Below are 57,671 nucleotides of genomic sequence, written 5' to 3' on the forward strand. Positions count from 1 at the left end.
AAAACATGATCGATAAGGACGAGTATCCGCAGACGGCCGAGATCGAAGCCCGTTGCGTTCACATGCTCGCCGATCTGTGGAACTCTCCCGACGAAGCCAACACGATCGGCTGCTCCACGACCGGTTCGAGCGAAGCCGCGATGCTGGGTGGCATGGCGATGAAGCATCGCTGGGAGGCCAAGCAACGCGCGGCCGGCAAACCGACCGACAAACCCAACCTGATCACCGGTCCCGTGCAAGTCTGTTGGCATAAATTCGCCCGCTATTGGAATATCGAACTTCGCGAGATTCCGATGCAACAAGGTCGGTTGATCATGTCCCCGGACGAAGTTTTAAAGCGCTGCGACGAAAACACCATCGGTGTTGTCCCCACGCTGGGCGTCACGTTCGTCTGCCAATACGAACCGGTCCAGGCCGTGGCCGAGGCACTCGACAAACTTCACAAGGACAAAGGGATCGACATCCACATTCACGTCGACGCGGCCAGCGGCGGGTTTCTCGCCCCGTTTTGTGCGCCCGATCTCGTGTGGGATTTTCGTATTGCTCGCGTGAAATCGATCAACAGCTCGGGGCACAAGTTTGGTTTGGCCCCGTTGGGTGTCGGCTGGGTGCTGTGGCGGGAAGAAACAGACCTGCCCGAGGAGCTTGTCTTCTGGGTCAACTATCTGGGCGGCAACATGCGCGACTTCGCGCTGAATTTCTCGCGACCCGGCGGGCAAGTCATTTGCCAGTACTACAACTTCTTGCGCCTCGGCAGGGCCGGGTACCAACAAATCCAAACCGCTTGCTACGAGACAGCCCATTACATCGCCAACGAAATCAAACAACTCGGCCCGTTTGAGTTACTTTATGGTGGCGACATGCAGTCGGGCATCCCCGCGGTCTGTTGGGTGATGAAGCCCGGCACCTACGCTGGTTTCAATCTCTACGACGTCGCAGATCGCCTGCGAGTGCGCGGCTGGCAAGTCCCGGCGTACTCGCTGCCGTCCGAACTGCAAGAGAGGGTCGTACAACGCGTCCTAGTCCGCCGCGGCCTAACTCGCGATCTAGCGGAACTGTTGGTGCAAGACCTCAAGAGTGCGCTCACGCACTTGGAAAAGCATCCGGTGAGCCAATCGCTCACGGCAGGGGAAGGGACGGGGTTTCATCATTGAGAACGGAGATAGCAGACAGAATTGAGCCACGGATGAAACACAGAATTTCACGGAAGATATCTGTTCTGTAATCCGTGTTTCATCCGTGCCAATCCGTGGCCGAAGCATTACTAAAAAATTAGCGGCTTGTTAGGTTTTCTTATCATCAGAATATGAGTCGCGGTTTCACTCGTAGTATGGAATCCGAGTCTCTCATAAAGTGCTCTGGAGGGATTGATTTTTAGAACACCTAATTCAACGTCCTTCTGCAGGCGGTCTGCGCTACTGAGTATTTCTGAAAGAACTTCTGTTCCCAATAAATTTCTTTGGTAGGAAGGCAAAATATGAAGATCAAGAATCTCCAACTTTTCGTCGTCCTCTTTACAGGCTATCCATCCAACGGGAGTTGAATCGACGATTATGATATTCGTGTATAGAAGATTCTGGTGAGTGTAGCCTCGCTGGAAAGATTCATCCCAACTTCCATAAGCGAGAACTGAGTACTCCGCATAGGTTTGGTGCTTGATTTCATAGATCAAGTCAGCATCGTCGCTCGTGGCTGCGCGCATTTCCATGATTTGGCCTAGAAAACAAAGCTCAGTACTGTTTTAGGCGCCAGTATATGTGATTGAAGGAAAAGAAAAAGCAGAATTAGCCACGGACGAAACACGGATGTTCACGGAATAAATTGAATTCTTATCCGTGTTTCATCCGTGCCGATCGGTGGCCAAACTATCTTCTTGCTAACTCGCCCCGGTCGCCTGTCGCTCGTAATTCCGTCGCATCATTCCAGTGCCGCGGCGCAAACCTGACTTTTCGTAAAACTCCTGAACGGTTGGATCGCATGAGAGGTCGATGCTGTAGAAATCAACCAATTGATCGAGCATCCGCTGGACGAGTTGGCGACCGATGCCGCGACCGCGATATTCGGGAAGAACTTCCAGAAGTGGAATTGCTGCCGCAAAGAAGCCATCGCTGATCGCGTTGATGAAGCCAACGACACGCTGCTCATCCAAGGCAATCACGACGTGACTGCTACTGCGGAGAATCCGAAGGTGTGTTTCCGGGGATGGCGGGCTTGGCCATCCTCCAAAAAAACCACTGAGCATCGACGTATCTATGTCATCCGCAGTGGTTGAATAAGTAATATTGGTGTCTGACATGGTGAAATAAACGTTTCTTTACAGACATGATCCTAATGGCGTTATTATAGACAATTGCTGACTGCAATTTTGGCCGAAGGTCTCGACTCATCGTAGCGCCTAAATTTGGCCACTTAGTGTGATAAAATAGGCTTTTCATCACACCTCATTATATCTTGTGCGAAATAATTGCGCGCTCGACAGCCACGCCGATAATATCGTTGCCAGAGCGCTTGGAAGCCAACCACCGGTGCCGACCCAATAGTAATCGGAGAACAAAGATAAACAAAAATATTTTTAGAAAAACAACCAGAAACAATTAACCAATAAAATTGGTAGAGGACAGAGATAGGCAGCGTCAATATCTAGCCGCAATAAAGTTTCTCATGGAAGTATTAATGTAAAAACCTCAACAAAAGATGAGAGTGGCATCGGTTTTGCATGACGACAGTTCCCAAATACACGCCCCCATCGATTCCTACCTACCCGTGGGGTGTGATTGTGCTCTCGACGTTGAGGAGCACTGCCAGCATGCAAGTCCCCCGAAATCGCTTCGGGGGCGTTATGGCCTTGGCCATAAGTCGCTATCTTTTAGTTGATGAAGGAGTTGAGTTATGAAAATGAACAGAAATCTTTTGGCCTTATTGGTCATGGCAACGATGGCTCTACCTGTTGCCATGGCACAGCAGTCGTCCTATCAAGCCGCTACTTCGGCAGCGCAAGGCAACGAAAGTTCGTCCGCAGAGGATGCGCGTTTGGAAAGTCATATCGCGTCGTGCCTGATCCTCGCGAGTTTGAAAGAACAGGAGCTGAGCAAATTTGCCAAGGACAAAATCGATGAGGACAATGTCGAAGATTTCGCCAAAAAGATGGTGAAGGCGCACGACAAGATGGTTTCGAAGCTTGAAGAGTTTGCTCCCCATGCTGCGTCGGTAAGTCTTTCGGACGATAGCGACAACGATTCTAGCAATCAACGTGTTCGCAATGCTGCTTATGGCCAGGATCCCGTCGATCGCAAGCTGTTCACCATTCAGCGCCGTGCAGCCGAAAAGTGCCTCTCCATGATCAAGGAAGAAATGGAAGGTAAGGATAGCAATAAGCTAGCCGAGGCTTACGTGGCCCAACAAATCGGCGCGCAGATTGGTATGATCGCCGAACTGACCGCGGCCGAGCGCTCGGCATCGGGCGATTTGAAGGAAGTAATTCAAGAAGCGAAGCAGACGGCTGAAGATCACCTCGCCGAAGCGAAAGACTTGATGAAGGAACTTAAGAAGTCCTAGTCAAAGAAAGTTCTTCCTGAAACCGAAGCGGTACGTTGTCGCATAACCTGTGGCAACGAATCGCTTTTTTTTATTTTTAAAGTTGAGATTGAGTGTTTGAGATGATCGCCGGGTCTGCAACATTAGCTCCTAAATTTGGCCACTTGGTGGGGTAAAATACAGACTAAGTCGTAGACGTAGTAGTCATTCTGATAGGAGTTCTGCGACTCGAAGAATCTAGTTTCCATTGGTCAAGAGCTAAGAGCTAAGAGTCCAGTGCCATGCAGTCTGGCTCTTGGTTCTGGACTCTTCGCTCTTGGCTTGTTCACTGCAACCCCATTCCTGGCCACCCCCCAAAAAACATTCGTCCTATTCGTGGTTTCAAATTTTTCTCAATCCTGAAATCGCGAATAGACCCTGCCAAGTTGACCAAGTTGGAAAAGTTGACCGTCTTGAAATGAGAAATCCAAACATTTGCACAAGAATGATAACTTGCAGACTACCTAGGTTCACACTAGAAGCTCTGGCTCAGATCGATCGTCACGTCGTGCCCGCGCGTCGAGGTGGGGGCACCTTGGCTGGGGGCGTTGATCAAACCACGCTCGTGCCGGCCCCACCAGGCGTCGGATTCTTCCACCGACCAAGCAGTGGCTTCCACGCAATGCGAGATCATTTGCGCCAGATCGCGGGCCGTTTGGGGACGTTTCGCGCGAGATTTTTCGAGGCAAGAAAGAATTGCATTTTCCAGCGCGGCGGGGACTTCCAGCCGTGTCCGCTCCGACGGCGGAATCGGCGGTGTGTCGACGTGCTTGCGGCACAAATCCATCACGTTTTCCGCATCGAAGACAGGCCCGCCGGTCAGCAAGAAATATCCCACGGCCCCCACGGCGTACAAATCGCTGCGGGCATCGACCGTGTTCGGCATTTGAATCGCCTCGGGCGACATGTAGAGCGGCGTCCCCGTGAGCGCGCTTTGCTGCGTCATCGACTGTTGCTTCCCGTCGTCGAGCGCCTTAACCAATCCGAAGTCGAGCACCTTCACCACGTCGGGTTCGCCGCCCCTGCGATTGAGCATGATGTTGGCCGGCTTGATGTCGCGATGCACCAGACCCAGCGAATGGGCTTCGTACAGCGAGCTGCAAACCTGAGTAAGGATGTGAATCACCCGCGAAGCCGGTTGCGGTCCGTAACGCTCGACCAACGATTGCAGGTCGATGCCGTCGAGGTATTCCATCGCATAGTAGAACACCCCCTCGGGCGTGCGGCCGTAGTCGTAGATCGCCACGGTGTGCGGGTTGTTGAGTTGGCTGGTGATCTGGACTTCGCGTTCGAAGCGTTCCATCGAGGCTTCGTTGACTTTGTCGACGTCGAGCATTTTGATGGCCGTAGGTCGGCGGAGCATCGCGTGCTGGCCTTTGTAGACGACGCCCATCCCACCCGAGCCAAGTTTCTGTTCGAGCGTGTACTGACCGATTTGCTGCGCTTCGATGGCCGCCTTTTGAGCTTCCCGGCGCAGGCGAGCGACAATCAGTGTGAAGATAAAGATGGCCAAGGCACTCAAAGCCAACAGGGCGAACAATCCCCAGAACGTCCAGCGCAGGATCATCAGCGGGCGGTAGGCTTCGTCGGTATTGATTTCCGTAGCCAAGCCAATTTCGGCATCGGGCAGCCAAGTCCAAGCACCAATTTTCTTGACGCCTCGATAACCGCGATAACCATCGACATTGATTCCAGGCCTGCCTGCGATTGCTTCTTCGGCCGCGAATGTGAGCGGCAGTTCATGCCTTCGCACCTTCGGTCGATGGCCTTTGGTGACGTCGCCACCAGGGTCCCGGATCAAAAGTTGCAGCAGAGAGCGAGAGCCTTCGATATCGGGAATCAACCCGTTCAAAATCAGGCTTTCCTCGAATCGACTATTCGAGACCATTCTGCTTTCACGGTCGAAGGCATAGGTTTCTCCCGATTCGCCAAACTGGCCCAGGTCGAGAATCCGGGCAAATTCTTTTTCAGGTGGGATACGGAACGCCAAAACTCCCACGACTTGAAAACTATCGTCGCGCAGTGGGGCGACGGCAAACATGGTGGGTACTCCGGTGCGGACAATTCCGTGCTTGTCCTTCAGGGGAATCAAGCTGGGAAAAGGAGGGGATAAACTGGACTCACCGGCGAAAGCTTTGGAAATGAATGATTGATATGCGGCAGGAACTTCGCGATCAACAAGCTCAGCTTGATTGGCAGCGATCACCTTCTGGTTTTTGTTGATCAACATAAAGCCATCGTAGTCATGCGCCGTCATGGCCGGTGCGAGGATTTTGCCAAGCTTTGTCTGAAGTTCGTTCCGAGTTTCCACGCCATGATCTTCAGTCGGGATTCCGAGCTCCAGAAGCTGATAGGCGAGTTCGCGGACTTGAATATTGTTGGCAGACGATTCGACGTTCGATTCCTGGACGTTGAACCAGGTCTCGAGCATGGCGGTTTGCAGGTTGAGAACCGTGTCGAGCTGCGATTCCAGGTTGGCTCGCATGGTGCTTTCGATGGCACTCCGCACCGCGAAGCCAACAACAGACAAGACAACAACCGCGATGATCGGCCAAAGCCAGATTTGCTTGCGCAGAAACAACTTGGTCCGCGAGATCGTGCGGCCCACGGTGCTCGTAGCGAACGTCATGTGCGGTCCGCGCTGATCGCCACCGTTGATTGTTTTATCGAACCAAGTCAGAGGGTTGAGTTTCATACGACGCCGAAGTTAAAGATCCGCAAATTACAGCTGCCAAATCTTTAGTATAATTGCCGCTTGAGGCCGCTGCGAAAGTGGTTTTTTCAGCGATTTCTAGCCAAAAGTTACGAGGCGTATGTCAGTTCCAGGTCCAACTCCACGTCGGTGAGCTGGTGGTCGGCAAATCGCTTGTGAATTTGGATGAAATCCTGCTCGGCACCCAAGAAGGCCGTCACCACGTAAGGATCAAAGTGCTTTTCGATGTCCTCGACAATGATGTCCCGCGCCGTTTCGTGGGAGTATGCATCTTTATAAACCCGCCGGGAAGTGAGGGCGTCGTACACGTCCGCCACCGCAACGATGCGTGCCACGAGCGGGATGTCGGTTCCGCTCAGCCCGTGGGGATAGCCCGCTCCGTCCCAGCGTTCGTGATGCGACAAGGCAATGTCGCGAGCGACTTGCAGGAAGCGAGCTTGCGGATACTTGGCGAGTGCCGTTTCCAAGGTGTCGGCACCAACCTGGGTGTGTGTTTTCATGATTTCAAACTCTTCGGCTGTCAGTCGACCCGGTTTGAGCAGCACGCTATCAGGAATGCTCACTTTGCCGACATCATGCAGCGGGCTGGTTTGAAAGATCAAGCGGATGAAATCGGCATCGATCTCGCGCGAGAATTGCGGCATCTTGGCCAAACCTTCGGCCAATCGACGGGAGTAATGTTGCACGCGCTCCAGATGGCAGCCTGTTTCACGGTCGCGCGATTCTGCGAGCTTGGCCATCGCGAAGATGACCATCTCGCGTGTTTCGAGCGAGAGCACGCGAATCCCGGCGCGCAGCCGTGCCATCAATTCCGCTTGGTTGAACGGTTTGATAATGAAGTCGTCTGCGCCTGCGGTCATACCTACGACGATTTCGCGTGAACTGCTGTGGCTGGTGAGCAGAATGATATAAACGTAGCCAAAGGAAGCCCGGCGACGAATCGCTTGGCAGAGGGCCAAGCCGTCCATCTCGGGCATTTCCCAATCGGTGATGACGAGTTGGATATCGCCCCGTCCCAGCGCCAGGAGTGCTTGACGACCGTTCGAAGCCGATTCGACTTCGTAGCCAGCCGACTCTAGCGCCGTGCGGAGCAATTCCAGGCTGATATCATCATCGTCGACAATCAAGACTTTCATACTTCGCATCCTTGGTGATCGGTACGATTACGGTATCGGCGGCTAGCAAACGGACGATCTCGATTTGGCAAGCATCGAAAACGCTTGTCATCCGCGAGAGCAAATCGTGGCATTGCGTGCGATCGTTGACCTTGGCCGCCTGTTCGACGGCCGAGGCCAGACTATAAATATGGTTGGCCGTGACGTTGGCTGCCGCTCCCTTGAGCGCATGAGCACTCAAGCCGAGCGATGCCATATCGTTGGATTCCAAAGTGGACTGCAGCAATCGATAGTGTTCCGCGGATCGTTCTTGAAACATTTTGAGAATTCGCGTGACGGCGGTGGCCGATCCGCCACAGCGTTCCAAGAGCAACTCCGGTTCCAGCGTCGGCTGATCGAGGCCTAATGTTTTTGAAACAGGTGCCGCTGAGTGCTCGAACACCGTTTCTGCGGTGATAAATACTTCTTCAATTTCCAAGCAGCGACGCAGCGCCGCGAGCAGTTCGCGGCGGTCGACAGGCTTGGTCACGTAATCGGTCATCCCGGTGCGCAAGCAGCGTTGGCGGTCGCCATTCACGGCCTGGGCCGTGAGAGCGATGATTGGCAAAGGGTGGCGGCGTAGATGGGCAAGCTCACCCTTTGATTCCGCCTCGCGGATGCGGCGAGTCGCCTCGAAGCCATCCATTTCCGGCATTTCGCAATCCATCAGCACGGCGTCGAACTCGCCTTGCCGAACGGCTTCGACAGCTTCACGACCATTATTGGCGAGTGCGGTTGTATATCCCACGGAATGCAGAATCTCGCTGGCAACCAATTTGTTGACATCGTTGTCGTCGACCACCAGCACGCGGAGATTCTTACCTTGAGAGCAATCTTCTTGCTCGATCAGAGGAGCATGCGTTGCCGATTGTTCCACTTCGGTTGCACCCAAGGCGAGCATGACCGCATCGAGCAAACGCGATTGACGCACCGGTTTTTGCAGGCAGGTGAGGTTGAGCTTCTGAAGCTCGCTAGCCGACATGTCTTTGTCGAGCGAAGTGAGCATGATCAAGCGAGGTTCGCCCAGTGAATTGTCGCCGCGAATCGCGGAGGCAAGTTCCAGGCCGTCCATTTGCGGCATCAGCTGGTCGAGCAGCACGACCTGATAGGGCCGCCCTTGTCTGGCCGCGTCAGCCAGTTTGGCGAGTCCCTCTTGCGCCGAACGGGCCACGGTTGGTAGCATGCCCCAACGTCCCAGGTACTCTTCCAAGATTTGGAGATTTGTATCGTTGTCGTCGACCGCTAACGTCCGCAGCCCGGCAAGCAGGGCGGGCATATCAGGATTCTCAGCGGTGACGTCGGCGCTGGAGAGGGGAATGGTAAACCAGAAGGTCGATCCCACTCCTTGCTGAGATTCGACGCCGATTTGGCCACCCATCAGCTCAACCAATTCTTTGCAAATGGCCAGCCCTAATCCCGTGCCGCCATACTTACGAGTTGTCGATATATCGGCTTGAGTGAAGGAGTTGAACAGCCGTTTGCGCTGAACATCGTTCATGCCAATTCCAGTGTCACGCACCTGAAAACGGACATGACTATGCTGGTCGTCGTTCTCGCTTGCCAGCTCAGTGATGATCGATACTTCGCCATGCTCGGTGAATTTCAGTGCATTGGCCGTCAGGTTCACCAACACTTGGCGCAATCGTTCGGGATCGCCCTTCACGAAACGAGGAATTTGGTGCCCCAGGTGACTGTGGAGTTCCAAGCCCTTATCGCTGGCGCGATGGGCGAACATATCGGGAATCGATTCAAGCACTTCGTGCAAATCGAAATCGATCTGTTCGAGTTCCAACTTACCGGCTTCAATTTTCGAGAAATCGAGCACATCATTAATGATGCTGAGTAGGGCATCAGCCGACGATTTTGCTAGCTCGGAATAGCGCCGCTGCTGCTCCGACAGCGAAGTCGTAAACAGCAAATCAAGCATGCCGATCACACCATTGAGCGGCGTCCGAATTTCGTGACTCATGTTGGCGAGAAACTGGCTTTTCGCACGGCAGGCTGCTTCGGCTTGTTCCTTTTCGCGAATGAGTCGTTCGGATCGCTTGCGCTCCGTGATGTCTTCGACTGTTCCTTCGTAATACTGCAACTTCCCCGCGGCATCACGTTGAGCACGAGCGTTTTCTGAAATCCAAATGACCTTGCCGTCGCGGCGACGGATCTGTGACTCGAAGTCGGTAATAACGTCGTTCTGTTCGAGTAATTCGGCAAACTGTCGGCGACGCAGGGGATCTATGTACAATTGATTGGCTATGTCGGAGATCGACGCTTGCAACTCTTCCGTCGTTTCATAGCCATAAATCCGTGCCAGCGCGGGATTGACCGATAGATAATGCCCTTCAGGGGTTGTTTGAAAAATCCCTTCCACGGCGTTTTCAAAGATGCTTCGCCATTTGGCTTCGGCATGTTCACGGTTTTCGATTTCTCCACGAACTTTGTCGAGCACGAGATTGTATTCCGCGGCGATCTGGCCAACTTCGGTGTGTGGCTCGACATAAACCTCTTGCGAGAAATTGCCGTCGACGCGATGGCGATGCATTTCGGAAAGCAATTCCAACAGCTCCGTGCTTGCACCATGCTCGGAAATGTTGAGGCCGATGCGTTCATCTTTTTCACAAACGCGGAGGTTGAACAACTTGCGACCGAGGTACATCACGATAAAGCTGCCGCCGAAGGCCCATAAGAAGCAGGCCGACACGCCTTCGAGTTGAATCGTGAATTGGTCCCAGCGACGGAGCCCGGTGCCGAATTTTGCTGTGTCGGCAAACAGGGCTACAGCCAATGTGCCCCAAACCCCGGCCCCGGCATGAACCGGAAATGCTCCGATCACGTCGTCGATTTTGAGTTTCGGCAGCAAATAGGTGAGTCCGCTACATATCAAACCACCGATGGCGCCGATCATTGCTGCCGACAAGGGCGACATGATGTGGCACGAAGCGGTAATCGCAACCAAACCAGCGACCGTGCCATTGAGCACGTGACCCACGTCTGGTTTTCGTTCAATGGCCCAAGCTAAGACTAACGCCGCCATCGCGCCGAATGCCGCGGCAATGTTGGTGTTCACAAGAATCAGCGGAATCGAATCGGTGATCGCCAGCGTGCTGCCGCCGTTAAAGCCGAACCACCCGAACCACAGCAGGAACACGCCCAGCGTGGCCATCGGCAGGTTGTGTCCTTGAATCTTGGGCGCCTGCGGATCGAAGCGGCCAATCCGCGGCCCAATAATCAAGACCGCGGCAAGCGATACCCAACCCCCAATCGAATGCACAACTGTCGAGCCCGCGAAATCGATAAACCCTCGGCTATTGAGCCAGCCCGTGGCTTGGCCATCAAGCGCACCATTCCACGCCCAGTGGCCGAAGATGGGATAAATCAAACCGGAGACAAAGAAGCTGACCACCAAATAAGCACGAAAACGCATGCGCTCGGCGACGGCACCGGAAATAATCGTCGTGGCCGTGCCGCAGAAAACCATTTGGAATAAGAAGAAGGCCAGCATCCAAGGGCTAGCCGTCTCATCAAAGAAGAATAAGTCTGTGCCGATCCAACCATCTTTTGTGGCTCCAAACATGAGTCCGAAGCCAAAGATCCAGAAGACGGCCGATGCCACGCAGAAGTCGACCAAGTTTTTGATGGCGACATTAATACTGTTCTTGGCGCGGGACATGCCGCTTTCCAAAAAGCAGAATCCACCCTGCATGAGCATAACGAGGGCGGCGCACAGCAACATCCAGGTGATGTTGAGCAATTGGGGGTCGTGAGGCATGGAGTTTCTTGGTTGCTAATGGATGTTCTTACTAGGGTCATCCGCCTCACGACCCAGCCGAAGAACAACAAGTGCAGAGTTTTCTCGCAGGTTTGCACTGAATCCTGCTAACCAAGAAATCTAGGTTGTCCAAGAGAGGGGGATGCATAATCGCCAGAAAAATCGACGATTCACCGAAAATTCATGATCCGCTTCAGCCGTCGGATTGTCGGTCTATGACGGTTGTGCCGAGAAAAATTGACGAACATATACAGAAATTGCACAGGCGTCATTAATATAGTGACAAGTGCAGTTGAGTGGTGTCTGTGGTCGAAAAGATGGCAGATGCTTGTTTATCCTACGAAACTTTATGCTGATATTGGCTTGGCAATATGAATAACGTCCCTGATCCCTTGTTGTCTGGTAAAGAACTTCCCACTTTCAAGTTCGCGCTCGAAAAGTCGGTGGGAAAAGTCATCGGCAACAGCTATGGCAAGGAAGCAACCGTCGAGCAGTTGCCAATCTCCAAAGGGATTGCAGGTGTTTCGATGCAGATCGAGCCGGGCGCGATGCGTGAGTTGCATTGGCACGCCACTGCCGCGGAATGGGCCTTTGTTCTTTCGGGACGCGTGCGAACGACGGTGATCGATCCCCATGGCTTTGCCGAAACGAACGACTTCGATCCCGGCGACGTCTGGTATTTCCCCCGCGGCTATGGCCATGTGCTGGAATGCTTGGGCAACGAGCCGTGCCGTTTTATTTTGATTTTTGACAATGGCTACTTTTCTGAATTTGGCACGTTCAGCATTACCGACTGGTTGGGCCATGCCCCGCGTGAGTTGTTGGCCAAGAATTTTGGATTGCCTGCGTCGTCGTTCGAGAGTTTTCCGACCGAAGAAGTTTATTTTGCGAGCGGTAAAGTTCCCGCTGAAGAACCAGTCACGCCGCTGCAAGGGTGGCAGCCTCCGCCACAAACGCACAAGTACGAATTGCTCAAGCAGCCGCCGTTCAGAACCTTTGCCGGTGGACGCGAATGGCGCGTCGATTCCTCGCGATTTGAAATTTCAACCACCATCACGGGCGTAGTTCTCGAACTTGAACCGGGTGCGATGCGCGAATTGCATTGGCATCCTACGGCCGATGAATGGCATTACGTGATCGAAGGGCAAATCAGCGTCACCATGTTTGGCTCACACGGCCGTTTTCGCACGGAAACTCTCGACCAAGGTGATGTTGGTTACATCCCACAAGGCTTCGGGCATTCAATTGAAAATATCGGCGACAAAACATGTCGCATCCTGATCGGCTTGAACACCGGTGTGTACGCGGCCATCGACCTCTCGCAGTGGATTGCTGGAAATCCTTCAGACATTCTCGCGACGAATTTCAGCCAACCGGCGAGCCTGTTCGAGAAGTTTCCGCGCAAGCAAGTTTTCATTGCCGAGGGAAAACAGAAAAACTAAGACCCGCGCCGCGTTTCCAGAAAACCAACGATCAAATCCAGTTCTGCCGATGTGATCGTCCCGGCGAACGCCGGCATGTTGTAGCCGCCGTTGTTGATGCGGATGATCAAGTCGTCGCGGGTGAGCAATCGACCGATGTTTGATAACTCTGGGCCGCGATGCCCGCCGTAGCCGTCAATATTGTGACAGTAGAGGCATCCTTTGTAGTGGAGCAGAGCGGCCCCTTCGGCGATCGGGCCGCTTTCCGCTCCAACGATCTTTGCTGGCAGAGGTGGAACACCAAAATCGGGCGACCAGGGTTCGTAATAGGCGTAGATCGTCAGCACGACAAAGGCTGTGAAGGCGGCAATCACAACACCCAAAGCCCAGGGACGTTTGCTCGGTGCGCGATCCCCTTTATTGGAAATGAGTGGCAAGCAGAACAACGTTAGGAATGCTACTACCGGCAAGCCAAGAATCACCCAAGTTTCCAAGCCAGGTGGAAGCAGCGAGAGCGTTGCGAAGTACCACCAGAAATACCAATCGGGCATGGGGTTGGCTTGGATGCTGCTAGGGTCGGGAGGACTCGTGAGGGCAGGGGGGCCAATCACCAGCGCACACCCGACAATGATGGCAACGACAAATGCCGAGAAGACCGCGTCCCTCCAAATCGCATGGGGCCAAAAGGAGACACCGGTGCGGCTGAGTCGTTCTTCGTAATCCTGTTTGTAGGTTGCCGGATCGACGGGTTGTTCGGGGTTTGGCATTTCCGAGACGCCATGCCGCAGCAGTAATAACAGATGCAAAGCAATGCCGGCGAAAATCACACCCGGCACGATAAAGACGTGCATGACGAAGAATCGGCTCAGCGTTGAACCGCCGACGGTATCGCCACCCAAAATAAAGTGCGCAATCTGCGGTCCAACAATCGGTGCGCGACCCGCCATTTCAGCGCCAACGACAACCGACCAAACACCATTGGCATCCCATCGCAAGAGCTGGCCAGTGAAGCCCATTCCTAGCACGACAAAAAGCAGCACGACGCCGCTCATCCAGTTCAATTCGCGTGGATACTTATACGTTGCGTGCAAATAAACTTGCACGAGGTGAATTACCGCAAGCATGATCATCGCCGACGCGCCGTAGTAGTGCATGCCCCGTAGCAGACTTCCGAACGGCGCTTGTTCGGTGATGTATTTCAAACTCTCGTAAGCCTCGTCACCGCCCGGGACATAAGACATGGCCAGGCAAATGCCGGTGAGCACTTGCACGATAAACGCTGTGAGCGTCGCGCTGCCAAAAACATACCACCAACGGGCATCCCGCGGGACAACGTGCGTAAGGAGCGGGACGACGTAATCCGAGAATCCCGCGCGATCGTCAAACCAGCGCCAAATGTTTTTCAGTTTCTTAGCGAACATGTTGTTAGGTCGAGGCGATGGTTGCGATTGTTTGAGACGGTCACAAATTTATACGGGTGTTGTCGTAAGTGGCACGGGGCCGGTTTCAATTTCCACCTGCTCGCCACGCACACGCACCGAATAGCGGTGCAAAGGTTTCGGTGGAGGGCCGCCCGCCACGGTTCCATCTTCGTAATAAACCCCGCCGTGACAGGGACACATAAATAACTTGGCATCGGCAATCCACCGGACGGGACAACCAAGATGCCGGCAATTGATGGAAAAAGCGATGAACTCATTGTCTGAAACACGGCGTAACCACGCACCCGTTCGCGCGGTGACACCGGCCCAGGGCTCGGGCGACGGATCTTCAAATTCAACGAGGACGGTCTCGCCGAGTTTGAAGGATTCCAGTTTGCCGACAGCCCGCCATTTGCGAGGCTTCTTTCCAAACACGGGGGCAAGAATAAATGACAAGCCGGGCACCGCGATCGCCAACCCAATCAATCCCGAGAGAAATAACGTCAGACGAGCAAAGAACGTGCGCCGATGATCCTCATGAGGCGTCGGGTTTGGAGCGTTGCAGTCAGTCATCTGTTGCTCTCCTGCGAGTGCATGATGTCGCTGATCCATGCTCCTAGTGCAGCTATTGCCAAAGCGGCCCCTAACACCGACATGCTCCAGTGAGTCAACAATCCCCAAGCTGTCATAGTGATACCCATCGCCAACGCAGCGGGAGCATAGGTGGGTCTCACGACGGCTTCGTCTTCAAGAGCCGAGCAATCAACGATTGTCGAATCGATTTCCGTCATAGTTGCGATCCTGCTTGTACTGATCGTTGAGGCAGCAGCGAGAGGCGATCATCCATCGTTGAATACCATCGAGACAAGAGGACCAAAATCACACTCAGATAAAGCATACAGGGAGGCACCCACATCAATAACCCGCCCAAATGTTGATCGACCGTGGGAGTGAGGCCCAAGTCATACAGGTGACCGACGATATTGATGCGATCGGTCGGATTTGCGAAGGCAGGGCAAACACTGATGTTGGTAAACGTGATGTACACTCCCAGCAGCGTGCAGCCGAGGCATGCGGAGAACAAGTAAACAATTCCCGCTAAGGGGTCGAGTCGCTGCTCTTTCACCGGAGCGAAAACTGGCCACCAAAACGCCAAGCCGGCAACCACCAGAGAGGCGTCTCTTAGTAACCCGATGCCCGTACTTTCGGTAGCCGCGCTGCAGAGGCTGGGGATATGCCACAGCCACATCGCTCCGATGCCGCAAATCCAACCGATGATCGGAGTGGCGTTGCCGCGAAGTACGCCAGAAGTTCGCAACCGCTGAAACTGCTCCGAGGGAAGGCTTATGAGGATTAATAACGGCACGAGCAGCAGCAAAACCAAATGCTGCACCATGTGGGCGCTGAACAGATAGCCGTCAGCCAACACTCCGACCGGCGAGACAAACACCAGCACGATCAACGCAATCGCCGACAAGATCGCGAGCATGCGTTTTGCGTTGATTGGCCGAAATAGCAGCGTGTAATTAATGATCATCACGGCGGCGACAACCCAGACGGGGGAATTCAGATTCCATAGTTCGGCACTGAGCATGACTATAGAACTCCTAAATAAATGATCGAGAAAACAACGACCCACACCACGTCGACAAAGTGCCAGTAGATGCCGACGGCTTGCACTGGCGCATGCCATCGTGGTGTGAGAATCTTCTTTTGCCCAAAGATCCAAAAGATGCTCAAGGCCACCAGTCCACCAAACACGTGCAGAGCGTGAAAACTGGTGACCGTGAAAAATGTTGAGGCAAACAAATTGCGGTCGATGGTGATGTTATTGGCTAGCAAGCCTTTGTATTCAATCGCCTGCCCCGCAAGGAAGATGACACCAAGGATAATCGTGAGTCCAAGCGAAGCGAGGAAACGTATCCTGCTGCCCGCCCGCAGTCCTTGCTCGGCAAGCCAAAAGGTTGCACTGCTGGCGAGCAGAAACACAGTGAAGGCCGCGGTTCTTGGCACGTTTAGTGCTGTTGCCGCGGTGGGTCCCTGTTGATCTGCTTGCGAGTTGAAGATCACATAACTTGCCAACAGTAAAACGAAGAAGATCGCTTCAGAAACAACAAACAGCCAAGCAAAGGTTTTGGCTTTGGTGGGGCGGGAAAGTGAATCTTCAGGTGTCGAGGAAAATTTCCAGTCGGCGAGTTCTGGGTTCTCGAGATCCCACAACGGCCGCCGACTTTTGATTTCTGGAACTGTCGAAAAGTCTTCTGGAGGTGGTGGAGATGTGGTGGCCCATTCCAGCGTGTAAGCGTTCCACGGATTATTGCCCGCCGTGGGGCCGTGCTGCAAACTGCGAATGATATTCCACAAAAGCACGAGTGTTCCCGCGATCATAAACACGACTGATGCAGAGGAGACAGCGTTAAGCAGCCCCCAGCCGGGAAGATCAGCATAGGTATAAACGCGGCGCGGCATGCCCATTAATCCGAGCAGATGCTGCACGAAAAACGTACCGTTGAAACCAATCAACCACAGCCAGAATTGCAGTTTGCCCAATCGTTCGCTGAGCATGCGGCCGGTCATTTTGGGGAACCAATAATAAACCGCCGCGAAAAAAGCGAACACGATACAGCTAATGAGGACATAGTGAAAATGAGCGACGACGAAGTAGGTGTCGGTCAACTGCCAATCGACCGGCACGGAAGCAAACATGACGCCTGTTAAGCCACCGATCACAAACTGAATCAGAAAAGCGATGGCAAACAACATCGCCGTCGTCAGGCGAATCGAGCCACCCCACATCGTGGCCGTCCAGTTGAAGATTTTGATGCCTGTGGGAATTGCGATTAACAGCGTCATCGCCGCGAAGAAAATTTCAGCTGCCGGCCCCAATCCTACGGCGAACATGTGATGGGCCCACACGCCGTAGCTCAAAAGTACAATGGCCACGCTCGAACCGGCGACAAACGCATAACCGTAAATCGGTTTGCGCGAGAACACGGGTATCACTTCCGAAATGACCGCGAACGACGGCAGAGCGAAGACATAAACTTCGGGATGACCAAACAACCAAAAGAAGTGCTGCCAGAGCACGGCATTGCCCCCGCGTGCCGGTTCAAAAAACGCTGCGCCCAACGAGCGATCGATGTACAGTAATGCCAGCGCCGAGTTAAGCGGTGGAATCGCGAGCACCACCAACAGCGACTGCATGAGCATGATCCACACATAGAGTGGAACACGTTGCAAACTCATTCCCGGCGCACGCAGGCAGAGGATCGTGGTGATGAGGTTGATCGCCCCGGCAATCGAGCCAACGCCCATCACCGCCAGACCAATGATCCAATAATCCACCCCCAGCAGTGAGCTATAAGGTTTTGTGGAAAGCGGTGCGTAAGAAAACCAGCCGGCATTCGGGGCCGATCCCGTCAGAAAGCTGAAGTAAAGCAGCACCCCACCGAACGCCAAGATCCAAAAACTCATGGCGTTGAGCCGGGGAAAGGCGACATCTTTGGCGCCGATCATCAGGGGAATCAAATAATTGGCGAAACCTGTCACGAGTGGCATTCCCACCAGAAACACCATCGTCGTTCCATGCATCGTAAAGAGCTGGTTAAACATTTCTGGCGAGAGAAATGTGTTGTTCGGTATCGCCAACTGGATGCGAATCAGCGTTGCTTCGAGCCCTCCGATGATGAGAAAGACCACCGAGAGCAGCATATACATAATGCCGATCTGTTTGTGATCGACCGACGCAACCCAAGGCAGCAATCTCTCGCGCGGGGGAGTTGTTTCTAATACAGCAGCGGATTCAATCGCTTGCGTGTTCAATCGAGAGACTCCAAATACGCCGCCAGCTGTTGGACTTGATCGTCTGTGAGATTGAAATTGGGCATCTTACAGCCCGGTTTGATCGCTTGAGGATTCTTCAACCACCGACGCAGATTGTCTGGTGAGTTTTGTAGCACACCACCGCCGATTTCTTTGCGACGCGCGAGATGCGTGAGATTGGGGCCGATGGTCATGGTCGCGGCCGTGCCGTCGATGGTATGGCAATTGACGCACGTCTGAGAGAAAAACAGCTTTTCGCCCGCCTCTGCGGCTGACTCGGTCACAGATGCCAGCGTGACGTTCTCGTCGTTCTGCCATTGAGCGTATTCTTCAGGATCGTGGGAATAGACTGTGAAGTTCATCCACGCGTGTTGGTTGCCACAGAATTCGGCACAGCGACCTTGATACTCGCCCGGCCGACTTGCTTCGAGCCAGATGAAGTTGTTGCGTCCTGGAATCGCATCGATCTTGCGTCCAAGTTGCGGCACCCAAAAAGAGTGAATCACGTCGGCGGATTGGACTTCAATACGGATCTTCTTTCCCACCGGGATATGAATCTCGTTAGCCCCCACGCGGCCGGAATGGTTGTAGCGAACCTCCCACCACCATTGATGCCCAATGACGATCAGTTCCGCGTCAGCTGGGGCATCGTGCGGCGGATGGACTTTGGGGTAAGCATTCATCGTGAGAATCAACTTCATGCTGATGACCCCGATCCACAGCACGATGATGATGGGGCCGACCATCCACAGAATTTCGCGGCGATGGCTACCAAAATCCTGCTTCGGCAGATCGACGCGTGCCCGGCCTCGGATGAGGGCGATCACGATTAGCCCTGTGACGATGATAAAGATTCCCGCCGAGATCCAGAGAACCGCCACGAACAGGTCGAAGATGGCCTGGGCTTCGGGCGATTCGGGCTGAAATACGGGAAACGAGATGTCCACGAACAAATTCCTTGTCCCTAGGCTCAGTCGCCGACTATCCGACAACTGGCATAATCCATCAGCTTCTTGCTTACGATCCGTAATACGACAAACGTGTATCCCAGCAGTTTAGAGCTAAAACCTAGCATGGTGAGCTCTTTGTCACTTTGCGACCAATATAAAGGAATTGCATTCTACTACAGATAATTGTCGCAAGAAGAGTGGTTAGGTTCTTTGAGTTAAATAATTTAGCGTCCTAATAGGTTGGCTGCTTAAACAGTATCGATGATGAGAATTTGACTGAAGCAATCTTCTCTCATAGCGAAGAAACTCTTTTTGCATACAGATTCCTCAATGAATTGGGCGACATCGAGTTGGAGTGTACCGTGGAACTATACCCAATCAGGATCGCCCCAACTCCGAGTTCTTCGCATGCGACTGGAATGGATGCCAAGTTTCATCGGGTTAGTTGTGACGGCGATCGCGACCGTAATCTTGGAATCGACCTCGACTGGGAATATCCTGACACCAACATTGAGATCGTTGGTTTTGAAAGACTCTCGAATGGCTCAAGAAGGATTTTCTGCTTGAAGCCATGGACTGGATCAACGTCATGACCTACGACTACTGCGGCAGTTGGGCCAAATTCGCAGGTAATCGTTCGCCGCTGTATGCTTCCAGTAAGGCACCGTCTGGCGAAGGACTCTCGACGGACAAGTCTATCGAGTTTCTACTTGAGCGTGGCATTCCCGCCGTCGCATTGCCTTGGGATTGCCGCTTTACGGTCGTGCCTTTGCCGTTTCCCAACCCTATGTCGACACCACTCTAGCCAAGAAGCCTTCAGGCGAGTCCGCGAATTACAAACAGATCGATCTATTAGTTCAGACCGACGGTTGGCAGCGCAACTGGGATGACGAAACCAAAACGCCTTGGCTTATCGCACCAGACAATTCAGAAATTATCGGCTATTACGATGCTGAATCCATCAAGCTCAAAACCGACTGGGCTAATAAGCGTGGCCTCCGCGGCGTGTGCTTTTGGCAGATTGACGCCGATCGCATGCCTGATGGTTCACCGCGTTGCAGGAAATGGCTAATAAGACTCTCTTATCTAATGATTAATACGCAAACCTGAAAAAAGGCTATACAGTCTCATGACGAAGAATGGATTGCTTTATCTTTTTGGATAAACTTATCAATTAGTAGCCCGGCTGGCTGCGGAACTCCCAGATCTGCCTGCCGCAATTATTTCGTTATGGTAAAGCAATTCGACATGTGTTTTGCCTCGTGATTTCTTAAGATTTCTAATTCACCCAGGAACGATTAAAGGGAACACAATCATGGCGCGACATGACAGCAAGGACAGAGACATTGATCATAAAGAGGCAAACCGAGACGCGATCAATGGTGAACCTGGTTCGCATCTTGTAGGTACCGGATCAAGCGACGGCGATGATTCGCGTAGCTGCGATCTGAATACTCCTTAGAGCCAATGGTGGTTTGCCAGTGATGAAGCGCACGATGTAGGGTTTCGTATCGTAAGACCATCATAAGTCGCAACCCGCGAAGAATAAGAAAAGTATTGGCAGGCGGACATCAGATCGATTAGTCGCGACGTCAATAAGAGCATTTTCGAGGAAGGCCGCGGCGAGCGAGGGTTAGTTGCCCTCCAACTTCCGCTAGCGACCCAAAAATTACATAGCCCAGCAGCGGAGTCTCCATGATCGTTGTTATTTTCGTTTTATTGAACTTCTTTCTGCCGCTCACTCTGTGCTGCGCTGAGGAAGCAAAGTTTGTTCCTTTGTTTGACGGCAAATCTTTGGACGGCTGGGAAGGTGCTGTCGAAGGGTATCAAGTCGCAGACGGCATGTTAATTTGCCGCGAAGGTGCTGTGGGAAATCTCCTAACGAAGAAGGAATTTAGCGATTTCAAATTAAAGTTTGAGTTTCTGCTAGCTCCTGATGCCAACAATGGCTTGGCGATCCGGGCCCCGCTGGACGGTGACGCAGCCTACGCTGGCATGGAATTGCAAATCATTGACAATGAGTCCAAAAAATACGGGGATCTCTTGGATTATCAGTATCACGGTTCCTTGTATGGGATAGCTCCGGCACTGCGTGGATTTCAGAAGCCTACAGGTGAGTGGAATCAGCAAGAAGTTCATTGCCGGGGGAGGCACATTACAGTTACGCTCAACGGCAAGAAAATTCTGGATGTCAATCTTGATCATGTCGCTCCTCATGGTGAGACCATCGACCAAAAGGAACACCCGGGGCTCAAGCGTTCAGCTGGGCGAGTGGGATTTCTTTCCCATGGTGACAAAGTCTCCTTTCGCAATATTATGATCAAGGATCTAAGCAAGTACCCCGCAGCCGAGACTGTAAAACAATAATTCATTGAGTAAATAATTAACACTTCATAAGACAATTTAAGTTGAGCAATCTTTGAGGCAACTATGATACGAGTCGGTATTGCGGGCATCGGTTTCATGGGTATGGTCCATTTTCTGTCATACCAGAAGCTGCGCGGCGTTAAGGTTGCGGCGATTTGTGAAAGCAAAGAGAAGCGACTAAAAGGGGATTGGCGCGACATTCGAGGTAATTTTGGCCCTCCGGGACAAATGATGGATCTTTCCGGAGTTGATACTTACACCAACATCGACGATATGCTCGCTGACAAATCATTGGACATGATCGACGTTACGTTGCCGCCGGCGCTGCATGCCGACATCGTCATCAAGGCCCTTCGAGCGGGCAAGCACGTTTTTTGTGAAAAGCCGATGGCCATGACGGTTCGCGACTGCGATCGCATGATGGCGGCAGCCAAGCAAGCCAAAAAACTTTTATTCATTGGGCATGTATTGCCTTACTTCCCCGAATACGCCTGGGCCTTGAAATCAATACAAAGCGGAAAATTTGGTGGACTACTGGGGGGAAGCTTCCGGCGAGTCATCTCCGAACCTACTTGGCTTGCCAATTACTGGAACTCTGAGCAGGTCGGTGGCCCCATGCTTGATTTGCATATCCACGACGCCCACTTGATTCGTCTGCTGTTTGGGAAGCCGCATACTGTGATCTGTCGTGGCAGGATGCGTGAAGGTCTGCCTCAGTTTTGGCACAGTCAATTTGACTATGGGCCCAAAGGCCCAATTGTTTATGCCACGAGTGGCACAATTGATCAGCAGGCTCGGCCGTTCAATCATGGGTTTGAAATTCATATGGAGCGAGCAACTTTGGTGTTCGAGTTTGCAATTTTAGGCGGTGAAGGTGTTTATTGTCCTAAACCCACCATGCTTGTCGGGGAAAAAGCTCAACATCCCACGTTACCAGATGGGGACCCCATGAATGCGTTTGAAGCCGAGTTGCGTGAAGTGTTGCGTTGCGTTCGTGCCGGTGAGAAATCCCAAATTTTGGATGCATCGCTCGCCCGCGATGCAATCGTGCTGTGCCACAAGCAGTCTGAAAGTCTTCGTCGTCGATGTTTTGTACGAGTGTAAAGTAGACATAGCAAGTCCACGTACAGAGGTGCGTCGGGAAGATTGGGGAACCTCTGCCGTACGCAAGGCCAAGTGAAGCGACTTGCCACGTTGTCTATGAGCGTCTCTACTCGCTTGATACTTACCGTGGGCCGACACCTGCTCCTCTTGGCCTTTTACCGGCAAGCGTTTTCGTCACCGCGCTGAATATACAATGCAATCCAACTTGCCAACAAAGGGCTATGGGATCAAAGCACGGGCCAACACGACTTAGTCATCAACAAGAGCAACGGCCAATCCTATGCCGGGCAACTCTGAACAGCAGTCTGAACTGGCACTGGGTTCGAGCATACTCTGGTATCGAGCATGTACTCTCCAGCGAAGATTAAGAAATAGTGCGGGAGTCCGGCACTCAGTCGCCCGTCAGAACGGGGATGAGCGGTTCGACCGAAGGATTTGCCTCAGAGCATTCGACGGTGCGACAACCTTGGAGAACGCGATTTGCAATCCAAATTGAGAGCAACTGCACGACACCGATGATCAACAGTGCATAGCGTAGTGCGAATGTGTCTGAGATGTTATTGGCTAACAGGATGAACAAACCACAACCAGCAAAGCGGCCGATAAAAAAGCCGAACTCCTGGTTGAAGATATAGGCAAATTTATTGCGGTGTTCGATTGCAGAAACGGCATCGATGACCTGCATTTGAATAGGGAAATAGGCAATGTCGTGCAGCGGTCGCCCCAGCAGCAAGCACACCATGAAGAGCAGTACTCCCGTCGCGTTAAATAATACTGCATTCGCTAGGCCACCTAGCGCAAACAGTCCCAGCCCAATACTGAAGATCACTAAGCGGTGCCTTGGTTTTGCGGTGCGGCCAATGATGTACAGCAAGAATGCGGAAAGGATCCCGCCAATGGCCTGGATGGTCCCCAAGGCTCCTTCTTCACCGACCAAGCGCATGACGAGCATCGCTGGCGCGGTGACTATATAACCCTGTGCCAGGCCTTTTAGGATCGCTAGGATTTGCATTCGATTCCAGAGCCAGTGGAAACGAAAGAAAATGAAGTCGGATTTCGGCGGATTCTCGTAGTTTCCACGATGGATCAGGATTGAGGAAAAAATCGTGAGCAGGAACACGAGGGCAGTGACAATTTGATAAGCGGTGTTACGATCACCGCCAAACCAACCTCGCAGACCAGTCCCTTCGATGAACCAGCCAATCGCCACGGGCACGATGACGTAGGTGTTGGTATAGAAGAATGTTTCAAGGCCGTAATAGTAATTGCGATTTGAGTCGTTGGTTGTTGAAAGGGCCAGGAAGTCGCGATTGGCCCAGAATAGACCGAAGGACATGCCCATCATCAAGCCGGCCATCCCCACGCCAAAGATGCTGAGTTTGCCCAGCGACATCATCACGGCCATGGAGATTCCGCTTAACAACATTCCCGCAGAGTACAGGCGTTTGATGTTGATGTGCTGGAGTAAGTATCCGTTGACGAGAAACGTAAAGGGTATGCCTGTATAGACGGCGAGTTGGTAGATGACGACCATTTTCACGTCTTGCGTGTTACGCATGACGTAGGCCCCCACAAAGACATCGATTACAGGTAAGACAAAGGCATAGACCAGATTCGTGAGCAGCAAAATGCGCATGTTATGCGGATAAGTGAGAAAATGCTGGTACTCGTGTCGAAGTTTGTTCATGCCGAGGCTTTGTGAAGAGATTGGAGGATTTCATTGATGGAGAACTTCGCTCCACAAATCACGCTATCGGAAGCACCATAGTAAATCGTGAGGGCATCACCATCGACCACATGACCGTTGGTAAAGATCACATTGCCAAAGAAGCCGGTTCGCTCGTATTCAGCCGAAGGCTCCATGATCGGTTCTTCGGAACGTGCGAGCACCTTCCATGGTTGGTCGAGGTCGAGCAACAGCGCACCCAGGCAGTAGCGATGGTTGGCATCGGCGCCGTGGTAGATTTCTAACCATCCTTCACTCGTGCGAATCGGTGCGGCCCCGGCACCAACGCGAGCGCTGTCCCACATGCCGGGCCGACTGTGGGCCAGGCAACGATGCTGTCCCCAATGCACGAGATCAGGCGATTCAGCCAGCCAAATGTAATTGCCCCCAAGAAATTGGCTACTCGGGCGATGAAGGACGTAATACTTGCCGTCGATCTGCTCATCGAAAATCGCACAGTCTTTATTGTGTGGCGGGATGATCATGCCATGTTCGCGAATCGCATGCCAGTCAGAAGTGCTGCGCAAGCCGACTCCCACGCCGTGTGGCGAAACCTGGGTGTAGGTCAGGTAGTAAGTCTCGCCGATTTGAGAAACACGGCAATCCTCGATGCCATAACTTTCTAGATCTCCATGCCCAAACATGGCTGGGTAGGCCGCATCTTCTTGGAAGTGGATGCCATCGGTGCTGCTCACCAACCGAAGATGCGACATCGTTGTGAGATAATCGTTGCCGTCATAGTTGATGACCCGCGGATCGGCGAGATTCAACTTGGGGTCGGAGTTTTCAAACTCAAGTATCTGTATCGCGCCGTTGTCATCCAGAATTGGGAACGAAGTCTTACCCGGTTTCTGCTCGGGCCGCTCGGCCACACGCAACAGCAGCCAAGTCTTACCCTCAAAGCGGAACACGCCCGGATTGAGCAGGCACTCGACTTTCATGCCTGCGAGACTTGGGAGAATGTCGCCAGGACTTAAGAGAGGATTAGCATCAAAACGAGTAGCGAGATCGGCCATGCATAAGCTCAACTAGTTTGCGTAACGTACGATAACACCGTCGATCAGTTTTTGCCCTTTTTCACGAGTCATACTTCCTCCCGTTGGAGCGAGAACGAGAATTCTCGCGACATCTGAAGCAAGCGTGAACTCAGTTTTGCCTTTGACATTCTTTTGGACGACTTGGTCGCTTGTGGCGTCATACAAATCGACGGGCTCAGGACCGACGTCAATGGTCACTGATTTGGAAGTTGGGCAAGGATTATAGTAGAGATACGTCGGATAGGCTTTCGCGTGGAAGAAGTCCGTCTTGAGTAGATCAAGTTGAAGTATCGCCGGGATATTCGTCCGGCCGATGATACCCCCCAGAATCCCCACGTGCGAACTGCCGTACAATCCCAAATCGGTGGTCGACGAAGCAGGGCGGTAGAGCACAATGGGCACGGTGGCGTCGTTGAGCAAATTGACAAAGCTCACGACTGTGTCGCCCTGAGCAAACGGCCCGATGCTCGTTTGGTAGGTAATCGCCATCGCGTCGACTTCAAGTCGATCCTGACAGCTGGGATTACTCGCTCTTTTGATACTTTCTGCCTTCACATAGAGCTTATCTTTGAACGAGGCAGGAATCGCCATCACTTGAGCATGATCCTCGCCGCTCACAGCAAACGCCGTTGTATAAGGACCTTCAGGATGCTGTGAAAAAGAAAAGCGGAACTCGTTCCCCGAATTCCCCCGATCGACCCGCTCGGCGGCCACAACCAGCCATCGATCCTGCTCCTCGGGAAGTGCAAACTCCCAGATGTGCTCGAAAGGTGTTTCGTCGCCTGCGGATTCTTCAAACACTTGAAGATCGGCGGGCAACTCACGTCGGTAATGAGTTGATTCAAAATTCCCTTGAGCGATCTTGCCACCCGTTGTTTTATAGTCGGAGCGGGCCGTTGCGGAGCCGCGCTTCCATTTGCGAATCCCTTCGTAGGCGATCACCGCATGGGGATCATAGGCGTTTGTCCAATCAGCACTCGACTGATGCGCTGCGTCGTGGGAATCGGGGTAGAACAAACGAGATGCATTGGCCAGATTGAGCATCCACTTGCCGATATCGTGAGCATATCGTGTGTCGTAACGCGCCAGGGGCACAAGCGCGCCGGCCCATTGATACGAATTCATGGCGAATGCATAACCCTCGCCATCGGTTGTGCTGCCCACCAGGCCATGCACATCCTTCCCTTGCCAACGGTCAGAGATCACGCCCCAACCAGGACGGGCTTGCGGATAGGCTCGGGCTTCGAAACAGTCGTTCACCAATTTTGCGACGTCGTAATCAGAGCCTGTTTCGGCATTCATCCGCGCCGCAATCAAAGCTCCGTAGGGCAACAACACTTCATAGAGCGCGCTTTGCTCAGCAGGACGTTCTTCCAAGGCTCGAATACACAAGTCGGCCGTGGCCAAGAATTCTGGATCTTGGAATTTGATCCACGCCATGTATTCCAGCCAAGCAATTCCCGCGGCTGCTTCCGGTTCGATCCAACCTTTCTCCATCGGTTGCATCGTGCGGATGTTGAATCCCGTGTGGTCGAAGTTGGGCAGTGACGTGGGTTCGGTCTTGCCTCCCAATGCCTCGGAGACTTTCCGCCACCCTTTGGCGATGGAATGGGCTTGTTGGTCGCGTGCGGAATCGCCTGGATAGAGGTCGTTGATTTGGTAAGCAAGCACATTGGGCAAAAGATCATACCAAAACGATGAGCCTGAATCGTGACCCAAGCGATTGATGTAGACACCTTCATCTGTGTTGTAGAAGTTGTTACCCAACGCTACCCAATCTTGGCCGTGATGATTCTGCATATCGAGCCCGACGAGCGAACCGCTCACCACGGCTCCTAAAAAATTAATCGCCTCCGCATCGCGAGGTCCCCCCACATACGACGGAAACGAAACCATTTTGCGTTCGTCGGAAAGCCAATTCACGAGCGGCAGATGTTGGCCTTCGAGATCAAAGGAAAAGACGAGATCGATGTAGTCGCGAGTCACCTGCGACCAATCCCGCATCACAAAAGGCTGCGGCAGATTGGGCATCGACTGAGCGCGCGAAATCGCAGGTTGCGATGATGCTTCGATGCCCCAAGCAGGCGTCATACCCTGAGAGGCCAATATGCTGGCGAACAAAAGGACTATTCGGAGATTGACCGACAATTTTTTCATGGCAGATTACTTTTCCAGCTCATGGGCCATTCGGTCCGCATGCTCAGCAAGCACCACGCTTTCGAGGCCGTTTTGTTCTGTGAGCCGACGAACATGGCTGCGGTCGCGGATCCAAGCCACTTGGTCCTCAAACAATGCCCGCACGAGATCACCGTAACGATGAAGTTTGACTTGTTCCTCACCTCCGGTAAGTTCCACGAGTTGATAGATATCCAATTCCTTAAAGCGCCCCTTGCACTGCCGCTCGTGACCGCCATATGTCGAAGTTGCTCGAAGTCGCCCGGGGAATAGTTCGCTCAAACGTTTGGTCTGCTGTTCGTCTACTGCGGCGTTAATGCGAAATCGCGTGGGGATCCATTCGTGCAGCGTCACATCGCCGCGTTCAAACACTAACCGCAATTCCTGCCGATCGAGCCGACCCGGCTGATGAAACCCGTGATAGAAATTGACAAGTGCTCCGCTTGGATAACGCACCGTGGCTTGGACTTGATCTTCAACATTTGAACCAGCTCGCGTTTCCGCCTGCGCCGCGACAACTTCGCCTGATCCCAGCCACCCCGCGAACAAATCAAAGAAGTGGACGCCGTGTTCGATAAAGATGCCGCCGCTCTTCTTTCGATCCCAGAACCAGTGGTCCGCACCGAGACCTTCGTCGGTTGCATAGTTTTCGAAATAGCCGTGCAAGAATTCGCCAAGTAACCCTTCGTGAATCAGTGATTTCACGGCATCGAACAACGGGTTGTACCGTTGCATCAAGTTGGCAACGAGCAAGCGGTCATTCTGGCGAGCCGTGCCCACAAGCTCTTCAGCTTGGACAATGCACATGGCCAGCGGCTTTTCACAGATCACGTGCTTGCCAGCCTGCACAGCCTGTAAACTCTGCTCATAGTGTAGAAACGGAGGCGTGGCGATGTACACCAAGTCGATGTCGTCGCGGGTTAAGAGTGCGTCAACACCGTGAACGTCTTCTACTTCGAACCGTTTTGCCATGGTAAGCGCCGATTCGCTGCGCGGATCGACCATTGCCACCAGCCGCACGCCCGGAACCTGGACATATTGCTGAAGGGCAAACAGGCCAAAGCCTCCACAGCCGATCGCGCCAATACGTATTTCTGAGTCGTGCAACTTACAGGTCTCTTTCAACTTGGAACATGAGACAGTCTCACGCCCATGTGCAAACGCTTCTATCCTAAGTGAGTATCACTTACTCGGTAACCGTAGTGTGATCTCAGACAAATACATGACGCCATGGTAATAAAAGCGAGGAAAATCGTGCACGGTTCGGGAACAGCAGCTCGAAGTGCGGAGATGGTTCCACTATCTGGCCGATAATTGCGTTGCCAAGCGAGAAAGTCTCTGCCATCGAAGTTCGTGCCGTATCCCTGCTGCCAAATGGCGAAATCCGCGCCATCAACGAAACCATCGCCGTTGAAGTCACTTTCCATCATCAGGAATGCACTCATCGGCATAATCGACGCCGAGATGTCGTCGATAAACAGGCTGCCCAAAGCCCCTGCGGAAGTGCCCGACATAAAAGTGAGATCAAACGAATTGACCCCATCGGGGATGGGAATCGCCGCTTCAAAGACTTCGAAATCTTGGAAAGTGCCGGTGACTGTGAAGAGATGGCTCTCAATAGCATTCGTTAAATCGACACCCAGCACCTCATCCTCCGAGAGACGCAAACGCGCGACGAATTCGTCGTCGGTATCCGCTTTCCAAAACCAGCGCAGATTCAGCGTACGGTTAGTTCCCTCGGGGATCTCATTGGCAAACGAACGCCATTCTTCGGCGCTGGTAGTGCTTGTGTCCGTCACTTCCAAGGAATGCGTAGGACTCACGGCTTCGGCCGTCGACCATTTGGCGTTGGTGCTGCCGTGCCAAAAGCCGGGACGGTTAGGATTACCCGTCGAGGCGGTATCGACGTCCGCGTTTCGCACAAGATTACCCGGCAACTGGGCCGCGTTGTAGTCGACCACAACGCCATCCACCAGCATTTGTCGACCGTTAAAGGTCTGCTTGCCACCGGCTGGGATTTTAACGAGCATCACCGCATTGTCAGCGGGGACGTCAAAGTAAGTATTTCCGGATACGCCGCGACTGATGAAACGATTCGCAGCGGCATCGTACAGGTCATACAGCTGGTCATTGCCAAGTTCGATGGCTACCGACGCGGTCGTCGTATGCGGATTGTAATAGAGGTAAGTGTCGTTTGCCGGGCCCCGGTAAAAATCCGTGGCGAGCATATCGAGCTGCAATACCTTGTCAACGTTCGTCGGCTTGATGATCGATCCGAACACACCCGCCATGGCCGAACCATACAGAGCGAAATCGGTTTGAGGTCCCCAGCCATACGTCAGCGGATCGCCGGCGGCGTAAAGCTCTTCGCCGTCAAAGGGGCCATTCAGCCAGTGATGCCGCAGCCCCTCATAAGCAATCGCACTTTGTGGATCGCCGGTCCAGAATTCCGAGGATTGATTCGCGTTGGAATGGGCATTCGCATAAAACAGCCGAGCTGCATTGGCGGCATTGAGCATCCACTTGCCGATGTCACGACTGTAGCGATCTTCATATCTTGCGAGGGGAACCATCGGCATGGCTGTGGCAAAAGTATTCATCGAGAACGCATACCCGCGAGTGTCGCTCACATTGGGTACTGTGAAGCCCATCAATCCGCCCACGTCTTGGCCGCCCCATTGTTCGCCACTGATCATAATCTTGGTCGGCCGAGCATTACTGCGGTCAAAGACCCAATTCACCATCTTTTGAATGTCGTAGTTACTGCCGTGTTCCGCATTCATGCGCGCAGCCGTGTAGGCACCGAAGGGCGCCATAATCTCGTAGTCGGGATTAGTCGTTGATTGCTGGTAGTAACTCATAGCCCAATCAACGGCCGTGAGATACTGGGCTGCTAAAGTTGGATTGGTATCTTTATTCCGCCAATACGCGGCATGCTGCATCCAGGCCATGCCCATTCCCATATCTGGCTCACGCCAAGTGCCGTTGTATACGGGTTGGCGCGTCCGGAAATTATAGGCGGTGTAATTAAAGTTGGGGTTAGCGCCATTCGCTGTCATAACGCTGACGGCATCATAAAAACGCTGATCGATTTGATTCTGAATCGGGGCTAGGTACGCTTCATCCTGATAACGATCAGCAATGCTATAGAAAAGCATGTTCGGGTAAATGTCGTACCAAGCTGAACCGCCCGAGGCGGAGAATGGCGTGTTAAGGACGACGAACTGGCTATTGCGATTCACATAATATTCGCGGGTCATCGACACCCAGTTATGTGTCCCGGCGGTCTTGTCGATCCCGACGAGCGTGCCTCCCAGCACGGCCGCGAGTGAAGTCACCGCTTCATGCACGGGTTCGCCCGTCTCGCCGAAAGTACGCGGATCACCAACATAGGCTGCGAGACCAAACGATGTTTGCAACTGGGGTGATTGAGGCGAGTTGTCGATCTTCACGAGCGGCAGGAATTGACCCGTCGCGGTTGTATCGAAAGCGAGATTATCAAAATTCGTGGCAACCTCATGCCAGTCGCGCATTTGGTATGTGCTAGGCGCATCGGGAAGGGTGTTGATTGCACGGATCGTCAATTGCGATTGGCCATGCGCCGACGCTGCCAGCAGCAAGAGCGCTGATCCAAAAATTGCAGAAGCGATCTGCCGCACGTCAAATGCAATACAATTGTTGATGCGGTATCTAGGAAAAAATTTCTGACAAGACATGGTCTACCGCTTGCGCCTCTGCAAATTTATGCCGAGGAGGCCTATGACAAGTGCAAGAACTGCAGAACCGGGCTCGGGGACAGAAGTGACCGCGGCCAAGGCTCCATTGTTATAGCTGGACTGCCATGTTGCCAGATCGGTAGAACTGAATGGCACAGGCGAACTGCCGCGTTGCCAAGCCAGGAAATCACGACCGTCAACATCGCCATCGCCATCGTAATCCCCAGGCACGCCCGGGCTAACGCCTTGGAAGTTATCCAGAAAGATATCGCCGTTGGCGAGATCGTAATTCAAATCGGCGGTGGTGTTCCCGAGGAATGTCACAGAACCAAACTGACCCAATAGCAAGGACGGGTTGCCGTCGATGAGCGTCAGCTTGGAAGTGGGCGTGAACGCAAACGCATCGAGATCGAGCTCAAGTTGAGCGCCTTCGATTTCCACAATTCCCGAGGGTTCGTTGAGATTCTGAGCCATCGTGATTGGCACCACACCCGCGGCATCCGTCGTGAATGAGAAGATTGCCTGTGGCGAAGCGCCCAAAATATCGCGGGGAGGTGGCGTGGGATCGAGCACCAGCGGATCAGGGTCGGCACCGACGATGAAACTTCCCGTCGAACCGACGATTGAGACCTTGGCCATGCGTTGAGCAATGATTGAAGGTGTGGAGACACAGTTCTCACAGACATCCATAATCAACGAACCATTTAAAGTGACGTCGCCACCCAACAGACGAACCTCGCCTTTTGCACCATGTTCGGAGAAATACATGTCTTTCACAAGGAGCGTACCTTCGACATCGACGCGTCCTCGGCCGTCCAGGTTTGGCTCGGCACCGAAATCGTCATAAGGCTTTCCGTAGTTGCCGATCCGAATATCTTCGGTCCCACCAAAGCCCGGAGTTGGCGTTGTCACCCAAGTTCTCAATTCGACGATAGCTTCCGGACCGATCGAAAGCAGTCCGTGGGTCCGTTCACCGACGATTAAGCCATTGGCTCGAATGATCGAGTCGCCCGTCATGATCAGCTCGCCACCCTTGTTGTTGTCATCCATGATGATCGGTTCGCGTTCGCGGCCGATACCAAACAGGCCGGCCGCTCCCGAGCCGGTGATTTCAAGCGTGCCCGTTGTCATCGTAAGGCGACCGAAATGCGAAGGGCTGACTTGATGCTCTTTGGCCGCTGAGCCGACCCTCAGGCCGTTGATGCGGACATTGCCGCCGTCGAATGTTGCGGAGAGGCCATCGTCGATACCGTAGATATCCACGAGATTCGTACCGGGTGCGTTGGCCGGAGTCCAATTGCTGGCGACGTTGAAATCGGTGCTGGTACTGCCATCAAAATAAACAAAAACTGCCAAAGCTTTCTGATTGGCAATCAACAGAGCCAGCAGTAGGGCAACACTCGTAACAAATGTGTTTATCAAGGATGGGAACTTCATTTGAACTCCAGAAGAGCGTGTCTCTGTGGTAAGCGGCGAGCTAATTGGCGACGGAATCGTCGACAATTTCGCCTCGGTCACGTGTACTTAAAGAATTTAAGACCACGACATCAACGTCATAATTAATACTGCGAATTGAGGCGTCAGCAAAAATTCCATTGAATGCGCCAGGATGTGCAGAACCAAAATAGTAAACATCGCGATCCATGCCGAACAGATCGCCAGGAGCGTTCAAGGGCGTGAACGAATAGCCTGCGGAATCGCTGTCGTTATAAGGTTGAAAGCAGGTCGAACGAATTGCGTCGGGATCCCAACCGTCGATCCAACCTTTGTCGTCGGATTTGCTGCCGCCTCCGACGAGATCCGACCGCAGGTATTTCTCTCCCAGCACAAACGTATGACTCGTTCCGTCGCTGATTTGCGCGAAAGTTATTGGTCGCGGCGTGTTCCGGAAGACCTTATTAAAGTTGTCCCAGGAGCTACGAACGATCACGCCGTCGTACACCTGATCATCTTTAGCGGCAACGCCGGAAACTTCACCTAATTTGCCGCCCCAAAACGAAAGTTGATTCTTTTGATAGGCCTCTCGAGTCAAGGGTACGGATTCGGTGGGATTATATTTCACAACCGTGCCACAAGCTGGTCCACCAGCACAGTCATCAGTGCAGGGGTGTGCGGCGGCATAGTCCACCAGAAATACGCGTTGATCACCAAGATTGGCATTGATGACGCTCGCTTCTGAAGGTGACCGTCGCGAAGGACAGACATATAAACCAATCGATTGCGCCTGCAATTCTTCTTGGGTGATCATGCCTTGAATCGAGCCCTGCTCGAGGTAAGGAAGCAATTGATAACACCAATTGAGTCCCTGCTTGTCGGGGCCAAAGGGCCTGCCGCCCGAGACATAATCTTCGATGCGAGGATACGTGCCCGACCCACCCGTGGGAAAAACCCTGAGAGCTGAAGCATGGTTTTGCAGAGCCAGCCCCATTTGTTTGAGGCGATTTTTACAATCCGTCCGTCGTGCTGCTTCGCGTGCCGCTTGTATGGCCGGTAGCAACAACGCCACCAGAACGCCAATAATGGCGATCACGACCAGCAATTCGACCAATGTGAAACCCCAGCGTCTGCATTTCGCATTCGGAGACAGAGGACTTCTGTCTTCACCTCGCCGAGTCGTTGAGATATTCATCTCTGTGCCTTCCTCCTGGACCGTCATGCCCGCGACGAATGTCTTGCGAGATTTGTTGACTTCACTCGTTCCAGCCGATTCGAGAAAGAGCCACCGGCCAACCCGAAGATCGGGCTGGCCGGTCTGCCCATTTCTCTAACTTACATTCAAGCTGTCCGGCGCTTCATACCAGCCAGCACCAATCCCAAACCGAGCAGGCAAATTCCCGAAGGTTCAGGAATGAGCTGCACTAGGATATCGCCATTCACTTGATCGTAAACAACGCGATGGGCCAACGCGGTGCCAGTCACGGTGCTCGAAGCAAAGGCACCAAAGATTCGATTGCCGACGAGTGATTGATCCCCGTCGAACAACAGGATCGAATCGAAATTGGCCAAAGGCAGGCCGTTGAGGTTCACAACCAATTGGTTGTTGCCGATGTTAATCGCGTCGGTCATCGTAATAGCCGAGACACCCAAAACGGAATCCGCATTGAATTCGTAAAGGGTCGGAATCTCGCCAAGTTGGCTTTCTGATTCGAGATTGAAAGCGCTCAGCGTGGCATTGGCGCCGTTCATCTGAATCTTGGCCGAGCCGTTGGCCTGGAAGCCACTCGGTCTTGGCACCAAATTGCCGGTCAACACAACGGAACCGCTGTCGGAAACCCGAATTTCGCCCTTCGAGTCGTTGTCGCCGAGAAAGATGACGTGTGCATTGAATGTGCCGTTGCTATGAACATTCAAAAGACCATTTCCTTCGAGACCGGCGTCAATGCTCGGGCCGTAATTTCCAAAGCGCCAGTAGTTGTCCCGGCCCGGCGTGTTGTAGACCTTGCCGTTGAGACCAATGTCGAGGGTCCCATTGTCGCGGGCTCCGACGATTGGATCTGAACCGCTAATTTCTAGCTCGGCATTGGTCAACGTCACCAAACCATCGCCATCTGCGTCTCCGACAACAGGTCCACGGGCGCGGCCGATTTGAAAGTTATCGCCGCCAGCAGCGACGATGATCTTTCCGGCGGTCATGTTCAGAGTACCGTCGGTTCCAGTTTCACCGGTTACTGGCCAGTCAGCACCGACAATTAGGCTGCCGAGGGTTGTGGTAACTGGGGTTGCATAGCTAACGACAAAGTTGTCGTTGATGATGGCACGGTCACTGGGTCCGGGTAAGCCATCGGTATTGGTGACGAATTCATTCCAGTTCGCTGCAGTGAGGAATGTGTTGTCGGTATCCCCATCAAACTGATAGATCAAGGCAAAAGCATTGGACACCGAAAGTGCCAAGATTGCGGCAATAGCCGTACTAAAACATTTCTTCATTACACGTTCTCCCCCTAAGAGTTGCAGATCACAGAACAATTTTGCCGAGACGGCATGACGAGGCACCGGATAGAGTGCCGCCTAAAAGTCACTGACAATTGCCGCCGCCAGCGGCACCCTGGACAAGATGACATAGAAAAAGCAAGCAGCTACGAGTAATGCCCTCAACCCACCTCTGAGAGGAGACGCCTGCTCGTTCAGCAAGCAGATGCTTGCGGAGTACGGACGCGATTCTTGACGACCGTTACCTGCTGACCTTAGTGTATAGCAGTTGCGACAGGAATCTTACGGTTGGTGGCTAGATTTTTCTTTCTGAGGGTTTTTGGCGGAATGCCGCAGTCAGAAGATAATCCTTGCACTTAATACTTATCTTTGCGATTCGCCGTAAGATTCTCGCGTCGAATGTTCTTTTCTTATTGAGGATTCATTGACATGGCAGCTTTTGATCCAGGCGTCACTGGCGACTTCGTCGAGCTCATGACTCAGTATCAAGGGCGGCTGTACGGATATATTTTGTCTCTGGCGGGTGATCCCGACGCGGCTAACGACGTTTTGCAGGAAGCCAATATGGTGTTATGGAAGCAATGGGATCAATTCGAGTCAGGATCCAACTTTAAAGCATGGGCCTTTCGTATTGCTCATTTTCAGTTCATGGCTTACCGGCAAAAAAAGATTCGCGACAAGGTCCTCTTCAGTGACGATCTCCTGTCGATGCTAGCCTGTGAAGCCAAGGAAGTGGACGAACGCTACGAACAACGGGCCGCCGCACTGGAGAAATGCCTCGCACGAATGTCGCCCCGATCCCGGGAAGCAATCCAACTCCGCTATGCGGATGATGCAAGAGTCTCTGAAATGGCTGAAAAAATGCATCGAAATGAGAACGCGGTCTATCAGATCTTGTTCCGCGCTCGCAAATGGTTAATTGAATGCGTCCAAAGAGATGCTCAAACGGAAATCGCGTAATGGACGACCGCTCCCAAAATATTGAATTTGAACGACTGCTCGGACAACTTTCCGACGGCAGCCTCAGTGAGTTGGACCGTAAATACTTAAGCCAGCTGCTGGAATCGGATCGCGATTTACGCCGCCGCTATCTGGAATACTGTCAGATGCATGCCTTGCTAAGGTCGGAGCACGGTTTGCTCACCGCCTTGGCAACACCCGCCGATCAACCAGAGAAGGCGGCCCAGTCGCGACGAGTTCAAGTTCGCACGCTCCTCAGTTGGGCGCTGGCAGTTAGTTTGCTGTTCGTAGCCGTTGGTGTGGGGGCGGTGGCACTGAATCGTCAATCGCCGCCTGCGCGCGGTGCGGAAACCGCTGTGCTCAGTAAGGTTGTCGGCGCACAATTCGAATACGGCATTGCTGGCGAAACAGTACCGGTGGAAGGAGCCAAGCTTCGTCGCGGAGTTTACACGCTGCTCACCGGCTTGGTTGAAATTGAATACAGTTCGGGGGCCGTCCTCGTGCTACGCGCACCCGCGACTTTTGATCTCGTCGATGAAAGCTGCGTTCGCCTCGAAGACGGTCAAATCGCCGCACACATCCCCGAGACAGCCATTGGCTTCAAAATTGAATCACCGGGCGCGACGGTCATCGACATGGGGACGGATTTTGCCGTCCAAGCCGTCCGTGACAAGGAATCGGAAGTCCATGTTTTTCAAGGCGAGGTGCTGGTCGACTTACATGGTGACAAAGGTAAGACGGCCGAGATGTTGCGGCTTGTCACGGGCGAAGCCGCTCGCGTCGATTTTTTCACCGGCATGCCCTCTGGCATTGATTTGAACAACCAACAATTCTTGCGAAGCTTACGCGAGGACGCCTGTTCCTATTCGCAAGCCATTCTGGATCTGGAGCCCGCGGTCTACTATCGTATGGAACCGATGGGCGACGGAACGCGGCTGATTGATTCTTCGATCAATGGCGCGGATGCCAACATTCACCTAGGGCGTGGGAATATGCCCGTGTGGACTGCCGGCAAGGTAGGGGCGGCACTCACCCTTGGCGGGCCCGCGCAGCAGACGTTTGCATCGGCAAGGCAATATCCTCAAACCCAGGGTGACACGCTGAGCGTCGCTGCCTGGGTTTATGCCAAGTCACGACCTCGCTGGGCCAGTATTGCAAAGAACTGGGCTGGCGGTGACGAACATCATGGCCAATTTCACTTTGGGTTATACCAGGATAGTGGCGAGCTTGAGGCCCACATCATCGACGCGAATGGCAAAGAAGTCGTCATTCGCGACAAAGTTCCTTTGCCACTCAACACTTGGCATCACGTCGCGTTCGTTGCTGACGGCAATCAGTTGCGGCTCTATCGCAACGGCGTTGAAGTCGACTCGCAGCCATATCAGGGAATCCATGCAGACAAACGGATTAAAGCCCTCGGAATTGGTACGAAATTGAATCTGCTTGGTGATAAGCCCGAGGAACTCGATTTCAACATGTGGGACGGCCGGCTCGACGAACTGGCGATTTTCAATCACGCTCTCTCTGATGCGGATATCAAGCATCTCTATGATATGCCAGAATCAAACGAGTGATCTTGCTTGGAGAGAGGGGCCCGCATCTCTTTTCCGACCCGCCAAATGAAAGTAACCCCGAGTGGGTTCGAACCACTAACCATCGGCTTCGGAGGCGGCAAAGTTGTGGTAGTAGGCATCACGACAGATAGCGTCAATCGGGCTTGGCTTGCGTCACGAACGCTCAAAGAACGTCATTGAGTCTTGCTGACGTATGCTGAAAGAACGAAAAAGAATGTCGTCGCGTGACATCTTGCGACATGGCTTGCAGCCCACTCCGCAGTCCATCCTCAAAGTAGCAATCTATGATTACCACAACACTTTGACACGGTACATTCAATTTGATCTTTCGATGAAAACTTGAAATGCCAGTTTAATCTTGCCGCAGGGTGATATTCTTGCAGCAAGGAACATCACTAGTTTTTTATTCTGGTAATCTGGGACGATCTAAACCTCACGGCAATTGGAAAGAATCGGAAAGTGCCATCTGGAGTTAATGAACAGCTAGGTACTCAGCCGGCTTCAGAAGGCCGCCGTAGTTTGGCAAGCGGCATCTGAGCGACTGGCTGATACGACATTCGAACGAATTGAGAGCAAGGGTGATAACAATTTCATCGACTCATCCCGCTAAGGATGGCAAGTCTGTACTATTCGTGACTACGGATGGTCCTCCTTCTGCGGCAACAAACCTTTCATGGCTGAAAATAGTCTATGCTTTGACGCATGTTTTGGTGGCATAGCAACTTCCCAGCGGATACTAAAAGCAACGGCCCAAGGCCCTCACTACCACGCCACTGTCCACTGTCGGCTTGTGCGGATTATGTTAAGAAGGTAAACCGGTATCCGAGGTTTTGCGAAAAAAGCGAGGATCATATGGCCAAGAATAGGAAAGACACAGAAAGAGAAATCAGCCAAGCGATTATTCGTTTTGAGAAGGAGTTCATGGGGCGCGGGCCCTTGGAAACACGAACTTACATTATTGAGGATATGGTACTGATTCGGTTAAAAAACGTTTTGACCCCGGCGGAGATGAAACTCTCTGAGTCAGAAGATCGTGAGCGTTCGAGGTACTTGATTAAGCAGCTCCGACAGCAGCTAATTGAACAGGGACGACCGCTGCTCGACGCAGTTATCAAGGACATCCTTGGTACTAACGTCGTCAGCCTACACACAGATATCAGCTCTCGAACTGGGGAACGGGTGATTGTGTTTACTCTGGAGAAGGCCCCTGAGCTCACAGGCTCGCAGTAAAATTTTTGCCACATTCTTGTCCAGAGCTCTTGACGTCGGCTAATGCCAGAACTATTCTTCAACCGATGACTTAAATGGTCGTGCTGAACTCCTCAAATGGATGTCAGCCGGTCAGGTTTTCAAGGTTTAAGTTGCATGGGATTTAAAGCTCGTGCGAAAAGGCCGGAAGGTTGCAATTTGCAGCCTTTCGGCCTTTTTTTTTGACAATTAGATTCGATCACTCCAGGTACACCTTTGTACGATGCCGTGAGGCAGGTATGAAGTGCCCCCCTATTAGAGGCGGTTTCGATTCCTTGAGTGTATAAAGTGAGCTAAGCCGTGGCGGTCAGTATGGCCGCCTGGACAAGCCGGGTTGTGAGCATTCTGCGTGCTCACCCCGGCTTTTTTTATGTCAGCTATATCGAGCTAGATACAGGCCGATTGTCGTCAGCGTGGAGTCATATTGCTATGGAATCAATAGTTATTTCACTGTTACTGCCAATTTTGGGGCTTCTCACGACAGCCTGTCTTCCATCGCGGTTGGCAAATGCCAAGGTAACGACCTTCCGCAAATTGGTGACTCTGTTGGTCGCCTTCGAATTCTTCCTCGCGTTTGCGACTGCAATTGCCAGCTTGGTTTCCGGTAGAAGTTCAATTTCCATTTCGTTCTTCCAAGCCCCGCTTAATAACCTTGGCTTGAGTATCTATTACGACGGAACGACGGCTTTGATGCTCGCTCTGGTGAGTTTCGTCGGTCTTATCGTCAGCAGGTTCTCAGTGCGGTATCTCGATGGCGAGGCCACGCAAGGACGCTATTTTCGTTGGCTTAGTTTCACTGTCGGCTCCGTCTCGCTGATGGTGATTGCTGGAAACATGTTGCTGTTTTTCGCGGCGTGGGTGATGACCAGCTTGGGACTGCACCAGCTCCTGTTGCAATATCGACATCGAGAAGCAGCCCGCCGGGCCGCATGGACGAAGTTCGCTATCAGCCGCCTCGGTGACGTGTTCTTGATCAGCGCGCTTATATTGATTTTCAAAACCTTTGGAACTTTAGACCTTGATAATCTATTCAAAACCGTGAAGTCTTCCGTGGAGGCATTTCCTACCACTGCTAGCCACGTTGCGATTGGTTGGCTGTTAGTCCTCGGTGCAGTGACAAAGTCCGCACAGTTCCCATTCCACACCTGGCTCCCCGATACGATGGAGACGCCTACGCCCGTCTCGGCACTAATGCATGCGGGAATCGTGAACGCCGGTGGCTACCTGATTATTCGAATGAGCCCGTTAGTGGCCTTCGCGCCCTCGGCTCTGGCAACGCTAGCCGCCATCGGAGCGTTCACGGCGTGCTTCGGTGGACTTGTCATGTTAACCCAACCTAGCGTAAAGCGAGCTTTGGCATACTCAACCATCGCACAAATGGGATTTATGATGTTGCAGTGCGGTCTGGGAGCTTTTGTGGCGGCCATGCTGCACATCATCGCCCACTCACTTTACAAGGCCCATGCGTTTCTTAACAGTGGCAGTGTGGTTGATCAAGCGCAGGCGACTTCTAGAGAAAAATTACCGACCCCAAGTTTTGCCAAGGGTTTCGCTTGGTTTGTTGCAGCGGCTATTGCGACAGTGTCCGTTTTTCTGACAGTTTCAGAAATTAGCGGCTTGGAAGTTACATCGAAGCCGGGCGGATTTGTGTTGGCGTTTATCTTTTGTCTCGCACTTACAAGCTGCGGGTGGCAATTATTTGCTATCGGAGAAGTCAAGGCAGCATTTTTCGGTTTCGTCTCCATAACACTGCTTTGTCTGGCATACATCGGTAGCTATTTGGCTTTAGAACAATTCGTCGAGCAGCCGGCTACGACAGCAATCGTTCCCGGCGAGAGCTTGATTCTCTTTGCCATCGTGTGCTCGTTCGTTTTGTTGCTCGCATTACACATTGCGATCATCGCACGACTACGTCCCCAATGGCTGGACGCACTTCGCGTTCACGCTGTCAACGGCTTTTACATCGATGCCATATACCATCGAATCTTCGCGGTATCACATTAAGCAGGGGTTGTTGGCAACTATTGGATCAATTATCCGAACACTCATTAACACCAAAACGGAATTACTGACATGCCATCACTCGATTCCCATCCTCAGCCGCTTCTTAGTCCAAAATCGCAAAGCATTGCCCCAGAAGAGCGTCTTTCTCCTCAAAGAGAAGTAACATCCAAGATTTACCAGGCTTTGCGATCTGTTTGCGACAAAATTGCTCCTGTCTGGCCGCTTAAAGACTATGTCGCGGTTAATCCCTTGCTTGGTTTTACAACGCAAGAGTTTTTCTCAGCTCGCAACGTTCTTCAGGCTGTCTCTGACGTCGAGTTGCTAATGTCTGGCGACTATTATCGACAGCAATACAAGGAAGGTGCCTTTTCAAAGGCCGACATTGACACAGCGATTGACGAGTTGGTAGCCGATGGTGTGGCAGGTGCCGAGCGAATAAATGTGAACCAGGTCCTTAATTACTTGAACGAACCTACGCGGCAAGTTGCCGCAGCAGAAGTTGAGTTCGTTAAATCATTCAATCCTGATCGCGAACTCCGAGCCTTTTCGGAAATCCTCGATATTCAGACTGGATCCGACTGGACGCGGATCATTCGCGATGAAATCTCGAAGCACTGTGCGACCCACTACGATCAAGGTCAAGCGGTCTGGCTTAGCCGTTGGCAGTCGGAAACGCTCTACCAAGCATGGCGGTCGGTCGCTCGGTATGACCGAACTTTCGAGATTCTCGGTGTTGGCGGTTTTCGTAGCTTTGTGAAGCAACTCCCCGAACAACCGCAGACAGCACTGGTTATTTTGCTCAAACGTCTTAATGTACCGGAGAAGTTCTGGCCCGACTTTCTGCTTTGCGAGGCACTCACCATACCCGGCTGGATGGCTTGGACAAGGTACCAGCACCATCAAGCTTCGCAGCAAGGCGAGGAAAACGACGATCTCGCAGGTTTGCTGGCAATCCGGCTCGCTTACGAGGTTGCTCTGTCTGAACAATTCGACTTTCAAGTCCATTGGCCTTCTATTGCAAAATATCATGCCTCACTCCTTGATGATGTTCATCACCGGAATGACGAAAGCTTGATCCGCTATGCCCTGCTGAGAGCCAGCGAAGTTGCCTTTCGCAATCGGTTGGTCCTGGACGTTGCTACGGGTCGAAGGAAGGCTGGGCAGGCCCACACCTCTCGTAACCTTGCGCAGTTTGTTTTCTGCATCGATGTGCGCTCAGAGAGAATTCGTCGACAACTAGAAGCGGCTTCGACTGCCGTCGAAACATTCGGATTCGCCGGATTTTTTGGGCTGCCGATCGAGTTCGTTGAGCTTGGGGAAACGCAAGGTTCGTCGCAGGTGCCAGCTCTGATTTCTCCCAAGTTCAAAGTCTACGAAGAACTCGAAACGTTGGATGATGAATCGCCTAAGGTCATCCTCAAGCGACGTTCAACATGGCGTTGCATCCGAAAGGCGTGGAAGGCGTTTCAGACTTCGGCAGTTAGTGCCTTTGCCTATGTCGAGACGGCAGGATTGTTCTACGGGCCGAAATTGATCGCGCGGACTCTCAGGGGCGACCTAGATTGGCCGAGCCGCTTTGATGGGGTGCCAAAGACCAAACGTGACCGCGTCGCTCCATCGGTGTCCAGGCTTGAGCATCAAGGTGTGGGTGAATCGCAGCAAGTCGATCTCGCCGAGTCAATTCTCCGAGGCATTGGAATTGTTGATAACTTCGCGCGACTAATCGTCTTTTGCGGACACGGCAGTCAGGTTGAAAACAATCCACTCAAAGCAGGCCTCGACTGCGGCGCTTGTGGTGGTCATTCGGGAGAAGCCAATGCACGCCTTGCTGCCATGCTTTTCAATCAACAGCACGTTCGTCAAACACTCGTGGAGCGAGGCATTAGAATTCCAGAGGACACGCTGTTTGTTGCAGCGCTTCACAACACAACTACTGACAAATTAGATTTCTTCGATACTCACCAAATACCTACTTCCCACCAGGGGGACCTGGAGCGGATACAAAGATACGCTGACCTAGCGTCACAGCAAGCCAGATGCGAACGACTCGCGGTGCTTCCTGGAAAAAATTCCGAAGATTTGTTGCGGCGAAGTCAAGATTGGTCTGAGGTTCGCCCCGAGTGGGGGTTGGCCGGAAATGCGGCATTCATAGCTGCTCCCCGTGAATTGACCGAAGAGTTTTCGCTTGACGGACGCGTGTTCCTGCACAGCTATGACCACAACCTCGACCCACACTTGACGGTCCTCGAGCAAATCATGTCAGCTCCATTGGTCGTCGCCAACTGGATCAACATGCAGTACTACGCGTCGACTGTTGACCCAATTCATTTTGGTAGTGGGAACAAGACCGTACATAACGTTGTGGGGCAATTCGGCATCTTTTCGGGGAACGGTGGGGATCTGAAGACTGGGCTGCCATGGCAATCGGTCCACGATGGCGAGCGATACCAACATCATCCTTTGCGGCTACTTGCTGTTATCGCGGCACCACGTAAGGCAATTCAAGAAGTGATCCTCAAACATCAGAACGTTACGGAACTCTTAGTCAATGGCTGGATGCACTTGGTCGCTATCGAGGACGGTAATATTTACCGTTATTCCCAGCGGCAGGAGTGGCAGGAGATCGCGACTACGGACGCCTAGCGATCGGTTGCTTGTCGTGACAGTACGTAAATTCAACCACATTCTTCTGAATCCTTAAGGAGATCATCTTATGACTTCAACAATCTCAGAGATAACTTGCAATCCACATATTTCGGCTCTGGAAACAGCGTTGGCGGATGCAAAAAAAACGATTGAATTCCTTGTTATCGCCCACAACGACCCCGAGATGTTTTCAGCACTTTCGTCGGCTTTCGCGGGTGAATCAGCTGTGGTCTTAGAAATCTCGCAGAACGTCTGGGATTTCGAGGGAAACCAACTTCCTGAGGCCATCGAGTGGGCACTCGAGGTATTTGATATTCGGCACCTAGTTCTGGCAGGGCACACGTTAGCTGGTGGTCCAATGAGCCGCGGTTCGTTGACCGCATCAGCCACCAACAAGAGCGAACAAGACAGTTACGGAAAGCTAATCGCCGGTGCTCGATTTAACAATGTCAGGAATCGTCCTGCCAAAGACCGACTTGCCTTACAAGTTAAGCAATTATTGGAACTCCCCATAGTAAAGAATCGCTGTCGGAATGGTGAGTTAAGCGTATACGGTTTGCTTTACCGAGCTGAAAGTGGTTTGTTCATGGCCTACGACACGAATCAAGACACATTTAAGCCACTCGTAGCGTAAAATCCAACACCCAAAACTCAGACGCACTTCTACGCATAACCCGCAGTGGTGTTTGCGGCCACTTACTGGCAATCGTTTGCTGCACGGAGAAAAGTCGAATGACCAAAACCTTCGCCCCGGCCGAAACCTTACGAGGACAATCTTCCGAAATCGAAAGCAAGTCTGCACACCTAGAAATGCTGGAGGCTGAGAGCATTTACATCCTGCGTGAGGTCGCTGCTGAACTAGAGAACCCCGTGCTACTCTACTCGATCGGTAAAGATTCGTCGGTGATCCTGCACTTGGCGCTCAAGGCATTCTATCCGAGTATCCCCCCATTTCCGCTGCTCCACATCGACTCAACGTGGGAATTCCGCGAAATGATCGAGTTCCGCGAACAGTACGCGCGAGGTGAATTAGGGTTGGATGTAATTGCATACGTAAATGAGGAGGGCGTTCGAGCCGGCATCAATCCGTTTGACCACGGCAGCAGCGTATATACCGATGTCATGCGCACGCAGCCACTTAAGGAAGCGCTATCAAAGTATCGTTTCGATGCTGCCATTGGTGGAGGACGACGCGACGAGGAGCGCTCACGAGCGAAAGAGCGAAAGAGCGAATCTTCTCTTTCCGCGATCGCCAGCATAGATGGGACCCCCGCAACCAACGACCTGAGTTGTGGCATCTCTACAACACCTGGAAAAAGTCGGACGAATGCCTACGCGTATTCCCACTCTCAAATTGGACCGAACTGGACGTGTGGCAATACATTCTGCAGGAACACATTCCCATCGTCCCGCTCTATTTTGCAAAACCACGCCCTACTATCCGTCGCGATGGGGACCTGATCGTAGTAGACGACGACCGTATGAGGCTACAAGACGGCGAGGTGCCCGAAGTTATGACCGTTCGCTTCCGTACGCTCGGCTGCTATCCGGTCACGGGTGCGATTGAGTCGACGGCGACTACAGTCGAAGCGATTGTACACGAGATGTTGACGACACGTGTCTCTGAACGGCAAGGCCGAGCGATTGATCGGGACGAAATGGCGGCCATGGAGCGTAAGAAGCGGCAAGGGTACTTCTAAACAATCAACTGTGGAAACTGATTCCACATTCTCGGAACCTACGGAATATTTCATGTTAGCATCTGAAGCCGTAAATAGCGTCGACATTGCCGGCGAACTCTTGTTGGCCGAACATTCGAGGAAGGAACTCCTGCGTTTCATCACTTGCGGTAGCGTCGACGATGGCAAGAGTACGCTCATAGGTCGGCTGCTTCTCGAAACAGGGTCGGTTTACGACGACCAAATCGCTGCGTTACAGAGCGAAAGTCGAAGGCATGGTACACATGGCGAGGAAATGGATTGCGCCTTACTGCTCGACGGGCTTGAAGACGAACGACAGCAGGGCATTACGATCGATGTCGCGTACCGGTATTTCACCACGTCCAAGCGGAAGTTCATCATTGCCGACACGCCTGGCCACGAACAGTTTACACGCAACATGAGCACTGGTGCGTCGACTGCTAATCTGGCATTGATTCTCGTCGACGCCAGCAAAGGCCTGTTGTCACAGACCAAACGGCACTCCTTCATTGTTTCACTCCTTGGTATCAAACATGTGGTGCTGGCCGTAAATAAGATGGACTTGGTCAATTACGATCAATCAGTCTTCACACGCATCTGCGCTGATTTCAGAGAATTCGCCAGAAAATTGGAGATCCCAGACATCCGATTTGTACCGCTTTCCGCCTTACGCGGGGACAATGTTGCCATTCCGAGTTCCAATATGCTGTGGTACGAAAATGGCTCACTGCTGCAATTATTAGAAACGGTTTACATCGGCGCTGATGCAAATTGCCGCGAACTGCGATTTCCCGTCCAATTGGTCAATCGACCGAATTCCGACTTCCGTGGCTTCTCCGGAACAATCGCGTCGGGAACACTTCGTGTGAATGATGAAGTAGTGGTACTCCCCTCGAATAAGAAAACATTTGTCAAGCGAATTGTCACTCGAGATGGCGACCTGCTCGAGGCTAGCACGCCCCAATCGGTGACCGTTACGCTAGCTGATGAGATTGACGTCTCGCGAGGTGACATGCTTGCTCGGCCAGGTAACCGCCCACGCGTTAGCCGACAGGTAGATGCGATGATCGTGTGGATGTCGGAGCAGGCGATGGTGCCGCACAAGCAGTACTGGCTAAAACATACTACACGGCGCACTTCAGGTGAAATCAGTGCGGTTCGGTATGTTATTGATGTGAATACTCTGCATCGGACACCTGGCGTAGCCTTAAAGTTGAACGAAATCGGTCGTTGCGAGGTTTTACTTCGTGATCCCGTTATATTTGACCCCTATCGCCGGAATCGAGAGACAGGTTCCTTCATTTTGGTCGATCGCATCACTCATGAGACCGTCGCTGCTGGAATGTTTCTTGATACGGATCCCGACGCAGGTGGCGAGGAGCACTGGGATGAGCAACCAGCCAGCGCCCGGCTTGAGCGTGCTATTAGTCTTGTCTCCGATAAGGATCGAGAAAGTCGCTATCAGCAGCGGCCGTTTACGGTGTTGATCACTGGTTTGAGCGGTTCCGGAAAGACGTCAGTTGCTTTAGGGCTAGAAAAATACCTCTTCGATACCGGCAAGAAGTGTGTTCTGCTCGATGGACAGAACATGAGATTCGGTATCAGTCGCGATCTGGGTTTCTCGGCCGAAGAACGTTCCGAGAACCTACGACGTGCTGCAGAAATTGCCAAGCTCCTGAACGACTCTGGTATTGTCTGCATCGCTGCGTTCGTCGCGCCCCAGGACGATATTCGGCAACGCGTAAAACAACGGATCAGCCCTCAGCGTTTTATTCACATCCACCTCACCGCTTCTCTGGAAGTCTGTAAGCAGCGCGACAAGACAGGACGTTACTTGGCCGCTGAACGCGGAGAAATTGCTGATTTCCCTGGCGTGACCTCAACCTACGATGAGCCGCACGATCCCACCTTAACTATCTCAACAGACAATGTGTCACAAAATGAGGTTATTAGACAGGTAATCGCCAAGCTGCAAGATTGCCTCGACTCATCTTGCTAAGCTCAGCTGCAAAGTAAAGACACACTTTCCGGCACTGAATTGCAGCAATTTGCGTTCGAGAGGAGACTAGTTGATTTGTTGAGAAAATCCTGTATTCAATTGTGTTCTAGGAAACCCAAATTCGAGTGTTTTGCAGAATTGGTTATTCATTAATTTTTCGAATTATTGGGCGCACTCTTATGAATTCAGGTGCTATGGAAAGTCCTGGCGATATTCTAGGTCAGCAGTCGCAGTCGACCGAGGCAGTATTGGAGTTTCTGACTCTTGCTTCGGTCGAAATGGATCTTCAAATTGATCGCGCTGAACTCAGACGAGTGATCGGAGGTCTGAACTCTGATCAACAAGGCGAATCTTTTGATCTGGAAGATTACACGGCCAAGTTAATCGCTACAGGGCCGTCTCTAAAAATCCGCATCGACCATTTAAAAATATCTCCGGAGGAGGCAGGTCACCTTGTGCGTTACGGAGCGCCTGTAGGAGCCGTCTGGAGAAATGCTGATGGAGAATTGAGCTGGCTGTTGCTCGTCGATCACGGCGATGGCCACATCCAACTTGTGGATTCGAACGCCAACGGTGACTTTCGTCGATCAAGTGGTAAAGCCATTCGCTCTTTACTTGACAGCGCGACAGGGGCGGTCCAGTGGTTGTCGCTACAGTCTTGCTATCCGTGCAGTGCCCTGGCCTCGGAGGACCACCACGAACGGAAGCCGCTCGCGCGATATATGACTTTGCTCGCGCCCGAAAAAAGCGATATCGCAGTCATCCTTGTTTTTGCGTTGTTTGTCGGTGTTCTCGCGCTTTCCACACCGATTGCGATTGAAGCCTTGGTCAATACGGTTGCGTTTGGTCAATTCGTGCAGCCGGTGATTGTTTTAGCAGCGATCCTGTTTGTTTTTATGGCATTTTCAGCCTGCCTACGTGCGGTGCAGACTTATGTTGCCGAAATTATTCAAAGGCGGCTGTTTGTTCGCGTCACGGCTGATCTGGCGTACAGGATCCCCCGCGTGCAGGCCGATTTTTGGCAAACACATTATGGTCCCGAGCTTGTGAATCGTTACTTTGAAATGGTTACGGTTCAAAAGGTGACAACACAACTCCTGCTCGACGGGACATCACTGGTCCTTCAGACCGTAGTGGGCATGAGCGTCATTGCCTTCTACCACCCGGTATTTTTGGGATTCGACGCCTTCTTAATCCTGTTGATGGCGGTCATCGTTTTCTTCTTGGGCCGTAATGCCGTTGCGACCAGCATCGATGAATCGCGACAGAAGTACAAGACAGCAAGTTGGCTTGAGGAATTAGCGAGACATCCAACGCTCTTTCGCTCCCGGGGCGGGCTCGCCTTTGCACTCGACAGAGCTGATCGATTTGTCACCGAGTATTTGATTGCTCGGGCCAGCCATTTCCGAATTCTCATCCGTCAAATCGTATGCGCATTGTTCGTGCAGGCGCTCGCCAGCACCGTGCTATTGGGCCTGGGCGGTTGGCTGGTCATTAACGGACAACTGACTCTGGGACAACTTGTAGCCGCGGAATTGATTGTGACTCTGATCGTGGGTTCCTTTGCAAAAATAGGCAAGCATCTTGAAGGATTTTATGATGTCATGGCATCGATGGACAAATTGGGTCATTTGCTCGACATGCCCCTGGAGCGTATCGACGGCATTGAACTACCGAGAACGGAGTCTGGAATTTTGGTGCGCATTCACAACGGGCCTCATGCTTCAGACGCGACGAATCATTCCGCGGAATCCACAGCGATCACAATTAAGCCCGGGCAAAAGTGGGCAATCGTTGCCGAGTCTTTAGCAGGACGAGCAGAACTCCTGGAAGGATTGGCTGGCTATCAGACTTCCATTTATGGGCAAGTGGAAGTGGATGGCCACGATATTCGTCGCCTGCGGCTTGATAGTTTACGTGCTCAAGTCGTGCTGCTACGCGATGTCGAAGTCTTCGCTGGAACCATTGCTGAAAACTTGCATATCGGGCGCAGCGAAGTGAGCGAGTCGGACATGCGCAATTCGCTCCAATCGGTCGGTTTGCTTGATGACATGCTCAATTTGCCTGACGGTTTGGCTTCGACGGTCCAGACAAACGGCGCTCCTTTTTGCTCGGATCAGGTCGTGCAATTGATGATCGCTCGCGGTTTGGCGGGTCATCCACGCTTGTTGATTGTCGACGGCCTGCTCGACAAATTGACTGACCATACGCTGAGAAAAGTTATGCCAGGATTGCTTGCGCCAGGGTATGACGTGACTGTCATTATTGGAACGGGCCGGCAAGACGTCCTCGCTTACTTTGAACGACAACTGGAGCTTTCCCTGGACGGCACGTTGACGATCTCACCCTTAGGCTCTCCCACGGCTCAGGAATTATAAGCTTCATCATATATAGAAGGGCTTTGCGCATGCATGCTCACTATCAAGAGCGGGCCATCCCGGCACTGCGATTGGTCACATCACCACGAACCCCCCGAAGAATCGCCAAGGCGCTGATGCTACTGATGGTGATGACCATGTTTGCGCTGTTGTTTGCCCCCTGGCAACAATCGGTAAAAGGAACCGGTAAAGTGGTTGCTTATGCACCTTTGGAACGCCAACAAACGGTTCAGGCCAATATTTCAGGCATCGTCTATCAATGGGGCGAGGGAATTCGCGAAGGGGCGAAGGTAACAAAGGGCCAAAAAATCGTCGAGATACGCGACGTCGATCCCCAAGCACTTCAGAGGTACGAATTGCAGCGTGATGCCGTCAAACAAAAGCTCGAAGCGGCAAAGGTTGTGGCCTCGGCTTACGCCGAAAAATTACAAGCAATAACGGATGCCCAAAAAATGGCAATCGCAGGCGCTCGCCAAGAAGTCGAGATGGCCGAGCAAAAAGTGATTGCCGAAAATCAAGGCATCATTGCCGCGGAAGCGGCTTACACCCAATCTCTGGCTTATTTTGAGAGAAAAAATAGCTTGTTGGCAGATCGCCTGGCCTCACCCCAGGATGTGGAAATCGCGCAGCGAAAGCTTAACGAGGCCGATGCCAAGCTCAAGCAAGCGAGCGCTTATCTTGCTTCGGCGGAAAGCGCGCTCGAAGCCAAAAAGTCCATGCTCAGCCAAAAAGAGCGTGAGGCAACGGGTTATATCGCTACCACCCAAGCCGAACGCCAAAAAGCCCTGGGCGATGTCGCGATCGCCGAAAAAGAACTCAGCGAGATCGAAGGGAAATTGGCCAAGCAGCGTAACCAGGTCATTACTGCTCCTCGTGATGGCACGCTCGTACGACTTCTGGCCAACGAGGGAGGGGAACTTGTTAAGCAGGGCGATCCGCTATTTGTCCTCGTACCAGAAACCGCGGATCGGGCCGTTGAAATTTGGCTCTCTGGAAACGACGCCCCTTTGGTCACACCGGGCAAGCATGTGCGCTTGCAGTTTGAGGGTTGGCCTGCCGTGCAATTTGCTGGCTGGCCTTCCGTTGCCGTGGGTACCTTCGGCGGAACCATTGTCAACGTCGATGCAACGGACAATGGCAAAGGTCAGTTTCGTGTGCTGGCATTGCCCGATGACGCCTCGGAATGGCCATCTGACAACTATCTCCGCCAAGGTGTCCGGGCAAACGGGTGGGTTTTGCTAAATCAGGTAACGTTAGGCTACGAATTCTGGCGTCAATTGAACGGATTTCCTCCGGTTGTGTCATCTTCGGAACCAAAAGACGACGATTCAAAAAGTAAAGTTCCCAAGGTCAAGTTTTGAAGACTCTTCTCTGGATCCTGCTAGCAATTTCAGCGGCAGCGATAGGCTGTCGCTCTGCCCGTGATGATGTCCGCGCGCAACAAACCATCGCGAAACCAACCATCGCGAAAACGGAACCGCTAGCAATAGATTCCCTCACGTCAGATGCCAAAACTCAGGCAGAGGCGACTGCGCTCGATTTGCAGGCAACTTTCCTAGAGGATTTGAATGCGACAGTTCAGTCGCCTGTCGTTCAAGCGAGCCAAACGACGGAACTGCCGATGCCCTCGGAGTTGCTGCTGAATCCCGCCGAAGTCGAAATTGATTCCGCTGCGATTCCAGAAGTTGCGATTCCAGAAATACTGCCGCCCCCGGATGCACCAATTTCACTCGATGACGTGATTACGGCCGTGTTTGCTAGCTACCCGTCGCTGGATGCCGCAGCCCGAGAACAGCAGATTACGGCTGGAAAGCAATTGAGCGCAGCGGGCGAGTTTGACCAGATGCTCTTTGGCGACATCATGACCGAGCCGCTGGGATATTATGAGAACTATCGTTATCGACTCGGCGTCAAACAGTATCAATGGAATGGTACGCAAACTTTTGCCGAGTATCGATTAGGGCGTGGGTCGTTTGAACCTTGGTATTTGGAACGACAGACCAACGCGGGGGGCGAATTTAAGGTGGGGGTCGCGGTCCCGTTTGTGAGAGACCGAGATATTGATAAACGCCGCGCCGCAGTCCTGTTAGCGCAGTTGGATAATGCATCGGCGGAACCTATTTTTCAGCTGGAAGTCATCGATTCTGTTCGCGCCGCATCGATCGCCTATTGGGAGTGGGTCGCCGCCGGACAGCGTGTCAAAATTTCCAAGCAGAACCTGGACCTCGCCGTCGAACGGCAAGCTGGCATCGAACAACGCGTTGCGAAAGGCGAAATCGCGGCCATTGATATCGTTGATAACGAGCGATTGATCGTTTCTCGACAAGCCAAGCTCATCGAGTCAGAGAGAAAACTTCAACAAGCGGTCATCAAACTCTCTTTGTACTTGCGCGATCCTCGTGGAATCCCGCTGCTGGCTTCCCAAGAACAAATGCCGTCGGGTTTTCCCGTTGAGGAAGAGCTTGCACAAGACATCGAGGAAGAACAGATTGCGATCGCGTTGAGTTCGCGGCCGGAACTAATTCTCATCGGTTTAGAACAAGAAAAGCAACGAGTCGAAGTCGAGCAAGCTTCCAATCTGACACTTCCCTCGATGACTGGGCTCTTCACGGCGTCACAGGACGTTGGAGCACCGACGAGCTTCAAGCGAGATAAATCGCCTGCCGAGTTGGAAGCAGGCGTCTTGCTTGACGTACCTCTGCAGCGCAGTGAGGCATTGGGAAAATTACAAACAGCCCGAGGCAAATTAGCCCAGCTAGCAGCAAAGCGACAACTATTAGAGCAAACCATCGTTGCTCAGGTGCAAAACTACCGCACGGCACTCGATGCGAATTTAGCAGCTCTCAAGCAAGCGAAACGAGGCGCTCAGCTCGCAGATGAAATGGCCGATGCGGAAAGAAAGCGTTTAGCTCGCGGCGATTCCGATATCTTGACCGTCAACTTACGTGAAATCGCTGCCTTCGATGCGGAATTGTTGGCCATCGATGCCGCCGCGGAATACTTCATGGCAATAGCGTTACTCAATGCTGCTATGGGCAATGAATTGACCTACCGGGCCATCATGCTTGGAATCCCTGATTGATCTAACTTAACTTTAACACACCCTCAGTCCGCATAGCGAGTGAAATGGCCATCTAATCCGAAATGACCCAAGTGGGATAGCTATTCTAAAGGGCTCAGTAGAGAGTTAACTCAGACGGCAGGTTTAAGCCAATCCTTAGGTCAGATTTCACCCCATTTCCAGACGGTCATTCTGGTATGGGCTGGGAACCAAAGCGAATGCCTAATATGGAGTTGGTCCGTAATACTTAGTGACCGATGTCGGTTGGCCCTTGGTCGTGAACACAGGCCTTCGCCAGCCACTAAGTATCCTCAATTTGAGCTCGATTTTTCGCTGCCCCAAAGTGTAAGCGGCGCGTTTCACCTCAGCGCGCTGAGAGCCGGTCTTCGCCTTCTCCTTGGCAAATCCTGTCAAGGCTGATTAAAGCCTTCGAGATTGCTGATAATCGTATTCGCTGGTGGGTCTTCTAGGCGCCTCAGAAAGCGATTCCTGAGGCCTAAAAGCTAGTTTTTGGGCTTGAGGTAGCCGTGCATGGCCAGCCACTTGACGTAGGCATCGAACCAGCCAGTGCTGGTGGTCGTTTTTTGGTACATGCCAAAGCCATGGCCCCCTTGTTCGTAATAGTGAAACTCCACGGGGTGTTTGGCCTGATGCCAACTTTCGATCAGGCCAAAGTTCGTGCCGCCAAAGAGCGGATCGTCGGCGGCTAAGGCGACGAAGAGTGGTGGTGCGTCGCGCGGGACATCCATTGCCGACAGGGGTCCGTAGATGTTTGCAATGAAGGCCGGTTTGGCCTCGCTGCTGTTGAGGGTGGTGGCCATGGTCAGCATGGCACCGGCCGAGAAGCCGATCATGCCGATGCGGTCCGGATCGACATGCCACTTTGCCGCGTTGGCGCGGACGAGGGCGAAGGCGGCGTTGGCGTCAGCGATCATCGGCGCGATTCGCACGGCCATGTCTTCGGTAGAAGGGCGCGTCGCCGAACGCCCGCCCACGTTTGCGCTGGGAGGTGGTCCGCCCATTGGTGTCTTCGCGTATTCATCGAGATCTGCCGGCGTTTGGTTGAGACGGTATTTAAGGACGAATGCGGCGACCCCCTGATCGGCGAGTGCGCGGGCCACATTCCAGCCCTCGTTTTCCATTGAGAGAGTGCGGAAGCCACCGCCTGGCGCGACGATTACCGCCGCGCCCGTTGCTTTCGACGGGTCCGGCAGGAAGGGAGTCAGAGTGGCGACGGTGACGTTGCGGGCGAACATCGATCCGTACTGACTGTGCCACGATTCCGGGGCGGTGGCATTGGATAGAGGGCCCGTGCCGAGTTCGATGGCGTCGGGCTGTGCTGGGATCGGGATCGCTGTCATCTCGTCGCCAGCGGGGGCGGTCGCCGGGGTCTGATTCGCTGGCGCTTGACTGGTCGGCTGGGCCATCGTGCGCTGCGCGAGGACGCCGGCCGTGAAGAGTGCGAACCAAGCGAGGTGCTTGCGAGAATTACCGATGATTTCGAGGACGGTCGTAGGCCGAGCCAGAATTGTCATTGCAGCAGTCCTTATTCACGGGTGTGAGATTGTGGGCTAGCGCGGCCAGCTTGGTTAGGCGAGCAGATAGAACTAGTTAAGAGTAGTAATTTAATCGTTTACCTTACCAGGATGCATCGATACTACAACTGGTCGGTCACGGCAGATTGATTGGCACGACCAGATAAGTGTGAGGGTGAGTGGCGGTTAGCAGCCGTTTCACGTTGTCGTCATAAAACCGTTCAAGTTTGGCTGGATGCAGTTCCGTGGTCGGTTCCGAACCGAAAGGTCGAAGCGCATCTTTCCTGCACTCGTCAATGTTCACGGCCGATGCGAATTCGGACGTTCCCAACCTGCAGTCGATTGGACCAGCCGCCGCAAGTTTCGATTTGCCAAAACTGAAGGAGGTGGCGCAGGCTGCTGAGGGTGCGTCATGAGGCGCTAATAAGTAGTTGTTCTTAAAGACGGATATACAAGTCCGGCCGCGGATATTCCAGCATGCATTCTCAACGAATCATGCAGACCAGTACGCAGTCCACCCCGCTTTGAGTAAGGTACGCGAGCTTCGTAGACCCCTTAAAAGAAAGTATCCCCGAGTGGGTTCGAACCACTAACCTTCGGCTTCGGAGTGAGCGATCTTATCGAAAAACCCTGCAATTTACGGTGTCTAACGACCGCAAGAATAGCAGGAATTGCCAAGTTTGGCAACTATTCAGTGCAGATTCAGTGCACGCTCGACTGACCTCTCTAAGTCAACGCTGTCACACCTCTCGTCAACATCACGCGATAGGAGGTGTGCGGTGAGCGACGAGAGTCAAATTGATATCCGACGAGACGAACAACTCGTCAACGCAGTTCTCAATAGCAATCCGGTGTTATATGTCAACCATATAGGGATACCTATGATTACCCTGCCCCTTGGCGGGCCAGTGGAGCGTCAGCGAGTGGTTCCCATTAAAAGCGAGCGGTGCTCCGCCGAGCTGGCCAAGTTTGCCTGGGAAAGCTGTGGGATCCTTCCTCATATTCAAGAGTTAAATCGACTCATCTGTTTCTTGACGGGTAGAGCTTGGCAAGACGAACGAGTCGAAGTCGATCTGTTGGATCTTTTGGACGACGACCCTCTACTCGATGCACTGGAGTCATTCCTTCGCCGAAACGGAAATCACTTCTCGGGTACTGCAACGGCTCTTTTGGAGAACCTTTCCAGAGTCGCAAGAAAGAGCGATCTCGATACTAAATCGAAGTTGTGGCCATCGAACGCAAGTCAGCTCAGTCGTCGACTTAATGGTCAGATCGAAGTAATTGAGCATTACCTGCAGTTTCGCATCGTTCGCATTCGAGGACCTGATGACCGAACTATCACCATCAGCAAATTGACAAGTCATGACGACGACGAAGCATCAATGTCAGGACGCCGTCGTGCACCTAATGACCCTTCAATACATAAGTTAACGTCGCCCGACGACGCTGACGTGGGTGAAGGTATGACAAGCCGTTTTAATAAAATCGATTCCAAGAATAGGAAATAAGAAAATGAATGCAACAGCTGTAATTCCGTCAGGGAAGTGGTTTCCTAGGCGGTGGAAAGACATCGCTGGCAATAAACGAGTAAAGCAGTACTGGCACGATATGATTCGAGGAATAAGGTTCGAAGGAAGGACGTCTGGATACTCCGCCGTGATTATTGGAGACCCAGGAAGCGGAAAGACGGCGAGTATGGAACTCGCCATGAAATCGATGGGTTGCTTAAACCTTGATCCCAACACCCATGACCCGTGCTGGCAATGTGCGATGTGCCAGGACGACTACCATATTCACGGCCATGGAGGATGGGAAGAAATGGCCGAGATTTTTCTTGATGAAGAATCCGAACGCAAGTCCTTGAAATTCAATTATAGGATGATCGACTGCCCGCGGCTTGAAGTTAGAGAACTTGAAGAAATGATCTACAATTTGAAGTGGACCAGGGGTTACATTCAAATTATTGCCATGGACGAGTTACACACTTTGTCTCGCAAAAGCCTGGACGAACGGCTGCTCAAAGCCATGGAGCAATATCCATTGAATTGGATCGGCTTGTCGGCACTTGTCGAGCATCAGACGGGACGGCAGAAAATTGAAACCATGATGTTAGAACGGTTTCAAGATATTGTTCCGACGGAAAAGCCAGACGGCGTCGAGTATGACGAGTGGTGCTGCGATCGGTGCGAGGAGCTTGACCTATTCGTCGATGATGCTGAAACGACGATCGCATTGCTCGCCGACGTCACGGATCGAGTAATGCGTCGTACGCTGCATATCCTCGGTCAAGCCAAGAACTCACCAGACAAAACCCTGACGAAGGATATGGTGAAGCGGAGGTTGCTGTGAGCTGAACTTGATTATGCCGATGGCTAAGTCGAACTTGTGATTCAGTAGGGCTGGAAGTTGGAACTAATGAAACTTCTGGAACTACTTGAGAACCACATAATGTTGCAAACGACTTCTTCGGCATCAACTATCAATCGGGTTTCGCTGCTGACCAAGGATGGTCGGCCGAAATCTCGCTACTCAGACTCCGAACGGCTTCGTCTCCTCGGAGGAACGCAGGCAGACTTGGATGACTTTGTTGAACTATTTTGCCCAGGACGACCTCTCTATGCGTGCACACGACGTAAGTCAGCTGATCCACGAGATTGGACGACTCCTCACGGACGATTAAGTGAAACCCAAGTTCTTAATCACTTATTAGGCAACACCTTGCCAAACAACAATCCGCTCTGGGTTGCACCGAGGACATGGGATATTACTTGGTGGGTCGGGATCGATGTCGATTTACGTAATGGGAATGTTGGCGATTTCCAGCAACGTTGCCGCTGGATTCGGCAGAGACTGAAAAGTTTAGGAATCCGTGGAAAACATTTGCTCGTCAGTAAGACACCGTCCGGTGGTAAGCATTTTCGATTCTTCCTCACACACAAAATCAAAGTCAAGGAGATCGAGAGAATATTCTATCTCGCAGGAGTCGAAGAAAGGTCCGGGAAAATCGAATTGTTTCCCCGGGAGAACAAAGGGATGCGTCTGCCGTTTGGATATATTCCTGGCGAAAGATTTGATCCGTCCAGATGGCTAACATTCATTCGCCGCTACCGCAGTAAGCAGTTTCCGCGAGTGAACTGGAGGAGTGTGGTCAAGCGAGCTGAACGTCTTGCTGCTCAGCAAGGTATCACTCAGGAACGTTTGCCAAACGAGAACAACGCAGTCGCCAAGATCAAGTATGAGAATCCAACGACAGCTCGAAACCCTTATAAATTTCGAGTGCCTCCTGAAGGCCAGGGGACGACACGCCAAGCAGAGTTTCGTGAGCTGATTGACCTGCCGACAGTCAAATTCCCTGTCCAAGCTGCAGAGCGACTGTGGGAGCTAGGCATTCAAACTGTCGGCACAAGAGTGGATGCGACAAAAAGGTTAGCGTGGCATTTTTGTAATGTTCAGCGATTGCCACAAAGTGAAACAGAAGAAAAGCTTATTGGGTGGGTTTACCAAACCGGTGCAAAGACATCGCAAGATGTCCAAAAAGATTTGGCCAAGGGCACTCGTGAAGTCGCCAAGCAAACTCGCAAAATTGTTGAATGGATTTATGCTCATCCTCCAACCCATGAACGTAATTTGCCAAGTTGTTTGGCGATAACGAGAGCTGAAAAAGAACACTTTAATGAGCAACTCGCAAAGA

Annotated in this window: 39 protein-coding genes and 2 pseudogenes (2 of these 41 only partly in view); 21 read left to right on the top strand and 20 right to left on the bottom strand. The window is 52.6% G+C overall.

Features of this window, described 5'->3' with window-relative positions; all coding sequences use genetic code 11:
• A protein-coding gene (gene gad, locus SH678x_RS02550) for a glutamate decarboxylase (protein WP_496921319.1) crosses the window boundary here: on the top strand, positions 1-1,154 show its 3' portion. The gene continues 244 nt to the left of window position 1, outside the view; only the last 1,154 of its 1,398 coding nucleotides appear in the window; the start codon falls outside the window, past its left edge; it ends in the stop codon at positions 1,152-1,154.
• Positions 1,155-1,264: 110 nt separating this feature from the next.
• Here gad and SH678x_RS02555 read toward each other — a convergent pair whose 3' ends face one another.
• Together SH678x_RS02555 and SH678x_RS02560 are read right to left on the bottom strand one after the other, a co-directional pair.
• On the bottom strand, positions 1,265-1,708 hold the full coding sequence (locus SH678x_RS02555) for a GNAT family N-acetyltransferase (RefSeq protein ID WP_496921320.1): 444 nt from the start codon (positions 1,706-1,708) through the stop codon (positions 1,265-1,267).
• A gap of 168 nt (positions 1,709-1,876) precedes the next feature.
• Positions 1,877-2,296, bottom strand: coding sequence for a GNAT family N-acetyltransferase (locus tag SH678x_RS02560; RefSeq protein WP_496921321.1), 420 nt, complete (start codon positions 2,294-2,296; stop codon positions 1,877-1,879).
• 593 nt (positions 2,297-2,889) lie between these two features.
• On the opposite strand from SH678x_RS02560, the gene SH678x_RS02565 reads away from it, so the two are divergent.
• Entirely contained in the window at positions 2,890-3,555 is a 666-nt protein-coding gene (locus SH678x_RS02565; RefSeq protein WP_496921322.1) for a DUF4142 domain-containing protein, read from the top strand.
• A 493-nt stretch (positions 3,556-4,048) separates the two neighbouring features.
• Here SH678x_RS02565 and SH678x_RS02570 read toward each other — a convergent pair whose 3' ends face one another.
• The 3 genes from SH678x_RS02570 to amt form a co-directional block, all read right to left on the bottom strand.
• Positions 4,049-6,268, bottom strand: coding sequence for a serine/threonine protein kinase (locus SH678x_RS02570; protein ID WP_496921323.1), 2,220 nt, complete (start codon positions 6,266-6,268; stop codon positions 4,049-4,051).
• Between the two features lie 107 nt (positions 6,269-6,375).
• Positions 6,376-7,422: a response regulator gene (locus SH678x_RS02575; protein ID WP_496921324.1), complete on the bottom strand. Its 1,047-nt coding sequence runs from the start codon at positions 7,420-7,422 to the stop codon at positions 6,376-6,378.
• Positions 7,397-11,206, bottom strand: coding sequence for an ammonium transporter (gene amt, locus SH678x_RS02580; protein ID WP_496921325.1), 3,810 nt, complete (start codon positions 11,204-11,206; stop codon positions 7,397-7,399). The genes SH678x_RS02575 and amt overlap by 26 nt, the downstream gene beginning before the upstream one ends.
• A gap of 371 nt (positions 11,207-11,577) precedes the next feature.
• Between amt and SH678x_RS02585 the strand changes: the two genes are divergently transcribed.
• Complete coding sequence (locus SH678x_RS02585) at positions 11,578-12,648, top strand: cupin domain-containing protein (RefSeq protein ID WP_496921326.1); 1,071 nt, start codon at positions 11,578-11,580, stop codon at positions 12,646-12,648.
• Here the strand turns inward: SH678x_RS02585 and SH678x_RS02590 are convergent.
• From SH678x_RS02590 to coxB, 6 genes are read right to left on the bottom strand one after another with little or no spacing between them, the layout of a single operon-like run.
• A complete protein-coding gene (locus tag SH678x_RS02590) occupies positions 12,645-14,048 on the bottom strand; it encodes a cytochrome b N-terminal domain-containing protein (protein WP_496921327.1) in 1,404 nt (467 codons plus the stop codon). The two genes, SH678x_RS02585 and SH678x_RS02590, sit on opposite strands and share 4 nt — an antisense overlap.
• 48 nt (positions 14,049-14,096) lie before the next feature.
• Positions 14,097-14,621 (bottom strand): QcrA and Rieske domain-containing protein, encoded by a 525-nt coding sequence (locus SH678x_RS02595; RefSeq protein WP_496921328.1) that lies wholly within the window; start codon positions 14,619-14,621, stop codon positions 14,097-14,099.
• Complete coding sequence (locus SH678x_RS02600; protein WP_496921329.1) at positions 14,618-14,839, bottom strand: hypothetical protein; 222 nt, start codon at positions 14,837-14,839, stop codon at positions 14,618-14,620. Before SH678x_RS02600 ends, SH678x_RS02595 begins: the two co-directional genes overlap by 4 nt.
• Positions 14,836-15,642, bottom strand: a complete 807-nt coding sequence (locus SH678x_RS02605; RefSeq protein ID WP_496921330.1) for a cytochrome c oxidase assembly protein — start codon at positions 15,640-15,642, stop codon at positions 14,836-14,838. Before SH678x_RS02605 ends, SH678x_RS02600 begins: the two co-directional genes overlap by 4 nt.
• 2 nt (positions 15,643-15,644) lie before the next feature.
• The gene (ctaD, locus tag SH678x_RS02610) at positions 15,645-17,870 is read right to left on the bottom strand and encodes a cytochrome c oxidase subunit I (RefSeq protein WP_496921331.1); all 2,226 of its coding nucleotides are present in this window, start codon (positions 17,868-17,870) and stop codon (positions 15,645-15,647) included.
• Entirely contained in the window at positions 17,867-18,817 is a 951-nt protein-coding gene (gene coxB / locus SH678x_RS02615; protein WP_496921332.1) for a cytochrome c oxidase subunit II, read from the bottom strand. The genes ctaD and coxB overlap by 4 nt, the downstream gene beginning before the upstream one ends.
• A 592-nt stretch (positions 18,818-19,409) precedes the next feature.
• Here coxB and SH678x_RS02620 point away from each other — a divergent pair.
• The 3 genes and pseudogenes from SH678x_RS02620 (at position 19,410) to SH678x_RS02630 (ending at position 22,291) form a co-directional block, all read left to right on the top strand.
• A pseudogene (locus tag SH678x_RS02620) lies at positions 19,410-19,930 on the top strand (glycosyl hydrolase family 18 protein).
• Between the two features lie 585 nt (positions 19,931-20,515).
• Positions 20,516-21,187: a 3-keto-disaccharide hydrolase gene (locus tag SH678x_RS02625; protein ID WP_496921333.1), complete on the top strand. Its 672-nt coding sequence runs from the start codon at positions 20,516-20,518 to the stop codon at positions 21,185-21,187.
• A gap of 63 nt (positions 21,188-21,250) precedes the next feature.
• Entirely contained in the window at positions 21,251-22,291 is a 1,041-nt protein-coding gene (locus tag SH678x_RS02630) for a Gfo/Idh/MocA family protein (RefSeq protein WP_496921334.1), read from the top strand.
• A 391-nt stretch (positions 22,292-22,682) separates the two neighbouring features.
• On the opposite strand, the gene SH678x_RS02635 is transcribed toward SH678x_RS02630, so the two are convergent.
• The 8 genes from SH678x_RS02635 to SH678x_RS02670 form a co-directional block, all read right to left on the bottom strand.
• Positions 22,683-23,978, bottom strand: a complete 1,296-nt coding sequence (locus SH678x_RS02635; RefSeq protein ID WP_496921335.1) for an MFS transporter — start codon at positions 23,976-23,978, stop codon at positions 22,683-22,685.
• On the bottom strand, positions 23,975-25,033 hold the full coding sequence (locus SH678x_RS02640; protein ID WP_496921336.1) for a glycoside hydrolase family 130 protein: 1,059 nt from the start codon (positions 25,031-25,033) through the stop codon (positions 23,975-23,977). The genes SH678x_RS02635 and SH678x_RS02640 overlap by 4 nt, the downstream gene beginning before the upstream one ends.
• Before the next feature lie 12 nt (positions 25,034-25,045).
• On the bottom strand, positions 25,046-27,211 hold the full coding sequence (locus SH678x_RS02645) for a hypothetical protein (RefSeq protein WP_496921337.1): 2,166 nt from the start codon (positions 27,209-27,211) through the stop codon (positions 25,046-25,048).
• Positions 27,212-27,217: 6 nt separating this feature from the next.
• Positions 27,218-28,336, bottom strand: coding sequence for a Gfo/Idh/MocA family protein (locus tag SH678x_RS02650; RefSeq protein WP_496921338.1), 1,119 nt, complete (start codon positions 28,334-28,336; stop codon positions 27,218-27,220).
• A 59-nt stretch (positions 28,337-28,395) separates the two neighbouring features.
• Positions 28,396-30,945 carry a hypothetical protein gene (locus tag SH678x_RS02655; RefSeq protein WP_496921339.1) on the bottom strand — a complete coding sequence of 850 codons (2,550 nt, stop codon included), beginning with the start codon at positions 30,943-30,945 and terminating at the stop codon, positions 28,396-28,398.
• A 3-nt stretch (positions 30,946-30,948) separates the two neighbouring features.
• The gene (locus tag SH678x_RS02660; protein WP_496921340.1) at positions 30,949-32,382 is read right to left on the bottom strand and encodes a hypothetical protein; all 1,434 of its coding nucleotides are present in this window, start codon (positions 32,380-32,382) and stop codon (positions 30,949-30,951) included.
• Between the two features lie 40 nt (positions 32,383-32,422).
• Complete coding sequence (locus SH678x_RS02665; RefSeq protein WP_496921341.1) at positions 32,423-33,574, bottom strand: DUF1559 family PulG-like putative transporter; 1,152 nt, start codon at positions 33,572-33,574, stop codon at positions 32,423-32,425.
• A 146-nt stretch (positions 33,575-33,720) separates the two neighbouring features.
• Entirely contained in the window at positions 33,721-34,872 is a 1,152-nt protein-coding gene (locus SH678x_RS02670) for a PEP-CTERM sorting domain-containing protein (protein ID WP_496921342.1), read from the bottom strand.
• Positions 34,873-35,304: 432 nt separating this feature from the next.
• On the opposite strand from SH678x_RS02670, the gene SH678x_RS02675 reads away from it, so the two are divergent.
• The 12 genes and pseudogenes from SH678x_RS02675 to SH678x_RS02730 all read left to right on the top strand — a co-directional run bounded on the left by SH678x_RS02675 (position 35,305) and on the right by SH678x_RS02730 (position 52,466).
• Entirely contained in the window at positions 35,305-35,835 is a 531-nt protein-coding gene (locus SH678x_RS02675; protein ID WP_496921343.1) for a sigma-70 family RNA polymerase sigma factor, read from the top strand.
• On the top strand, positions 35,835-37,409 hold the full coding sequence (locus tag SH678x_RS02680; protein WP_496921344.1) for a LamG-like jellyroll fold domain-containing protein: 1,575 nt from the start codon (positions 35,835-35,837) through the stop codon (positions 37,407-37,409). The genes SH678x_RS02675 and SH678x_RS02680 overlap by 1 nt, the downstream gene beginning before the upstream one ends.
• An 852-nt stretch (positions 37,410-38,261) precedes the next feature.
• Complete coding sequence (locus SH678x_RS02685) at positions 38,262-38,639, top strand: Na-translocating system protein MpsC family protein (RefSeq protein WP_496921345.1); 378 nt, start codon at positions 38,262-38,264, stop codon at positions 38,637-38,639.
• Between the two features lie 330 nt (positions 38,640-38,969).
• Positions 38,970-40,661 (top strand): proton-conducting transporter transmembrane domain-containing protein, encoded by a 1,692-nt coding sequence (locus SH678x_RS02690; RefSeq protein ID WP_496921346.1) that lies wholly within the window; start codon positions 38,970-38,972, stop codon positions 40,659-40,661.
• 69 nt (positions 40,662-40,730) lie between these two features.
• On the top strand, positions 40,731-43,304 hold the full coding sequence (locus SH678x_RS02695; protein ID WP_496921347.1) for a YbcC family protein: 2,574 nt from the start codon (positions 40,731-40,733) through the stop codon (positions 43,302-43,304).
• A 70-nt stretch (positions 43,305-43,374) separates the two neighbouring features.
• Positions 43,375-43,941: a carbonic anhydrase gene (locus tag SH678x_RS02700; RefSeq protein WP_496921348.1), complete on the top strand. Its 567-nt coding sequence runs from the start codon at positions 43,375-43,377 to the stop codon at positions 43,939-43,941.
• 176 nt (positions 43,942-44,117) lie between these two features.
• Positions 44,118-44,450: pseudogene (locus tag SH678x_RS02705) on the top strand (phosphoadenosine phosphosulfate reductase domain-containing protein); the annotation flags it as partial.
• A gap of 89 nt (positions 44,451-44,539) precedes the next feature.
• Positions 44,540-45,007, top strand: coding sequence for a sulfate adenylyltransferase subunit CysD (gene cysD / locus SH678x_RS02710; RefSeq protein ID WP_496923051.1), 468 nt, complete (start codon positions 44,540-44,542; stop codon positions 45,005-45,007).
• Positions 45,008-45,059: 52 nt separating this feature from the next.
• Positions 45,060-47,006: a sulfate adenylyltransferase subunit CysN gene (cysN, locus tag SH678x_RS02715; RefSeq protein ID WP_496921349.1), complete on the top strand. Its 1,947-nt coding sequence runs from the start codon at positions 45,060-45,062 to the stop codon at positions 47,004-47,006.
• A 179-nt stretch (positions 47,007-47,185) separates the two neighbouring features.
• Positions 47,186-49,384: a peptidase domain-containing ABC transporter gene (locus SH678x_RS02720; RefSeq protein ID WP_496919147.1), complete on the top strand. Its 2,199-nt coding sequence runs from the start codon at positions 47,186-47,188 to the stop codon at positions 49,382-49,384.
• Positions 49,385-49,413: 29 nt separating this feature from the next.
• Entirely contained in the window at positions 49,414-50,745 is a 1,332-nt protein-coding gene (locus tag SH678x_RS02725; protein ID WP_496919146.1) for an HlyD family secretion protein, read from the top strand.
• Entirely contained in the window at positions 50,742-52,466 is a 1,725-nt protein-coding gene (locus tag SH678x_RS02730) for a TolC family protein (protein ID WP_496919145.1), read from the top strand. Before SH678x_RS02725 ends, SH678x_RS02730 begins: the two co-directional genes overlap by 4 nt.
• Positions 52,467-52,948: 482 nt before the next feature.
• On the opposite strand, the gene SH678x_RS02735 is transcribed toward SH678x_RS02730, so the two are convergent.
• A complete protein-coding gene (locus SH678x_RS02735; protein WP_496921350.1) occupies positions 52,949-53,980 on the bottom strand; it encodes an alpha/beta hydrolase in 1,032 nt (343 codons plus the stop codon).
• A gap of 779 nt (positions 53,981-54,759) precedes the next feature.
• Between SH678x_RS02735 and SH678x_RS02740 the strand changes: the two genes are divergently transcribed.
• From SH678x_RS02740 to SH678x_RS02750, 3 genes are all read left to right on the top strand, one after another.
• On the top strand, positions 54,760-55,488 hold the full coding sequence (locus SH678x_RS02740; RefSeq protein ID WP_496921351.1) for an AICE-type RepA C-terminal domain-containing protein: 729 nt from the start codon (positions 54,760-54,762) through the stop codon (positions 55,486-55,488).
• A gap of 4 nt (positions 55,489-55,492) precedes the next feature.
• Positions 55,493-56,329, top strand: a complete 837-nt coding sequence (locus SH678x_RS02745; protein ID WP_496921352.1) for a hypothetical protein — start codon at positions 55,493-55,495, stop codon at positions 56,327-56,329.
• Positions 56,330-56,395: 66 nt separating this feature from the next.
• A protein-coding gene (locus SH678x_RS02750) for a hypothetical protein (protein ID WP_496921353.1) crosses the window boundary here: on the top strand, positions 56,396-57,671 show its 5' portion. 833 nt of this gene lie beyond the right edge of the window; only the first 1,276 of its 2,109 coding nucleotides appear in the window; its start codon is at positions 56,396-56,398; the stop codon falls past the right edge of the window.

It is taken from the genome of Bythopirellula superficialaquae (genome assembly GCF_059632245.1).

What these genes read in the sequence shown, in the direction of transcription:
- SH678x_RS02725 (WP_496919146.1), top strand. Translation starts at nt 49,414, where the DNA reads ATGCATGCTCACTATCAAGAGCGGGCCATCCCGGCACTGCGATTGGTC.
- SH678x_RS02655 (WP_496921339.1), bottom strand. Translation starts at nt 30,945, where the DNA reads ATGTCTTGTCAGAAATTTTTTCCTAGATACCGCATCAACAATTGTATT.
- SH678x_RS02600 (WP_496921329.1), bottom strand. Translation starts at nt 14,839, where the DNA reads ATGACGGAAATCGATTCGACAATCGTTGATTGCTCGGCTCTTGAAGAC.
- SH678x_RS02695 (WP_496921347.1), top strand. Translation starts at nt 40,731, where the DNA reads ATGCCATCACTCGATTCCCATCCTCAGCCGCTTCTTAGTCCAAAATCG.
- SH678x_RS02575 (WP_496921324.1), bottom strand. Translation starts at nt 7,422, where the DNA reads ATGAAAGTCTTGATTGTCGACGATGATGATATCAGCCTGGAATTGCTC.
- SH678x_RS02605 (WP_496921330.1), bottom strand. Translation starts at nt 15,642, where the DNA reads ATGCTCAGTGCCGAACTATGGAATCTGAATTCCCCCGTCTGGGTTGTC.
- SH678x_RS02625 (WP_496921333.1), top strand. Translation starts at nt 20,516, where the DNA reads ATGATCGTTGTTATTTTCGTTTTATTGAACTTCTTTCTGCCGCTCACT.
- SH678x_RS02635 (WP_496921335.1), bottom strand. Translation starts at nt 23,978, where the DNA reads ATGAACAAACTTCGACACGAGTACCAGCATTTTCTCACTTATCCGCAT.
- SH678x_RS02640 (WP_496921336.1), bottom strand. Translation starts at nt 25,033, where the DNA reads ATGGCCGATCTCGCTACTCGTTTTGATGCTAATCCTCTCTTAAGTCCT.
- SH678x_RS02660 (WP_496921340.1), bottom strand. Translation starts at nt 32,382, where the DNA reads ATGAAGTTCCCATCCTTGATAAACACATTTGTTACGAGTGTTGCCCTA.
- SH678x_RS02735 (WP_496921350.1), bottom strand. Translation starts at nt 53,980, where the DNA reads ATGACAATTCTGGCTCGGCCTACGACCGTCCTCGAAATCATCGGTAAT.
- SH678x_RS02570 (WP_496921323.1), bottom strand. Translation starts at nt 6,268, where the DNA reads ATGAAACTCAACCCTCTGACTTGGTTCGATAAAACAATCAACGGTGGC.
- SH678x_RS02665 (WP_496921341.1), bottom strand. Translation starts at nt 33,574, where the DNA reads ATGAATATCTCAACGACTCGGCGAGGTGAAGACAGAAGTCCTCTGTCT.
- SH678x_RS02675 (WP_496921343.1), top strand. Translation starts at nt 35,305, where the DNA reads ATGGCAGCTTTTGATCCAGGCGTCACTGGCGACTTCGTCGAGCTCATG.
- SH678x_RS02680 (WP_496921344.1), top strand. Translation starts at nt 35,835, where the DNA reads ATGGACGACCGCTCCCAAAATATTGAATTTGAACGACTGCTCGGACAA.
- SH678x_RS02700 (WP_496921348.1), top strand. Translation starts at nt 43,375, where the DNA reads ATGACTTCAACAATCTCAGAGATAACTTGCAATCCACATATTTCGGCT.
- SH678x_RS02595 (WP_496921328.1), bottom strand. Translation starts at nt 14,621, where the DNA reads ATGACTGACTGCAACGCTCCAAACCCGACGCCTCATGAGGATCATCGG.
- cysN (WP_496921349.1), top strand. Translation starts at nt 45,060, where the DNA reads ATGTTAGCATCTGAAGCCGTAAATAGCGTCGACATTGCCGGCGAACTC.
- SH678x_RS02585 (WP_496921326.1), top strand. Translation starts at nt 11,578, where the DNA reads ATGAATAACGTCCCTGATCCCTTGTTGTCTGGTAAAGAACTTCCCACT.
- SH678x_RS02690 (WP_496921346.1), top strand. Translation starts at nt 38,970, where the DNA reads ATGGCCGCCTGGACAAGCCGGGTTGTGAGCATTCTGCGTGCTCACCCC.
- amt (WP_496921325.1), bottom strand. Translation starts at nt 11,206, where the DNA reads ATGCCTCACGACCCCCAATTGCTCAACATCACCTGGATGTTGCTGTGC.
- SH678x_RS02565 (WP_496921322.1), top strand. Translation starts at nt 2,890, where the DNA reads ATGAAAATGAACAGAAATCTTTTGGCCTTATTGGTCATGGCAACGATG.
- SH678x_RS02590 (WP_496921327.1), bottom strand. Translation starts at nt 14,048, where the DNA reads ATGTTCGCTAAGAAACTGAAAAACATTTGGCGCTGGTTTGACGATCGC.
- SH678x_RS02745 (WP_496921352.1), top strand. Translation starts at nt 55,493, where the DNA reads ATGAATGCAACAGCTGTAATTCCGTCAGGGAAGTGGTTTCCTAGGCGG.
- SH678x_RS02560 (WP_496921321.1), bottom strand. Translation starts at nt 2,296, where the DNA reads ATGTCAGACACCAATATTACTTATTCAACCACTGCGGATGACATAGAT.
- SH678x_RS02720 (WP_496919147.1), top strand. Translation starts at nt 47,186, where the DNA reads ATGAATTCAGGTGCTATGGAAAGTCCTGGCGATATTCTAGGTCAGCAG.
- SH678x_RS02670 (WP_496921342.1), bottom strand. Translation starts at nt 34,872, where the DNA reads ATGAAGAAATGTTTTAGTACGGCTATTGCCGCAATCTTGGCACTTTCG.
- SH678x_RS02685 (WP_496921345.1), top strand. Translation starts at nt 38,262, where the DNA reads ATGGCCAAGAATAGGAAAGACACAGAAAGAGAAATCAGCCAAGCGATT.
- SH678x_RS02555 (WP_496921320.1), bottom strand. Translation starts at nt 1,708, where the DNA reads ATGGAAATGCGCGCAGCCACGAGCGACGATGCTGACTTGATCTATGAA.
- SH678x_RS02645 (WP_496921337.1), bottom strand. Translation starts at nt 27,211, where the DNA reads ATGAAAAAATTGTCGGTCAATCTCCGAATAGTCCTTTTGTTCGCCAGC.
- SH678x_RS02630 (WP_496921334.1), top strand. Translation starts at nt 21,251, where the DNA reads ATGATACGAGTCGGTATTGCGGGCATCGGTTTCATGGGTATGGTCCAT.